Annotated in this window: 50 protein-coding genes, 1 pseudogene and 1 riboswitch (2 of these 52 only partly in view); of the genes and pseudogenes, 33 read left to right on the top strand and 18 right to left on the bottom strand. The window is 42.2% G+C overall.

The genetic code is table 11. The features are described from left to right. Both NYE25_RS20395 and NYE25_RS20390 read right to left on the bottom strand, forming a co-directional pair. Positions 1-363 carry the 5' end (the start) of a sensor histidine kinase gene (locus NYE25_RS20395; RefSeq protein WP_341146721.1) on the bottom strand. The gene continues 1,026 nt to the left of window position 1, outside the view, so the window shows 363 of its 1,389 coding nt (coding positions 1-363); its start codon is at positions 361-363; its stop codon lies beyond the left edge, outside the window. Between the two features lies 1 nt (position 364). Continuing rightward, entirely contained in the window at positions 365-1,075 is a 711-nt protein-coding gene (locus NYE25_RS20390) for a response regulator transcription factor (RefSeq protein ID WP_341146720.1), read from the bottom strand. Positions 1,076-1,221: 146 nt separating this feature from the next. Between NYE25_RS20390 and NYE25_RS20385 the strand changes: the two genes are divergently transcribed. From NYE25_RS20385 to NYE25_RS20360, 6 genes are all read left to right on the top strand, one after another. Beyond that, positions 1,222-2,118, top strand: a complete 897-nt coding sequence (locus tag NYE25_RS20385) for a carbohydrate ABC transporter permease (RefSeq protein WP_445667142.1) — start codon at positions 1,222-1,224, stop codon at positions 2,116-2,118. 14 nt (positions 2,119-2,132) lie between these two features. Beyond that, positions 2,133-2,990, top strand: a complete 858-nt coding sequence (locus tag NYE25_RS20380) for a carbohydrate ABC transporter permease (RefSeq protein WP_341146718.1) — start codon at positions 2,133-2,135, stop codon at positions 2,988-2,990. Positions 2,991-3,000: 10 nt separating this feature from the next. Next, on the top strand, positions 3,001-4,110 hold the full coding sequence (locus NYE25_RS20375) for an efflux RND transporter periplasmic adaptor subunit (protein ID WP_341146717.1): 1,110 nt from the start codon (positions 3,001-3,003) through the stop codon (positions 4,108-4,110). A 15-nt stretch (positions 4,111-4,125) separates the two neighbouring features. Next, positions 4,126-5,475, top strand: a complete 1,350-nt coding sequence (locus NYE25_RS20370) for an ABC transporter substrate-binding protein (protein WP_341146716.1) — start codon at positions 4,126-4,128, stop codon at positions 5,473-5,475. A gap of 149 nt (positions 5,476-5,624) precedes the next feature. Continuing rightward, complete coding sequence (gene hprK, locus NYE25_RS20365) at positions 5,625-6,536, top strand: HPr(Ser) kinase/phosphatase (protein ID WP_042192937.1); 912 nt, start codon at positions 5,625-5,627, stop codon at positions 6,534-6,536. A gap of 164 nt (positions 6,537-6,700) precedes the next feature. Next, positions 6,701-7,582, top strand: coding sequence for an SMI1/KNR4 family protein (locus NYE25_RS20360; protein WP_341053384.1), 882 nt, complete (start codon positions 6,701-6,703; stop codon positions 7,580-7,582). 119 nt (positions 7,583-7,701) lie between these two features. Here the strand turns inward: NYE25_RS20360 and NYE25_RS20355 are convergent, their stop codons facing one another. Then, the gene (locus NYE25_RS20355; protein WP_341051101.1) at positions 7,702-8,139 is read right to left on the bottom strand and encodes a MarR family winged helix-turn-helix transcriptional regulator; all 438 of its coding nucleotides are present in this window, start codon (positions 8,137-8,139) and stop codon (positions 7,702-7,704) included. Between the two features lie 121 nt (positions 8,140-8,260). Between NYE25_RS20355 and NYE25_RS20350 the strand changes: the two are divergent. Further along, positions 8,261-8,848, top strand: a pseudogene (locus NYE25_RS20350) (NAD(P)H-dependent oxidoreductase). Positions 8,849-8,873: 25 nt separating this feature from the next. On the opposite strand, the gene NYE25_RS20345 reads toward NYE25_RS20350, so the two are convergent. From NYE25_RS20345 to NYE25_RS20335, 3 genes are all read right to left on the bottom strand, one after another. Beyond that, positions 8,874-9,386 carry a DinB family protein gene (locus NYE25_RS20345; protein ID WP_341146715.1) on the bottom strand — a complete coding sequence of 171 codons (513 nt, stop codon included), beginning with the start codon at positions 9,384-9,386 and terminating at the stop codon, positions 8,874-8,876. 164 nt (positions 9,387-9,550) lie between these two features. Further along, on the bottom strand, positions 9,551-10,657 hold the full coding sequence (locus NYE25_RS20340) for an undecaprenyldiphospho-muramoylpentapeptide beta-N-acetylglucosaminyltransferase (protein WP_341146714.1): 1,107 nt from the start codon (positions 10,655-10,657) through the stop codon (positions 9,551-9,553). After that, complete coding sequence (locus NYE25_RS20335; protein ID WP_341146713.1) at positions 10,654-11,640, bottom strand: SDR family NAD(P)-dependent oxidoreductase; 987 nt, start codon at positions 11,638-11,640, stop codon at positions 10,654-10,656. The genes NYE25_RS20340 and NYE25_RS20335 overlap by 4 nt, the downstream gene beginning before the upstream one ends. 308 nt (positions 11,641-11,948) lie before the next feature. Between NYE25_RS20335 and NYE25_RS20330 the strand changes: the two genes are divergently transcribed. Beyond that, positions 11,949-13,361 carry an alanine/glycine:cation symporter family protein gene (locus NYE25_RS20330; protein WP_341146712.1) on the top strand — a complete coding sequence of 471 codons (1,413 nt, stop codon included), beginning with the start codon at positions 11,949-11,951 and terminating at the stop codon, positions 13,359-13,361. Between the two features lie 126 nt (positions 13,362-13,487). On the opposite strand, the gene NYE25_RS20325 is transcribed toward NYE25_RS20330, so the two are convergent. After that, a complete protein-coding gene (locus NYE25_RS20325; RefSeq protein WP_341146711.1) occupies positions 13,488-13,889 on the bottom strand; it encodes a RidA family protein in 402 nt (133 codons plus the stop codon). 414 nt (positions 13,890-14,303) lie between these two features. Between NYE25_RS20325 and NYE25_RS20320 the strand changes: the two genes are divergently transcribed. The 3 genes from NYE25_RS20320 to NYE25_RS20310 all read left to right on the top strand — a co-directional run bounded on the left by NYE25_RS20320 (position 14,304) and on the right by NYE25_RS20310 (position 16,824). Continuing rightward, on the top strand, positions 14,304-14,870 hold the full coding sequence (locus NYE25_RS20320; protein WP_341146710.1) for a TetR/AcrR family transcriptional regulator: 567 nt from the start codon (positions 14,304-14,306) through the stop codon (positions 14,868-14,870). After that, positions 14,867-15,403 carry a DUF2798 domain-containing protein gene (locus NYE25_RS20315; RefSeq protein ID WP_341146709.1) on the top strand — a complete coding sequence of 179 codons (537 nt, stop codon included), beginning with the start codon at positions 14,867-14,869 and terminating at the stop codon, positions 15,401-15,403. Before NYE25_RS20320 ends, NYE25_RS20315 begins: the two co-directional genes overlap by 4 nt. Before the next feature lie 239 nt (positions 15,404-15,642). After that, complete coding sequence (locus NYE25_RS20310; RefSeq protein ID WP_341146708.1) at positions 15,643-16,824, top strand: multidrug effflux MFS transporter; 1,182 nt, start codon at positions 15,643-15,645, stop codon at positions 16,822-16,824. A 102-nt stretch (positions 16,825-16,926) separates the two neighbouring features. On the opposite strand, the gene NYE25_RS20305 is transcribed toward NYE25_RS20310, so the two are convergent. From NYE25_RS20305 to NYE25_RS20295, 3 genes are all read right to left on the bottom strand, one after another. Then, entirely contained in the window at positions 16,927-17,817 is an 891-nt protein-coding gene (locus NYE25_RS20305; RefSeq protein ID WP_076120369.1) for a diacylglycerol/lipid kinase family protein, read from the bottom strand. Between the two features lie 135 nt (positions 17,818-17,952). Continuing rightward, on the bottom strand, positions 17,953-18,936 hold the full coding sequence (guaC, locus tag NYE25_RS20300; RefSeq protein WP_042192907.1) for a GMP reductase: 984 nt from the start codon (positions 18,934-18,936) through the stop codon (positions 17,953-17,955). Between the two features lie 240 nt (positions 18,937-19,176). Continuing rightward, a complete protein-coding gene (locus NYE25_RS20295; protein ID WP_076298045.1) occupies positions 19,177-19,791 on the bottom strand; it encodes a LysE/ArgO family amino acid transporter in 615 nt (204 codons plus the stop codon). 320 nt (positions 19,792-20,111) lie between these two features. Here NYE25_RS20295 and NYE25_RS20290 point away from each other — a divergent pair, with 320 nt between their 5' ends. The 8 genes from NYE25_RS20290 to NYE25_RS20255 all read left to right on the top strand — a co-directional run bounded on the left by NYE25_RS20290 (position 20,112) and on the right by NYE25_RS20255 (position 29,234). Continuing rightward, positions 20,112-21,290: a PQQ-binding-like beta-propeller repeat protein gene (locus NYE25_RS20290; protein WP_341146707.1), complete on the top strand. Its 1,179-nt coding sequence runs from the start codon at positions 20,112-20,114 to the stop codon at positions 21,288-21,290. A gap of 187 nt (positions 21,291-21,477) precedes the next feature. Then, complete coding sequence (locus tag NYE25_RS20285) at positions 21,478-23,265, top strand: hybrid sensor histidine kinase/response regulator transcription factor (protein WP_339267907.1); 1,788 nt, start codon at positions 21,478-21,480, stop codon at positions 23,263-23,265. A 196-nt stretch (positions 23,266-23,461) separates the two neighbouring features. Continuing rightward, positions 23,462-24,058 carry a sensor domain-containing protein gene (locus NYE25_RS20280; RefSeq protein ID WP_076284978.1) on the top strand — a complete coding sequence of 199 codons (597 nt, stop codon included), beginning with the start codon at positions 23,462-23,464 and terminating at the stop codon, positions 24,056-24,058. A gap of 26 nt (positions 24,059-24,084) precedes the next feature. Next, positions 24,085-24,687 carry a YkoP family protein gene (locus NYE25_RS20275; RefSeq protein ID WP_042192898.1) on the top strand — a complete coding sequence of 201 codons (603 nt, stop codon included), beginning with the start codon at positions 24,085-24,087 and terminating at the stop codon, positions 24,685-24,687. Continuing rightward, the gene (locus NYE25_RS20270) at positions 24,687-25,451 is read left to right on the top strand and encodes a polysaccharide deacetylase family protein (RefSeq protein WP_341146706.1); all 765 of its coding nucleotides are present in this window, start codon (positions 24,687-24,689) and stop codon (positions 25,449-25,451) included. The genes NYE25_RS20275 and NYE25_RS20270 overlap by 1 nt, the downstream gene beginning before the upstream one ends. A gap of 44 nt (positions 25,452-25,495) precedes the next feature. Next, on the top strand, positions 25,496-27,133 hold the full coding sequence (locus NYE25_RS20265) for a methyl-accepting chemotaxis protein (RefSeq protein ID WP_341146705.1): 1,638 nt from the start codon (positions 25,496-25,498) through the stop codon (positions 27,131-27,133). A gap of 110 nt (positions 27,134-27,243) precedes the next feature. Beyond that, on the top strand, positions 27,244-28,467 hold the full coding sequence (locus tag NYE25_RS20260) for an amidohydrolase (protein WP_341146704.1): 1,224 nt from the start codon (positions 27,244-27,246) through the stop codon (positions 28,465-28,467). A 20-nt stretch (positions 28,468-28,487) separates the two neighbouring features. Further along, entirely contained in the window at positions 28,488-29,234 is a 747-nt protein-coding gene (locus NYE25_RS20255) for a uracil-DNA glycosylase family protein (RefSeq protein ID WP_341146703.1), read from the top strand. Positions 29,235-29,351: 117 nt separating this feature from the next. Here NYE25_RS20255 and NYE25_RS20250 read toward each other — a convergent pair whose 3' ends face one another. Beyond that, positions 29,352-30,266: a phosphatidate cytidylyltransferase gene (locus NYE25_RS20250; RefSeq protein WP_341147759.1), complete on the bottom strand. Its 915-nt coding sequence runs from the start codon at positions 30,264-30,266 to the stop codon at positions 29,352-29,354. Between the two features lie 95 nt (positions 30,267-30,361). On the opposite strand from NYE25_RS20250, the gene NYE25_RS20245 reads away from it, so the two are divergent. Together NYE25_RS20245 and NYE25_RS20240 are read left to right on the top strand one after the other, a co-directional pair. Beyond that, entirely contained in the window at positions 30,362-30,904 is a 543-nt protein-coding gene (locus NYE25_RS20245; RefSeq protein ID WP_042192886.1) for a hypothetical protein, read from the top strand. 14 nt (positions 30,905-30,918) lie between these two features. Beyond that, a complete protein-coding gene (locus NYE25_RS20240) occupies positions 30,919-31,674 on the top strand; it encodes a class I SAM-dependent methyltransferase (protein WP_341146702.1) in 756 nt (251 codons plus the stop codon). Positions 31,675-31,882: 208 nt separating this feature from the next. Here NYE25_RS20240 and NYE25_RS20235 read toward each other — a convergent pair whose 3' ends face one another. Next, positions 31,883-32,512 carry a TetR/AcrR family transcriptional regulator gene (locus NYE25_RS20235; protein WP_341051144.1) on the bottom strand — a complete coding sequence of 210 codons (630 nt, stop codon included), beginning with the start codon at positions 32,510-32,512 and terminating at the stop codon, positions 31,883-31,885. Between the two features lie 302 nt (positions 32,513-32,814). Here NYE25_RS20235 and NYE25_RS20230 point away from each other — a divergent pair, with 302 nt between their 5' ends. The 3 genes from NYE25_RS20230 to NYE25_RS20220 all read left to right on the top strand — a co-directional run bounded on the left by NYE25_RS20230 (position 32,815) and on the right by NYE25_RS20220 (position 35,521). After that, positions 32,815-33,576 carry an SDR family oxidoreductase gene (locus tag NYE25_RS20230; RefSeq protein ID WP_341146701.1) on the top strand — a complete coding sequence of 254 codons (762 nt, stop codon included), beginning with the start codon at positions 32,815-32,817 and terminating at the stop codon, positions 33,574-33,576. Between the two features lie 120 nt (positions 33,577-33,696). After that, complete coding sequence (locus tag NYE25_RS20225; RefSeq protein WP_341051146.1) at positions 33,697-34,491, top strand: alpha/beta fold hydrolase; 795 nt, start codon at positions 33,697-33,699, stop codon at positions 34,489-34,491. Positions 34,492-34,531: 40 nt separating this feature from the next. Beyond that, positions 34,532-35,521 (top strand): sensor domain-containing diguanylate cyclase, encoded by a 990-nt coding sequence (locus NYE25_RS20220; RefSeq protein WP_341146700.1) that lies wholly within the window; start codon positions 34,532-34,534, stop codon positions 35,519-35,521. A 15-nt stretch (positions 35,522-35,536) separates the two neighbouring features. On the opposite strand, the gene NYE25_RS20215 is transcribed toward NYE25_RS20220, so the two are convergent. Next, the gene (locus NYE25_RS20215) at positions 35,537-36,388 is read right to left on the bottom strand and encodes a leucine-rich repeat domain-containing protein (protein ID WP_341146699.1); all 852 of its coding nucleotides are present in this window, start codon (positions 36,386-36,388) and stop codon (positions 35,537-35,539) included. Positions 36,389-36,507: 119 nt separating this feature from the next. On the opposite strand from NYE25_RS20215, the gene NYE25_RS20210 reads away from it, so the two are divergent. The 6 genes from NYE25_RS20210 to NYE25_RS20185 all read left to right on the top strand — a co-directional run bounded on the left by NYE25_RS20210 (position 36,508) and on the right by NYE25_RS20185 (position 46,313). Then, positions 36,508-37,191: a Crp/Fnr family transcriptional regulator gene (locus NYE25_RS20210; protein ID WP_341146698.1), complete on the top strand. Its 684-nt coding sequence runs from the start codon at positions 36,508-36,510 to the stop codon at positions 37,189-37,191. Between the two features lie 49 nt (positions 37,192-37,240). Next, entirely contained in the window at positions 37,241-38,230 is a 990-nt protein-coding gene (locus NYE25_RS20205) for an EAL domain-containing protein (RefSeq protein WP_341146697.1), read from the top strand. Between the two features lie 109 nt (positions 38,231-38,339). After that, positions 38,340-38,912 carry a hypothetical protein gene (locus tag NYE25_RS20200; RefSeq protein ID WP_341051154.1) on the top strand — a complete coding sequence of 191 codons (573 nt, stop codon included), beginning with the start codon at positions 38,340-38,342 and terminating at the stop codon, positions 38,910-38,912. Positions 38,913-39,069: 157 nt separating this feature from the next. Next, positions 39,070-39,156, top strand: a riboswitch (cyclic di-GMP riboswitch). A 154-nt stretch (positions 39,157-39,310) separates the two neighbouring features. Beyond that, positions 39,311-45,124 (top strand): NPCBM/NEW2 domain-containing protein, encoded by a 5,814-nt coding sequence (locus NYE25_RS20195; RefSeq protein WP_341146696.1) that lies wholly within the window; start codon positions 39,311-39,313, stop codon positions 45,122-45,124. A 228-nt stretch (positions 45,125-45,352) separates the two neighbouring features. Continuing rightward, positions 45,353-45,622 carry a LemA family protein gene (locus NYE25_RS20190; protein ID WP_341051156.1) on the top strand — a complete coding sequence of 90 codons (270 nt, stop codon included), beginning with the start codon at positions 45,353-45,355 and terminating at the stop codon, positions 45,620-45,622. A gap of 55 nt (positions 45,623-45,677) precedes the next feature. Next, complete coding sequence (locus tag NYE25_RS20185; protein ID WP_341146695.1) at positions 45,678-46,313, top strand: response regulator transcription factor; 636 nt, start codon at positions 45,678-45,680, stop codon at positions 46,311-46,313. Between the two features lie 97 nt (positions 46,314-46,410). Here NYE25_RS20185 and NYE25_RS20180 read toward each other — a convergent pair whose 3' ends face one another. Continuing rightward, positions 46,411-48,270: a patatin-like phospholipase family protein gene (locus NYE25_RS20180; protein WP_341146694.1), complete on the bottom strand. Its 1,860-nt coding sequence runs from the start codon at positions 48,268-48,270 to the stop codon at positions 46,411-46,413. 203 nt (positions 48,271-48,473) lie between these two features. Here NYE25_RS20180 and NYE25_RS20175 point away from each other — a divergent pair, with 203 nt between their 5' ends. Continuing rightward, a complete protein-coding gene (locus NYE25_RS20175; protein WP_341146693.1) occupies positions 48,474-53,552 on the top strand; it encodes an AAA family ATPase in 5,079 nt (1,692 codons plus the stop codon). After that, on the top strand, positions 53,549-54,202 hold the full coding sequence (locus NYE25_RS20170; RefSeq protein WP_042192856.1) for a response regulator: 654 nt from the start codon (positions 53,549-53,551) through the stop codon (positions 54,200-54,202). The genes NYE25_RS20175 and NYE25_RS20170 overlap by 4 nt, the downstream gene beginning before the upstream one ends. 12 nt (positions 54,203-54,214) lie before the next feature. Here the strand turns inward: NYE25_RS20170 and NYE25_RS20165 are convergent, their stop codons facing one another. Both NYE25_RS20165 and NYE25_RS20160 read right to left on the bottom strand, forming a co-directional pair. After that, positions 54,215-54,520, bottom strand: coding sequence for a DUF2752 domain-containing protein (locus NYE25_RS20165; RefSeq protein WP_256716193.1), 306 nt, complete (start codon positions 54,518-54,520; stop codon positions 54,215-54,217). 85 nt (positions 54,521-54,605) lie between these two features. Then, positions 54,606-54,944 carry a DUF4234 domain-containing protein gene (locus tag NYE25_RS20160; protein WP_052404459.1) on the bottom strand — a complete coding sequence of 113 codons (339 nt, stop codon included), beginning with the start codon at positions 54,942-54,944 and terminating at the stop codon, positions 54,606-54,608. Between the two features lie 219 nt (positions 54,945-55,163). On the opposite strand from NYE25_RS20160, the gene NYE25_RS20155 reads away from it, so the two are divergent. Continuing rightward, positions 55,164-55,505, top strand: a complete 342-nt coding sequence (locus tag NYE25_RS20155; RefSeq protein ID WP_042131582.1) for a zinc ribbon domain-containing protein YjdM — start codon at positions 55,164-55,166, stop codon at positions 55,503-55,505. A 73-nt stretch (positions 55,506-55,578) separates the two neighbouring features. On the opposite strand, the gene NYE25_RS20150 is transcribed toward NYE25_RS20155, so the two are convergent. Together NYE25_RS20150 and NYE25_RS20145 are read right to left on the bottom strand one after the other, a co-directional pair. Continuing rightward, a complete protein-coding gene (locus tag NYE25_RS20150) occupies positions 55,579-57,234 on the bottom strand; it encodes a histidine kinase N-terminal 7TM domain-containing diguanylate cyclase (RefSeq protein WP_341147758.1) in 1,656 nt (551 codons plus the stop codon). Positions 57,235-57,282: 48 nt separating this feature from the next. After that, positions 57,283-57,671, bottom strand: partial view of a putative bifunctional diguanylate cyclase/phosphodiesterase gene (locus NYE25_RS20145; protein WP_341146692.1) — the 3' portion only. 1,333 nt of this gene lie beyond the right edge of the window; 389 of the gene's 1,722 nt are visible here — the last part of the coding sequence; its start codon lies off the right edge, out of view; its stop codon occupies positions 57,283-57,285.

Raw genomic sequence — 57,671 nt, 5'->3', positions numbered from 1 at the left:
CCATAAATCCTGCTGATTGTGACTTGAATGCTGTTCAATGAGCGGTAGCCATGTCTGTGTCTGCGCTTCAGTCATTGTACTAAATAATATATTACGATTCGGCTCTATGAGTAACGCATCGACGGATCTATTAATTTCTTGAGCCGGCTGTACGATAGCTGCTGCTGACTGAGAAGGTGTTAGGTCTTGAACAGGTAACGAATTGACCAACTCCATCATTGCACTGCCTTGTGATCTTAGCTCTTCTCTTTGATTATTGATTAGTGTGTCCATTAGTAGAGGATAAACGAATGTAGCTGTAAGTACGAGTACGCATACCAGTAATATTCCAAATGATAAATGAAGCTTATAGATTAGTTTCATGTTAGGTCTTCACTCCATCCACGCGCATTCGATAACCATAGCCCCAAACGGTTTCAAGAGGCAGGTCTTCCATTTTACGACGAAGTCTTTTGACTAAATCGTCAATTGCCCGATCGCTACCGAAATAGTCATCGCCCCACACTAAAGTTAACAACTCATTGCGAGAAAAAGCACGATTCGGTTGCGCTGCTAAGGTATGAAGCAATGAAAATTCCTTCACCGTCATTTCAATTTCTTTAGACCTCCAGTAAACCAGACGACTATCTAATACTAGACGAAGCTCATCGATGATGAGGTCGTTTGATTTAGAAGAGACTATACTCTGTTCTGATCTTTCTGTAAGGGAGTTAAGCCGATGGAATAAACGATTTACTCGTGCGACCAGCTCACGTGGGCTGAAAGGCTTAGTTAAATAATCATCGCTTCCAAGCTCAAGTCCAAGTATCTTATCTACTTCCTCATCACGAGCAGAGATCATAATAATAGGAACTTCGGCTTCCTTGCGTATTTGTTTGCAGAATTCATAGCCATTCATACCTGGAAGCATGATGTCTAGAATCCACATATCCGGGCGCTCTGTGTTCCATAACATGAGCGCTTCTTCTGCTGAACCTAATGATATGGTGCTATAGCCTTCCTTCTGTAAATAATTCTCAACGATATCTCTTATATGACAATCATCTTCAACGATTGCGATTTGATAGTTCTTCATCAACAGACCTCCTGACCAATACATCTATTATTCTAACAAAGTTGTCCTTTCAAGCGGGCTTTTCCATACTTTTTCCACAATTGCTCCAAATTAATACCGAAGCTGATCTATAGAATAGTTATTTGTACGGTAAACATGTTGCTTGTATGGAACAAGCTCGAAAGGAGGTTGAGGCTGTGAGAATTTCATATTTGGCTCGCAAGGAGATTCTTGTGGCGTTCTGCTTTCTTGCTCCGAGTTTGATCGGGTTTGCGCTATTTTATTTGATTCCGTTTGGTCAAAGTGTTGTATTTTCATTTGAGAATCCAAGTGGTGAGGCAGGGTTATCGTTTGCCAATTATCAGAGCCTATTAGCTAGCTCGTCCTTTCAAAAGGCGGCAGGGAATACATTCTGGTTCACAATAATTGGTGTTCCGATCCTTATTCTGTTGTCACTTGCTCTTGCCATGCTGCTTAACAAACGAGTCTACCTTCGGAATTGGCTGCGTACATCTTATGTACTGCCACTGGTTGTTCCAGTAGCGTCAATTGTGCTCGTATGGCAGATCCTATTCGACTGGAATGGTTTTTTCAATCATGCATTAGAGTGGATTGGAATTGAGCGGATCGATTGGATGAAATCAGAGTGGGCGCAAGGGGTCATTATTTTTATCTATGTATGGAAAAACATTGGCTATAATGTGCTTCTATTCTTGGCTGGACTGCAAAATATCCCAGATCAATATTATGAGATAGCAAACCTGGAAGGTGCAAGCTGGGCTCGTAAGCACCAGATCACCTTGATTTATTTAATACCGACAGGATTTTTAGTGATGCTGATGTCGATTCTGAACTCATTCAAGGTATTTCGGGAAATTTATTTAGTTGCGGGTGACTATCCTCATGACAGTATCTATATGCTTCAGCACTATATGAACAATATGTTCTTATCGCTCGATATTCAGAAGCTGTCGGCTGCAGCTTTCTTAATGGTGCTCTGCATTTTAGTCATTGTGTTGATGCTCTTCCGAGTTGAACATAAGTTCCGTTCATTTATGGAGTAAAGGGAGGGGTGTAGATGAACAAGAAACAGATAAGAACACTGCTACTTACTATTTTCTTAGCCGTAATCGCGCTGGTAATGCTATTTCCAGTTGTGCTCACAATGGTAAGCTCCTTGATGACGGAGAAGGAAATTATGCTGAATTACGGCATGTTAGGTAATACACAGATGAATGACTTTGTGAATTTGAAGCTGGTTCCAGATTGGGTTTCGCTGGAGCAATTTTATAAGGTGCTTATTTCAACCTCACAATTTCTTCGTATGTTTTGGAATTCTGTATTTATGGTGTTTCCAATCATTATAGGCCAGGTCGTGGTGGCAACATTAGCGGCATTTGCATTTGCCAAGCTGCGATTTCCTGGCAGAGAGCCTTTATTTATTGTGTATCTGATCACGATGCTCATGCCGTTCCAGGTCACGCTTGTGCCGAACTATATCATGTCCGATCGGCTAGGGCTGATTAATAGTCCAAGCTCCATTATTTTACCAGGGATATTTGCGGCGTTTGGTGTGTTCCTGCTCAGACAATTTATGCTCCAAATTCCAACGGCATATATGGAAGCAGCCCAAATGGATGGGGCGGGTTATTTTCGATCCTTTATCAGGATTGTCCTGCCCATGGTTAAACCTGGAATGGCAGCGCTTGTTGTTCTGCTGTTTGCAGATTACTGGAATATGGTGGAGCAGCCCCTGATCTTTCTGCAGGATGCCAATTTGCAGCCCTTGTCCATTTTTCTATCTCGTCTACAGGAAGATGCGCTTGGGGTATCCTTTGCAGCTGCGGTCTTGTATATGACGCCTATGATTCTCTTGTTTCTTTTGGCGGAACGGTATTTTATTGAGGGTATAGAGCTTTCTGGAATTAAAGGATAGGGGAAATGAGATGACAAGCACATCTAAGCGACAACGATTAACGGCTGCTTTGTTTGTATTGTTCTTTGCGATATTGGCTGGCCTGACTTTCTTTAGCAGCACACTCGAAACGATGACGCTGCCCAAAGTAGTTACGGAGAAACTTACCTCGAAATCATTAGTTCATCAGGTTAAAGGGAGTGGAGTCTTAACACCTCGAAAGCAGGTGGATTTGTTGAATGAGACTGGCTCAAAAATTGTGAAGGTACATGTAAAAGAGAATGATGAGGTTAAGAAGGGGCAAAAGCTCGTGACATTTGATAGCTCTGATCTGGATGAGCAGATTTATCAAGAGGAAACGGCGCTAAAGAAACAACAGTTAAATCGGGAGATTCTGGAGGAGGATATGCTGAATGCTTTGATAGATGGTGATGAGCAGGTGATTGCCAAGGCAGAGCGAGCTCTTGAACTGGATAGTATGGATCTTGAACTGGCGCAAAGAAAGATGAATAAGCTGCGCAAAGATAAAGCGGATAAACAGACACTGACGGCCCCCTTTGATGGAAAAGTAACAAAGATTACAGCAGAGGATAGTATGAATGCTTCACAAGGGGGGACAATCCTGACCTTAATGGATAGTCGTAAGGGCTTCGAATTTTCATTTGCTGTCGAGTCGGATAATACGGCATTATTCGAGATTGGATCTAAGGTTTCTGTTCGATTGCAGAAAGACAATACACTGGTTAACGGTGTAATTGAAGAGATTAAAGCTGCATCCCATGAGAGCAGTGAAGAAGATTCATCCGATAAATCGAGTTATCAGGTTGTCGTTTCTGTCTCCGATGATGGTATTAAAGGTGGCGAACAAGTCAGTCTGGATATAAAGAAGGAGTCAAATGAAAAAGGTTATGTGTTACCAAAGAAATGGGTTCATAAGGATACAACAGGAAGCTATGTCTTTGTAGTTGAGGAGAAGAAAAGCTCACTCGGCAATACGTTTAATGCACGCAAGGCTTATATTGTAACGGGTGATTCAACCGAGGATGAGGTTGTAGCTGTGAGCGGCTTAAGTCCTGATGATGAGATCATTATTGAATCAAGTGAACCACTTCAGGAAGGTAATCGAATCCGAGTATATTGAAGGGAATGAATGAATTTGAAAAGAAGATGGGTTTTGTCCTTATTAGCAATGATAGTCGTATTATCGGGATGCTCTAGCAGCAGCGTGGGATCAGGTACAGAAGGATCAACTAATGAACAATCAGGCCAGAATGGCAATAAGATTGAGATTGCGACCATGGCGGTAACTCCTTATTTAGATGAGGCGGTTAAGCAATATAAAAAAATTCGCCCAGATATACAAATTGAAATCAAAGAGTATCTAGCCAGACCTCAAACGGAGGAAATGACATCGAGCGAATCATTCTCAAAGAGCGATGTTGAGAAATATATACAAACGGTTAGCACACAGATGATGTCCGGCAAAGGGGCAGACATCATCGTAATGAACGATCTGCCGCAGGACAAATATGTCGCCAAAAACATGCTGACTAATTTCTATGATCTGATGGATCAGGACTCAGAATTTGATCGAAATCAGTACTATCAAAATATCTTTAAGAACTCCCAGGATGAGGACGGATTGTATGCAATGCCATTCTCATTTGTCATCGACGCGCTTACTGGGAATACAGAGTTGTTAGAAAAAGCTAATATAAAAATCGATGATAAGACCTGGACATGGGATGGATTTAAAGAAATTTCTAAGAAGCTTAAGGAACAAGTTGGTGAGGATTATGTAGCATTTGTTAATCTATTTCCGATTCAAATGTTAGCGGAGTATATAGAAGCCAATTATGATAAGCTCATTGATCAAGGTCAAGCTAATTTTGATTCCGATCTGTTTCGAGACATGATGAAGCAAATCAAATCGATGTATGATGAAGGCGTACTTAAAGAGGAATTTTCGTACGATTATACCAAAACTTTGTTCAGCAAAGCTAACCTTTTCGATCCAATGTCAGGCCTCTCTCAAGTCCTTGATCCAAAGCTTAAACTATATCAAAATCCAACAGTCAATGGAAAATATAATGGAACTCCATTTAAGTCATACTTTACTTTAGGCATTAACAGCAAGTCCAAGGTTCAAGAGGAAGCTTGGAACTTTATTAAGTTCATGCTTTCCGAAGATATGCAATCTTCACCAGTGGTACAGGGCTTTCCGCTGCATAAGGGAGTTGTGGAGAAACAGCTTAATGATGCTAAGCAGCAGGCAGTAGCGGGAACACTACCTCTTCTAGAACAGAAGTTTGATGCTGAGACTGTAGAAAGTAAAATCCAAGAATTACATCAGCTTCTAGATGGAGCAAGTAGGAATTTATCTAGTGATCATAAGGTCGTTTCAATTGCAATTGAAGAATTTGATTCATATATGAGTGGTCAGAAATCCGCTGAAGACGTCAGCAAGCTGATTCAAAATCGAGTCAACACTTACATTAACGAGTAAATAGAACGTTCTAATCGAGAGGCGCTCAATCATTTAACGGTGATTGAACGCCTTTTGTTTATTTTGCAGGAATCATCCCATTTGTCGTTGAATATATCCCGTTAACCGTATTGCGTATTTGAGATACGCAGCCACAGGAGGGAACAACATTGAAATCGACTACCGTTCAAAGCCTTACAGAGACGTTTAAGCTGGAAGTGCTTGCAGGTGCTAGCTGCATGGATCGTGAAATCACTCGTTCAAAGGCGCATAGACCTGGTCTGGAGTTCGTGGGTTACTTTGATTTTTTCCCAACGAAGCGGGTACAAGTATTGGGCTGCAAGGAAATCAATTATCTGTTAACCCTAAGCGTTGAAGAGCGCAAGTTACATATTGGTAATATCGTCAAGTATCATCCACCATGCTTTATTGTGACGACAGGTCAGCAGGAGATTCCTTATTTAACTCTATTCTGCGAAGAAGAGGGCATCCCGTTGCTTCGGACGCAGGAGACGACGACAGAGATCATCGCAAAGATTGATACCTATCTGGTGAAGGCGCTGGCGCCAGAGCTTTCAATTCATGGGGTATGTGTAAACGTGTCTGGTATAGGTGTCCTACTCAGGGGCAAGTCAGGGATTGGAAAAAGCGAAACCGCGCATACGCTTATTAGAAGAGGCCATCGGTTTGTAGCGGATGATATCGTGGTGCTGAAGAAGCTGGGACCGGCGACGCTTCTCGGCACACATAACGAGACGACCCGCGAATTCCTAGCGCTGCGCAGTATTGGTCTGATCAATGTTGTACGCCAGTACGGGCGTAGAGCTTTTCAGGATGAGACGCGAATTGTACTCGACATCGAGTTGTCTCCTTGGCGAGAAAATTCCTTGAACAATGAGCTCGAACTGGAGCCGAAGTTCACAGACTATCTCGGTGTCCAAATTCCGCATATTGAAATCCAGCTTCAGCCCGGTCGTGACGTAGCCGGCCTAATTGAAGCTGCCGCCAACAACTGGTATCTGAAGCAGCTTGGCTATAGCGCCGTAGAAGAGTTTATGCAGAGGATTGAAAACAAGCAATGAGGGGTGCTCATGAATTTGTGTATACGTAACAGACCGCAGAAGAGCTATGTGGTCTGTTTTTTTAACTAAATTTCGCCTTTGATGCGTGATTGGCTGGGCATAGGCTATAAATGGTATAATTTCTAATAGGTATTTTGAGTGATCGTTACTAGGAGGTATTAATGATGAGTGATGAGCTATTGGGAAAATTGGATACTTGGCATGAAGAGGATGAATTTCAAGAAATCGTGGATGCAATAACGGAAATTCCTGAAGAGGAAAGAGATTATGTTCTAACTAGTCATTTGGGCAGAGCGCTTAATAATCTCGGGCAATATGAAGAAGCTTTAGAGCAGTATTTGAGCATTGAAGAAGAGGGTGAAGGTGACCCGCTTTGGCATTACCGTATCGGAGTTTCCTATTATTATCTGAAGCGGTACGACGAAGCTTTAAAAGCATTTACAATTGCAGACGAGCTAGAGCCTGATGATGAGGACACCTTGGAGTTTTTGGGATGGATCAAACGAAAATTGGCTAAGAAAGCTACGAAAAAGCCTGTGAATAAACCTGCAAAGAAGCCTGTAGTAGCGATCGACACCACCAACTTTTGGGATGACAGCGAGTATGCGTTCTCAGAGTATATCTCTGAACCGCCTACAGATGCATTGATTGCTTCAGTAGAAGAAGAGCTGGTTTTTAAGCTGCCAAAATACTACGTTGAAATGATGAAGCTACATAATGGGGGAATTCCTCATAACACTCGGTACCCAATTCCGGGAACAGAAGAATTTATTACGATTTCAGGTATCCTTGGAATTGGACGAGATAAGAATAAGTCGCTGTGTGGAGCTTCAGGCAGCCGGACTGTGATTGAAAATGGACGTTATCCTGAGGTTGGTGTAGTGATTTGTGATTGTCCTTCCGAGAATGAAGTAATCATGCTGGATTACCGCGAGTTTGGAAATGATGGCGAACCCGAGGTTATTCATGTTGATCGTGATAACAAATACAAGATTACTCGCTTGGCTGATAATTTCGAGTCCTTTATCGGCGGACTGGTGAAATAGTGGATTTGGCGATTTAGCTGAATGTGGGGCTGATAAATCAGCCAAATAAACGACCGAAAAAAACAGAGCAACGGTTCTTCAATAACGGAGAATCGCTGCTCTGTTTCTTTTTAACCCACTCATTGATCGCTATTAAACACCTTGCACTGAAGCACATCGAGTGCTCGGTTGATTTCTTCTAGTTCTTCAGTAGAAGAATCCTTGATCCGGTCCAGGAAACGTTCACCAATCTGCTCAAAAGCTTTGTTCATCATCGCTTGTCCAGCGTCAGATAACCGAATCATTTGCTTACGCCGATCTTCTGCGACATCCAGCTTTTCGCAAAGATTCTTTTCTGTTAATTTCTTGAGCTCACGGCTCGTGTTCGGCATAGAGATATTCTTACAATCACTAATTTGACTGAGAGTAACAGGCTGGCTGACCGCAATATACTCCAGAATACTATATTGAACGGGCGTAATACCTTCCGGTCTAACATCTTTGGTTAAATCGAATGTTACTTCATGGACTGCCGTCGTAAAGGTCACTAATTTATGAAAAAACGCTTCTTTGTCCATAACGATCACCTCTTAGTGTAAACTTTAACAAAATAATTATCATAATACAATTATCATTTGACAACTAAATAAAGATTGTGATACGATTTTGTTATCAAATGATAATTAAAGAGGTGGATCAATGAACGTTTTAGTCATCTATACTCATCCGAATCATAAAAGTTTAAGTTATGCTTTTCTCAATAAAGTCATTCAAGGAAGTAATGAAAATCGAAAGATCACGAACATCTAGGTGCTTGATCTATATGAAGAGCAATTTGATCCGGTGCTGGTCTTTAACGAAAATAAACGTAGAAGAGACATGCATATCGATCCCAAGTTTGAGAAATATCGTGAGCAGATTCGTCAGGCCGATAAAATTGTGTTTGTGTATCCGATCTGGTGGGGCCGGCCTCCAGCCATGCTGCTCGGGTATATTGATCAAATGTTTGCCTCTAATTTTGCTTATAGAGAAAAGGGCGGCCTTATCCCCGAAGGGCTGCTGAAAGGGAAGTCCGTGGTTTGTATTTCCAGCATGAAGGGGCCAACCCTTTATCCTTTATATTGGTTAAACAATTCCCATAAGGTGCTGATGAGAAAAGCATTATTTCAATATTGCGGTATGAAAAAAGTGAAGTTTTTCGAGTTTGGGAATATGGAGAGTCCAAAAGGTAAACATGACAAAAAGCTAAATCAGGTCTACCAATATTTTAAATCTGTAGCTAATTGATGCCTCAAAGATAATAGCTCGATAATCATTTGGACTCGTTATAAAGATAGGCGACATAATCCTGCAGCACTGAGGTGTGGTCCATTTGTCGCAGCATAGTCCCGATATTTCCACGGTGATAGCTGCCATGGTTTACGATGTGGAAGATAGCCCCGGAAATGGATGTCTCAAGTGATCCCATAGTTGGATGATCTAACACAACGGTGGGGTCCTTATCTATTTGACTAGCCAGCACCATTTTATTTTTGCTGGTTAGCTCACGATAGAGGACATCCATTTCTTCAATATTTTTTATAGCTAATAAGGGCTCTAATTGGGCAGCTGATGCTTTAGCTTCATTCCTAGTTCGCCCTTCAATTAAGTCAAACCAAATGTTCTCCACGACATAAATATGCGTCACAACCTTCGCTACCGAAGAAAAACCGCTCTGGATATCCTTATGATAAATGTCTTTAGGCAACTCCTTTAAGCGATGGATGATCGTTTGATTAGCCCATACATTGTAGTCATACATTTCTAACGTCGGATGTTTCTCCATGAGTTTCTCCCCCTAAGATTATAGATGCTTTAATTATACCCATTCCAAAAATGTTCGGTACAATTTAGAGATGTTTATTATAGGATTCTTTGTCCAAAATAAACCAAAATACAGACGACAGCGATAAAGCAGAGGAGTAACCAATTCGCTAGCTTCATTCCCATTTAAACCGTGCCTGCCTTGATCATTGTTAAGTCCTCGCCGCTTACTTGTTTGATTAAATTCATTACCTTATAGGCTCCTCTGCCGTTCTCATAAGGTTTCATCTTATCTGTGTAAGTAGAGCGGTTCTCGTATAGCGTCATAATCGAATGAACAAAGGTTTGATTAGTTATCTCTTCTTCAAGTAACATTTCAGCGAGTCCAGTTTGTTGAAAATACTGCGCTTGGGCAAGTTGACCAGAGCGGCTGCCGCCATTCGTGTGAGGAATTAATAACATTGGCTTTTGCATAGAAAGAAGCTCCATCATAGAATTTGAGCCTGCACGGGATACGACAATATCCGCCATAGCTAATAAATGTGGCAGCTCACAGCTTGTAATGAATTCATACGATTTGTAGCCTGACATCGAGAGGTGATAATCAACTTTTCCCTCCCCGCAAATATGAACCACTTGAAATTTGTCTATCAACTCAGCGAGTACATTGTTCACCATTTGGTTAATGCTGTGTGCCCCTTGGCTTCCTCCCATAATAAGAAGAACAGGCTTAGCAGAGGTGAATCCGCAAAAGGCTAAACCACGTTGTTTATCAGCTAATTTGAATTGCTCCTTCAAGAGCGGTCCCGCATGAACGGCCTTGAGAGAAGCAGATTTGGTTACAGTATCCAGAAAATTTGTACACAGATGAGTGGCAAACGGAAGTGATATTTTATTAGCTAGTCCAAGATTTAAGTCTGGTTCATAAATAATGATGGGCACTTTGTTGAGTTTGGCTCCAATCACGACCGGTACAGAAACAAATCCACCTTTAGAAAAAATCACACTTGGTTTGATGGTTCGTAGGAGTCGGTAAGATTGAAAGATGCCCTTCATGATTTTGAATACATCGGTCACATTCTTCCAATCGAAATAGCGTCTCAATTTCCCTGTGGAAATGGGATGGTAGGTCACTTCCTCCTTGTAGTCAGACAAAAGCTTACGCTCAATTCCTTGTTCGGAGCCTATATAATGGACGTCCCAATCCTCTGCTAGACACTTAGGGATCAACACGAGGTTGCCGGATACATGTCCAGCGGAGCCTCCACCTGTAAATACGATCGAGGTACTCATGCTAGAAACCCACCTTGTTGTAACATTTCTTTTATCGCAGGTTTGCTCATCAACACATGATTCGAATCATAGCTCTGGAAGTCCACAGGCGGGCAAGAGGCATAGGCTTCTTGTAAACCTTCTATAGGAAAAGGAGGGAGAATCACATAATAGTGATCATCCAGATGAATGGAAGAAGCACTCTCGAATTCCGAAATTAGGGCCTCACTTAAGCTTTCACCGGGACGTATCCCCGTTTCCTTGATTTGGATCGTGCTAGTTGATAAGTCGTCAATTAAGACCTGGGCTAGATCCTTAATGCTGCAAGCAGGCATTTTGGTCACAAAGACTTCTCCGCCTCTGCTTTCTTCTGTTGCTTTAAGGAGTAGGGTAATTGCATCATCTATGGTTAAGAAAAAACGAGTCATTCTAGCATCTGTAAGGGAAATGTCTACTCCATCCACAATACTTTGTTTGAAAATAGGCACCACGCTACCCGTTGAGCCAAGTACATTGCCACTTCTCACACATACAAACTGAGTTTTGGTTTGTCTGAGGTTGGCATGGACCATTAGCTTTTCACCGAGTGATTTTGTCATTCCGTAGGTGCTCGATGGTTGCGCTGCTTTATCGGTTGAGACATAGACTACTTTTTTTACGCCATGTTTAATAGCGGCTTGAATCACATGCTGAGTTCCGAGGACGTTAGTCTTCATCGCACTGTCTGGTTGTTGTTCGCAGATCGGAACATGCTTCAAGGCCGCTAAATGATAGATATAATCTACCTGATGGCAAGCTTGCATCAGTTCTTGCTTATCACGTATATCACCGATGATGAACGTTAGTTTGGGATTATGATGATATTCCTGTTGTAGTTCTACTTGAAGTGACTCATTGCGGGAAAATATTCTGATTTCTTTTGGGTCTCTTTCCAATAACCGTTTCACGAGTTGTTGTCCCCAAGATCCGGTTCCACCGGTAATTAATATGGTTGTATTTTGCACGGTTTGTTCCTCCTATGATCTTAGCTACACAATAATCATAGTGTTCATATGTTACGTGAATATGGCAAAGCGAAAGTTCTCAAAATCAAAAAAAGGTTAAAGAACCCGTACTAGGTTCCTTAACCTCTCTTCAGATATGAATAGTATTTTCTACCAGAATTCTGAAAAGTATGCGAAACCCACTGACAAGAGATGTTATGAAAGTTACAATTTTTATTGGCATTTGAAATAATGACTGTTATATTTGAAAATACTATGTGTTATAAGCTTAGCAACTTGGTATCGACAGAATGGAGAGGCGGAATTACATGCAACAATTTTTAGATAGTATGATTAGCGTAACAAATGATTTTTTGTGGTCGAAAATACTGGTGATCCTTCTTATTGCTTGTGGACTTTATTTCACCGTAAGATCGAAATTTGTACAGTTTGGTATGTTCAAAGAAATGTTTCGGGTTCTTAAAGGATCCAATGAAAGGTCAAAAGATAGTATTTCATCCTTCCAGGCCTTCTGCATCAGTATGGCGGCGAGGGTAGGGACAGGTAATATAACGGGAATCGCAATTGCTATTGCCATAGGTGGTCCAGGGGCTATTTTCTGGATGTGGGTGATTGCCATTATTGGATCAGCCTCCGGATTTATAGAAAGCACTTTGGCACAGGTATATAAAGTGAGGGATAAGACCGGATTTCGCGGTGGGCCTGCCTATTATATGGAGAAAGGCCTGAACAAGCGCTGGATGGGAGCGATATTCGCGGTTCTGATTACATTATCCTTCGGGCTTGTATTTAACGCGGTCCAATCGAATACGGTCACAGTGGCCTTTGAGAATTCTTTTGGCACCAATCGGGCCATTCTTGGGCTTGTAATGGCTGCTGCCTTTGCGCTGGTTATCTTTGGCGGTGTTAAGCGTATCGCAAGAATGTCCGAATATATTGTAGTCGTAATGGCAGGAATCTACATTGGGGCTGCTCTTATTATTATGCTGATTAATATTACAGAGATCCCAGGAGTTCTCGTACTCATTGTGAAAAGTGCCTTCGGATTTGAACAAATCGCTGGTGGCTCTCTTGGTGCAGTAATTCTACAGGGTGTGAAGCGTGGACTGTTCTCTAACGAAGCGGGTATGGGTAGTGCACCTAATGCCGCGGCAACAGCAACCACAAGTCATCCGGTGAAGCAAGGGCTAATGCAAGCGCTAGGCGTACTCACAGATACGTTACTTATTTGTTCGAGTACGGCGTTCATTATCTTGTTGTCTGATGCCTATAAGCAGCCAGGGCTGGATGGAATCAAGCTGACACAAGCCGCATTAAGCGAGCATATTGGTTCGTGGGCATCCGGATCACTAGCGATTATGATTTTTTTGTTTGCTTTCAGCACGTTAATTGGAAATTATTATTACGGTGAGACTAATATAGAATTTTTGAATTCCAACAAAAAAGTATTACTATTCTATAGATACAGTGTTTTGGCGATGATTATTTTTGGTTCCGTAGCAAAGGTTCAATTGGTATGGGATTTGGCCGACTTATTTATGGGCTTCATGGTTATCGTGAATTTGATTGCCATCCTGCTATTATCTAAAGTGGCCTTTGCCGCCTTGAAGGATTATAAAAAGCAGAAACGTGAAGGGAAGGATCCTGTTTTCTATAAAGACAGCATTCCGGGGCTCGAGAACGTTGAAGGTTGGGACAATTCTTCAGATATAAAAAGATAGAAATGTATTTGAAGGGCTCAGGAGACTGAGCTCTTTTTGCTGTCAGATTAGAAAAACGAGCCTTTAGAATTGCTTCTAAGGCTCGTTTTGCGTACAGTATTTTAAATTAGTCCTGCTTAATTTAGTTTATCCTGCAGCCCAAACATCTAATTCAATTTTTAATTCAGGCAAACCTAATCCTTTTACATAAGCAATGGTCATTGAAGGAGGTGTCATACCGAATAATTTATTCCAAATTTCATCGAAATGATCCCAATCGATTTCTTCTGTGGCCCAAATGTTGATTTTAATTACATGATCGGGAGTTAGCTTTTGAGAAGAAAGGACTTCCACAATATTACTCATCGTATTTGTTACTTGTTGATTAAAATCTGTAGGGATATTACTGTTTTGATCGATTCCAATTTGACCAGAAAATACATACATTTCAGCGTTTCTGCTTATTTTTGTTACATGACTGTAGTTACCAACGGGCTTCGCAATATTTTCTGGATTATATCTTGTGATCACATGATTATTTAAGTTCATTTTTATGAGGTCTCCTTTAAATAGAAGATACATAACGATAGCTAGGTTATATATCTCCACTGTTTTTTAGTTTTAATTTTTGACAGACTTATCCTATCAATCATTAATTCTAGAAAAAAACAGCAGTAGAATACCCAATACCAAAAGATAAATATTTTAGGGATCTCTTTTTCATCAGGCATTCCTCCTTCATATTTAAAGTAAAATAACTTCATCAGAATGATAACATTAATCCATGTGCGACGGCAACTTTGCCTCCTCCGGCATAACATGACTAGGATCTTTTTTTTGCTGTATTTTATGAAAACTTCAATGCTTTTTTTGAAAAAAAGCAAAAAACACTTACATTAACGGATATTATATTGTTATAATTACAAACAGACCGGTTGGTATGTTTGGGGGAAATACGTAATTATGGATAGAAAATCACTAATGATTGAGAAGGCGACACTCCTTTTTCAACAAAAAGGTTACAAGAGTGTAGGCGTTAGTGAAATTTTAAAAGCTTGTGATGTTACCAAAGGAGCGCTCTATCATCATTTTCCAAATGGAAAAGAAGAGCTATTAATTGCTTGTCTAAAGAGCCTAAAGGAAGCAATCACAATAGATATGGAGGACATTTTCAAAAAGCATTCTTCTACGCAAGAGGCCACGAAATTCATGCTTAATAAGTTAATTCACAACTTGGAAACCGAGGGCAAGCTTACAGGCTATACATTTAGCAGTATTGTCAGTGAAATGGCTACGGTCAGTGAGCCTGTCCGCCAAGCATGTAACTCACTTTATGAGAACATTCAGACTATTTACTACACGAAGCTTGCAACTGAAGGCTTCTCGAATGAACTAGCTTCTGATATTGCTTTATTGATGACAACCTCGATTGAGGGTGCGATCATGCTGTGTCAAACGCAGCGATCTACCGCACCTTTAAAGACTATTGCGAAACTATTACCGACAATTTTGAAAGGAAGAACATCATGAATCTAGAAACAAGATTACCGAGAAACGGCAAAGAGGGGGCATTATACGGTGCAATTATTTGTACACTAACCGTTCTGTTTATGTCTTCATTAAATATCATTTTAGCGGTTGGAGAAATTAATGGGGAAGTTGCTTTATCGATCCTTAAGGTGTTTCCGATCATTTGGGTCATTGTTATGATTATAGAGCCTGTTGTTATTGGGCGTATCGCAGAAAAGCTGACAGCTAAATTCACACAACCTAGCGATAGCTTCAACGCCAAAATTCTATTTCGTATTCTTTTCACCGTACTAGGAATGTCATTTGTGATGACCTTTATTGGAGACATCATCGGAAACGGATTGAGTTCTGAAACGTTCAATCACTTCTTAGCGAATTGGCCAAGAAATTTCCTGATTGTACTGATCGCTGAAAGTATAGTGATCCAACCTTTTGCACGATTTGTGATGGTAAAGCTACATGCTTCTCAGGATAAAAAGAAGTCCAGCGCCGCTGGTATAACTGTAAATGGATTATCGGAACAAAACTCATAACATAAATATGCTCTCAGGCGATGCGTTTCGTTTGAGAGCTTTTCTATTACCGTATATAATGATATTTTAGTTGAATCATTGAAACCCTCCTATATAACAAAGAAAACTTAACAATGAAAGGTAATATCGAACATGATGATCTATAGTCGTCTTGCCATAATGATGCCCCCATTTCCCTAGCTAGGCTCATATTCTTGTTGTTGTTCGAGGATATAAGCTTGTAGGAGGGCGAATTTAATATGAAAAAATATGCAGCACCATCTTTACTTTTAATGATTGTTCTTGTGGCTTTTCCGCAAATTAGTGAGACGATCTACACTCCATCGTTGCCGGATATTGCGGTAGCACTTGGGGTCTCTAATAGTTCTGTACAGTTAACATTAAGCATATATTTTATCGGATTTGCTTTAGGTGTTTTGTGTTGGGGTTGGCTCTCTGATTTCATCGGACGGAGACCTGCCATGCTGGGTGGCCTCATTGTATATGGTATTGGAAGCTTGATGTGTTTTTACTCGGAATCCATTACTCTACTTCTGGTCAGCCGTTTCATTCAAGCATTTGGAGCAGCAACTGGCTCTATCATTACGCAAACCATTCTTCGGGAGAGTGTATCCGGGAATAAGCGGCATGCTATGTTTGCCCAAATCTCGGCGGTGATTGCTTTTACTCCAGCAGTAGGGCCGCTTATTGGCGGATGGGTGGATCAAGCTTTTGGTTTTCGAGCGGTTTTCTTTACATTAGTGATGATGAGTGTGTTGTTATTTGTGTATGCTTTTTGGAAGCTGCCAGAAACGACTGATGTTTCCGTGAGAAAAAAGGTGGCTATTCTACCTATCGTTAAAAGAATGCTCTCATTGCCACGTGTACTAGTGTTTGGGTTACTGATCGGGGGCATCAATGGAGTTTTATTTAGCTACTATGCGGAAGCACCCTTTATATTTATTGAACACTTTAACATTTCACCGGGAGTATATGGTTTTCTAGGCATTGTTGTGGCTTTGGCATCGATAGTGGGAGCAATGATGTCCAAGAGATTATTGAGTCTCTATGCCGCAGAAAAAATAATTCACATCGGCTGTCTAGTGATGACCAGTGGGGCTTTGCTATTAACAATCGTAAGCAGCCTTGCCTCGTTGCCGAATATGATGTTGATGGTATGCATTCTAATAACCCTTTTTGTCATGTTAATGGGGGCCGGTATCGCTTTACCTAATTGTCTAAGTCTTGCGCTTGTCAATTTTCAGGATGTTGTGGGAACAGCAGGTGCGATCTTCAGTTTGGGATATTACTTATTAGTTAGTTTGGCGACATGGGGAATGAGCGCCCTGCATAATGGTTCATTACTGACGATGCCCATCTATTTCTTAGGGATTAGCGGCGGAATGTGGTTATTAAGTAAAAAGTTTATTGTAACGGAATAGAATTTACTTCTTAGTTATTTGATTAGAAGGAGATATGGAACGGGGTATCCATAACTGAATGGCAGTCTGGAACTTTTTGAGTTCCGGACTGCTTTTTATTTGTTAGTCTACTTCCGGTACAATGACTTGGATATGACGAGGGAGAACACTTAGCGTAATTGGTAGAATCGGACCTTCTTCACCATCCACATTGGTTCTTACGGCTTCTGGAGAGCTCACAGTCACATTCTGGGCCGTGAAATAGACAACGTCTTTATGATCCTTAAGGCTGCCAAGTAGTAAAGAAATACTGGCTGTAATGGTATTGAGTATACTGAGGTCTTGAATAATAAAACAGTGAAGCAGACCATCGTCAACCGCAGCATCAGGTATCAGATTCTCGAATCCGCCAACGGAGTTGGTTAACACGGCGAGAAAAAGCGGGGAATCACCTTGCCATGTCTTCTCGTCATAATGAATGACAAGAGGGTGGGGGGAAGTGCTTGTAAGTTGTTTTAGGCCCTCTTTCAAATATGCCAATGAGCCGAGCTTGGTTTTCTCTTCGATTGATACGGAGGATAAAGATCCGGCGATTGAACCTACAGCAACAACATTTCCGAATAAGCGGTCATTCAAGCAACCAATATCTACTGTCTTTACGTTAGAGGAAGCAAGGGTTTGAATGGCTATTTCGGGATTCAATGGAATCTGTAACGCGCGGGCAAAATCATTAACCGTTCCTAAAGGGACTACACCTAACTTTGGGTGTTGTTTCTGATTCATAAGACCATTAATGGTCTCGTGAAGCGTGCCATCCCCGCCAATGGAGACGACTAGATCGTAACACTCCTCACAGGCAGTGATACAATAACGAGTTGCATCTAGTTCTTTTGCCGTCTCCTTAATCGTAACCAAGTAGCCTTGATCAGCTAGAACTCTTTCTGCATATCTGACATATTCGCCAGCTTCTTCTTTACCAGATGAGGGGTTAATAATAATCATAGCTTGCCGCATAGGGATTATCCTCTCTTGTTCAATCTAATAGCCTATTAGATGATTACCCCAAAGTGGTATAGCAGAAATCATAACAACCTAAAAAAAGGTGAGCAAGAACGACTTAAGTCGTCTTACTCACCTCTTTTATGTTTGTTAATAGACCTTGTCACCATTAAAAATGGAATTCTTAACGATAACATAGTCTACTTTACGAATAGCTTCTAATTTATTGCCTCCAGCATAAGAAATCGAGGACTGAAGATCTTGCTCCATCTCTCTCAAGGTTTCTGCTAAAGCACCTTTGTGCTCGACAACTATTTTTTTGCCCTCAACATTCTTCTTTTCACCTTTTTGGTATTCAGAAGCGGAGCCGAAGTACTCTTTATACAGCTTTCCATCGATCTCGATGGTATCACCAGGAGATTCTTCATGCCCAGCAAATAGGGAACCGATCATGACCATGGAAGCACCAAATCTAATGGACTTGGCGATATCTCCATGTGTCCGAATGCCTCCGTCAGCGATAATAGGCTTACTTGCAGCCTTGGCACACAAGCGTAGTGCGGCTAATTGCCAGCCACCTGTTCCGAATCCTGTCTTAATCTTCGTGATACATACTTTCCCTGGTCCAATTCCCACTTTAGTAGCGTCGGCCCCAGCGTTCTCTAATTCTCTAACGCCTTCAGGAGTTCCCACGTTTCCAGCAATAACGAAACTAGCAGGTAAATACTGTTTAATATGTTTGATCATTCGAATGACAGCCTCGGAATGACCATGTGCAATATCGATCGTAATGAATTCCGGAATCAACTGTTCGTTAGCTAATTGTTCAACGAAATCGTATTCTTCTTCTTTGACTCCGACACTAATGGATGCGATTAATCCGCGGGTGTGCATGTCCTTGATGAAAGACGTACGCTTCTCCGGTTCAAAACGATGCATAATGTAGAAGTAGCCATTTTGGGCTAAGAAGCTGGCGATCTTCTCATCTATGATGGTTTGCATATTTGCAGGTACCACAGGTAATTTAAAAGTATGACCACCTAAGGTGACTGTTGTATCACACTCAGAACGGCTATTTACGATACATTTTGCAGGAATTAACTGAATATCTTCATAATCGAATACTTTTTTCATTATATACACCTCTAAATGCGAACATTATAGTATTTTGGTTTGATTATTGTTCGTCCACTTTGTAATGTACAGCATTCCGAACAAGAAGTCAAAATTCTAGTACATTATGGTGTAAATTGGACTTAATTATACGACGATTTGGTGTACGGGTAATGATTCATATAGTGAACTGAATGTAGGGACAAGAATATGTATAGATATTAACAAAAGGCCATCCCTATAGGGATGGCCTTTCTTCTATTACATCTGAAAAAGCTTGTAAGCAATATATGCTGCAACGACCCAAATGATAATCGCAGAGATCTTATTAATGATCAGCATGATTTTGCCGCTTGAATCTATTTGTCCTACGGTCTTTCCTGCTACAGCAAGCCCAAAGAACCAAATCCAAGAAACAAGGATAGTCGAAACGGCGAATGTAACTTTGTCTATGCCAGTGTAACTAAGGGAGCTGGTGCCGATAACCCCAATCGTATCCATGATCGCGTGTGGATTTAATAAAGAAACGGAAATCGCAAATAAGATCTGTTTTTTTGAAGATAGAGGTGCTGCGTCTTGGGATGAAGAGGTAGGTGTGCTTCTCCAGATGGACCATCCCATATACAAAAGGAATACAAGTCCCACAGCAAATAAAGCGGTCTGCAGAACAGGGATGGCAAACACAAGAACGGAAACACCTAACACGGCTAATAAAATAAGAAGGGTGTCACATAAAGCGGCCGTAATAATAACTGGGATGGCTTTTTTAAACTGTGGCTGTGAGGCACCTTGGTTAAATACAAAAACATTTTGTGCGCCAAGCGGAAGAATTAATCCAAAGGCTAAGGCGATCCCATGAAGTAGTGCGGCTAACATAGTTGTGTCCTCCGGTGATGAGTAATGCGTTATAAAATTTGCTTTTGAATATGGTGCTCCATATGTTCTAGATAGTCTTGAATACCTGCGGTAATTTAATCACCCATTCGTTTAATGAATCGATTACGTGCTGTAGGCTGTTCTCCTCACTCATCTTATATCCCAACTCCTTTATCTATAATTTCTGGCTAAATAATATGTACTATCATACATTGAGGGCTTTCATTTAAAAAGATGATTAATATAATCTTGTTGTCCCTTAAAAAAGGTAGTAAAGTAACATGATACATACTATTTATGGAAAGAAAGGTTGATATTTTTTGAAAAAAGGAATATTTACAGGTCTTCTTGCGCTCTTGCTGATTACCGCCAGTACGCTATCTTTTAATGTTGTAGAGGCCGCTGGAACAGTAACGAAATTACCTAGCCCCCAATGGAGTCAGCTGAATGTTGTGGGAGCATTAGAAAGCATAGAAGGGGGTCCCGTGGAGGTTCCATCATTAAATACAGTGTATCTCCACACTAAGGAAGAGCATGCTACCCAAACTAAGGTATGGTTGGTTGATACGCTGAAATCTTATGATACACAGACAGGGAAGCTAAAGTGGTCAGTTAATTTTGCAGACCCTGGCACAGCGATGTTTCGTGAATCGAAAGATTATATAGTGGCGCCGGATGGAACGGTATACATAACCTTTACAGATAATCTTTCACCTGACGCAACTCAGATCTATGCGGTGGGACCAGACGGAAAACGGAAATGGAAAGTGAATTTGTCTCAGACAGAGGGATACTTATATAGACTTGATAACGGGAGTTTAGTCTTTGCATCCCAAGGTAACTTTGATAACAATGGGAATTATAACGGGTCACTAACTTTAATTAATAAAAGTGGTACCAAAGTAAAAAATATTTCTTATAAAGGAACGGTGTTGGCGCAAGGAAATCGTGTCTTAATTCAAACGAATTACGGTGGTGCGAAAGGCTCACGTATCCAAGCACTCGATTCTTCCTTAAATTCAGTGTTTACATATCAAATGCCAGCCGATTCGTACACTGAAGTGTCTTACAATCAGGTGCTTTCCGATGGAACAGTACTAATCCGTACTAATATACCAAAGACAGGGAATCGGTTATTCGGATTCAACTCTAAAGGTAATCTACTGTGGGGAAGAGATATCGCAGGTGATGCTGTAGTATCCTCACTTGGTGAAGTTTATGGGGTTTATGCCAATGGCAAGCTGTCTCTATATAATGTCAAAGGATTGGTTAAGTCGGTAGCGCTTAAAGATGAGACAGAATTTTTTGTATCGTTGGACCGATTACAGGATGGTAATATTGAGCTTGGCTTCCCGGGTTCCGCCACATATGTTTTAAATCCTAAAACGCTCGCAGTAGATTATACTTTTAAGTTGAAGGATGATTTTAATTTCAACTATGTAGGCAATGGCGTGGGGTATGTAATGACAGACAATGGATTTTCACGAATTAAGTTTTAATTCCAGAAATCGATTAGGATTGATCAAGGGATGCTGCCCCTAAAGGGATGGTATCTTTTTTTCTATTCTGTAATTACACTCCTAGCATAAATGTCATCCCATCTCATGACCTTTTGTAACTAGTAAGGCCTCAGGGGGTTACACTATAATAAGGGTCTAGTCAGCAGAATTTATAGGGGGCAATGTCTTGTTTAATCTGGTCAAACAGTGGTTCTGGTACGATTGGCTCGTCCTCCTGTTTCGGATTTGTTTTTCTACTTCTTTTATAGTTACGATGTGTTACCTCTCGGAGGACTTTACGATTCCTTTCTGGATCGTGTTTGTTTGGGGTGTGATCTCTTTTTCAGTGCCTTGGTTTTGTTTGCAGCTGCATTATAAGTATTATCTGATGGCGGAGATCCTTCTTTCAGGTGGTCTATGCTTATATTTGGCTGCTCTGTTTCCTGATTCGTATGTAACTTTTCTGCCAATTGCTTTTATGATTGCCAGCAATAGTGCACAGAAGTCCTATCGTTGGTCAGCTCCGATCACGGTGATCTTGATTCCAATAATGTTATCTAAATTGTCACAACAAATGGATGCTATATCGATGATTGTGAACTTTGGCTTGGTGTATACGATTGGCTTCGCTTTTCACTTGCTGGTGGTGAATCATAAGCAGAACGGGATTATTAAGAACCAGAATGCTGTCCTGGAGCAGTATATCTCACAAGTCGAGCGTATGACCCTTCTGGAGGAAAGAGATCGATTATCCAAAGATTTGCATGACACTGTAGGGCATTCTTATACTTCAATTCTTATGGGGCTGGAGACTTTACGTACGGAGGTGAATACCTCTGAAGGAGAGCAAAAGATAGATTCCTTATTAAAGCTAACTCGCAATGGCTTGGATGATGTGCGTAAATATTTGCACCATGTGGGCTCTTCGCAGGATTCATTGACGCTTATGCAGTCCCTGCAGAAATTAGTGGATGATTTCCAGACCTTTTCGAAGGTTAAGGTTCGTCTAAGAACGTTCGGAGAGGCTTATACAATATCCAAGCAGGCTAAAATGACCTTATATAGATGTTTGCAAGAGTCGATAACCAACGCCGTTCGTCATGGTCAAGCCAGTGAAATTGTCATCACCCTGCATTACGAAGAGAAGTTAATTCGACTGGAAGTGCAGGATAATGGATTAGGCACTGAAGATTTAAAAGCAGGATTTGGTGTGAACGCGATGAAGGAACGTGCTTCCAACCTGCAAGGCCAAGTGTATCTCTACTCTAAGCCAGGGGAAGGAACCTTAGTGACCTGTAGTTTACCAAGGCTTGAAGAGATACAGGAGGAAATGATTCGCTTATTGCTGGTCGATGATCAACCTTATATCCGGGATAGTCTGCGAATTATTTTAGAGCAGCAGCCCGATTTTGAGATCATTGGGTTAGCTGAGAATGGTGAACAAGCAGTAGGCTTCTGTGAGCAGGAACAGCCTCATGTGGTGCTGATGGACTTAAATATGCCTGACATGGACGGTGCGGAAGCAACGAAGCTTATTAAGCAAAAGTGGCCAGGGGTACGAGTGCTGATCCTGACTACTTTTCAAGAAACGGATTTGGCAGTCGAAGCACTGCAAAACGGGGCAGATGGCTACTTGTTAAAGTCTACTGAACCGCAGGAGCTATTCGAAGGGATACGTCTCGTACATCGGGGTGTTAAGATGATAACACCAGCTATTACGAATGTATTAATTGATCATTATGAGATGCATCCAACTTCTGAAGCGCAGACTGAGCAGAGTAATGAGTATGGGCTGACCCCGCGCGAGCTGGAAATTCTAGAATGCCTGTCAAAGGGCATGCGTTATAAATCCATTGCAGCTAAATTGTATTTGTCTGATGGAACGGTGAGAAATTACGCTTCTACCATCTATGCTAAGCTGGGTGTACGGAATCGCGAAGAGGCTGTTGAGAAAGCCTTTGGCACATTGGAATAACTAAAACCGAATGATCTGAAATTGTAGAGCGAGCACCTTGTTGTCTATTTTCCCTTGTGGGAGTAGGCGAAAGGTGCTTTTTTGTATGAAATAACTGTCATATGACATTATGGCACTGGTCGATTTTACATCAGGAGCTCTAACATAGGATTTACAAAGATGAACAAATTTTTAGTGCAGAGAGGAAGAGGAGAATATGAGTCAAATGATCCGGAAGCATGTGAGGAATTTCTGTTTCTTATTAATTACTTTTGCCACAGGGCTATTTTACTTTTGCTTTTATTTGGTAGGCATCACTTTTGGGGTCGCAATGTCCTTCACCATAGTAGGGATTCCGATCCTTTATTATGTTTTGCGTTCTACGGAGACTTTTTTACAGCATGAGCGAATTCGAACGAAAGTCTATACGGATATCTCCGTTCGGACGCTTCCAACTCGATCTCAAGAACAAGGAAACATATGGGAAAAGGTTAAGGCGGAGTTGTCCGATGAGCATAACTGGAGAGCAATTATAGGGTTGATGCTGCAATTTGGAATTGGAATGCTCAGTCTCATATGTGCAACTCTTTTTTATTTGTCCCCTATTATTCTCTTGTTGTCACCTATCTTGTATTTCATCGATATCTCTTCTATATCGTTATTCGGGATTGAAAATAAAACACTCAACACCTCACTTCTGTTCATGCTGTTAGGCGCGGTATCTCTTTGGATAGGTGCTTATCTTGGCAACAGTTTAGTAAAGATGATCGGCAGGTATACGCGGCGTTTAGTGAAAGATTTTGCTAGAAGATAAACTTTTACACGAAAGAAGGAAGATTAATGGTAGCCTCAGTTTCATTTATAAAATTATTCTCGCAATCTCTTTGGATGATGTGGGAGAACCTATTTGCTATTGTCACCAAATTCCGCAGCCAGTCCGTGTGGAGATACGGGATATGTAAATTGGTCGTGTTAAAGTATCACGGTGAAAGTATAGTCTGCCAAGATGGACATCAGATTCTTCCCGGAGATTGGGTGGGGGAGCTTCATCTGGATAATCGTCAGGTAGTGCAGCTTACGCGTACCCTGGGCGCTGATCGGGCCGGAATTCGAACTGCACGTATGCTTCGCGAGGCCATGAAGGAGATTAGTCGTGAACTAGATAGCAATCCAGAACTAAGCAAAGTGCAGGCGCTAACGGGGATTACGCTACTTCACCGCGGGATCATTCATGGAATAGGGTTTGAGCAACATCCTATCAAGTCCAAATGGCAGCGGCGATGGTTCGGAATCTATCTTCGGTTCTTACTTCGGATGCTGCATCCGGAGGGGAAACATCGCGTTGAGGACAGCACGGAGAAGTTGTCTCCTAAGATGCTCGTGCTTAGTAAGCAGTCTTTGAAAGCGCGGTTTGCTCCTCGAAGGAAAGAGGCGGTTTCCTAATGTGGACGCTCCTTATTTTAGCTATAGATGCGATTATTCTTTATATGATTGTTCCGTTTGTGATTACTCGAATATTGGGATGGGGAGTTGTATCCAGAGGAAATGCCGCGAAGGAAGTTGCCTTTACTTTCGATGACGGGCCAGATCCATGCTATACCCCTGAATTATTGGACTTGCTGCATGAACATGACGTTAAAGCAACTTTTTTCGTATTAGGCAAAAGGGCTGAGCAATTCCCGGATTTAATCCAGCGAATGCACCGTGAAGGACATCAGATCGGCATTCATAATTATACACATACGCCTAACTGGATTTACTCTCCATGGACGAATAGAAGGAAGCAAGTAGATCGAACAGCTGATATTGTCGAGCGGATTACAGGAGAGCGGCCTATCTTGTATCGACCACCATGGGGGCTCCTTAATTTAGGCGATCTTGTCTTTCTTAGACGTTCTTATCGGGTAGTGTTGTGGTCTGTAATGGTGGGAGACTGGAAGGCGTCTGTTAGCGCAGCCCAAATAAAGCATGACTTATTGAAAAAGATAAAACCCGGTTCTATCATCGTTCTGCACGACAATGGTGATACACCGGGGGCAGATCGAGAAGCACCGCTGAACATGATCACCGGACTGGAAGAGGTCTTAAAGGAGATTCCTAGAAGGGGGCTGAAGAGCCAGCGAGTGGATGAGCTACTGAATAAGGAAGCTAGTTGCATTGGAGAAGCTAGGTCCTGCGTCAAACATCACGGTCAGATTAATCTGTAGCTATGGATGACATGATGTCACTAGATTGGAAGGGAATTCAGACATTGAAGAAGAAAACCGTTCGAACCATCGTTATGACCGTTTCTGTAGTATACATGGTGTTAATTTTTGCAGGTCTATGTATGTACACATTTTCTAAGTTTAATGAAATTCTCAGTCATGAAGTTGAACAAAAGCTTAACTATAAGGTGGAGCTTACTTCTACTAAACTGAATAGTCGATTGTCGAATGATTTCGAGAAGAGCTTGGCTGAAATGAGTGAGGAGGATGCAGGTTATTATTTTGTCATAGATAAAGCTGGTCGATATGTAGCAAGCCAGAACCCTAAGCACGATATAGGTAAAGCTATATTTGATGAACCGGACATACAGTTGCAAAAGGTTGGTCAGGTCATAGCACAATCTACGGGAACTAGTGGTACGGAGGACTCGAAGAATGTTTATGCTTTTACAAGGATCGGCGATACAAATTACAAGCTAGTGCTGGTGATGCCTGTAAAACAGATCTTGGAGCCAATGATGAACAACCAATATTTAATTATTGGCGGTTTTGTTATCGCTTTGATTATTTTTATTGTCTTACTCTTCATTATCTTAACCCGACTTATTGTACGACCGCTGCGAAGAATCAATGAGCATGTAATGGAGCTTGTTGAACACGGAGGTGATCTGACTAAGAAGCTGGACATGAAGCGTAATGATGAGATTGGGATGTTGGCGTATTCCATGAATCAGTTTCTGGATAACATTCGGGCCATCGTCGGGAATGTCACTTCACAGGCCAATCATCTGAATGAAAATGCAGAAATACTTCAAGTTTCAGCAGAGCAGACAAATGAGACATCCAAGCAAATTACCACGATTATTACGGATATGGCTGTGAGGTCGACGGAGCAAGCAGAACATGTGCGGCAAGTACTCACGATGATGGAACGGACAGGGGAAATCTCTGAGGAAATTATGCAGGAAACGGTAAAGACAGTTCACGATTCCAATCATTTAATAAAAGCGGTGCAAACTGGCCAGCGTGCAAACAGGGCATCTGTAGATCACTTGGAAACTATGGTTAGTTCCATTGAGCGCTCAACAGAAACCATTGCACAGCTGAACAGCCGATCCAGCCAAATCGGTGAGATCATTAACGTGATTTCCGAATTGGCTAGTCAGACGAATCTACTCGCGCTAAATGCAGCCATTGAAGCGGCCCGCGCTGGAGAGCAAGGGAAAGGTTTTGCAGTAGTTGCAGGAGAGATCCGTAAGCTTGCTGAAGGTTCCGAAAGAGCAGCCGAGCAGATTGCCGAGCTTGTTGGCGCAATTCGAGCGGATACGAATGCAGCGGTCAAAACGATGGAATCGAGCCAACAAGTGGTCAATCAACAGAATGATTTAGTATTACAAGGGCAACAATCTCTGGAGGAAATCGTTCAGAAGGTTGATCTAACAACCCAAAGCACGCTGCGCATTCAAGGCATATTTGGTGAGTTGTCTACAATGTCACATCAATCATTGAAGGCTCTAGTGCAATCTTCGCAACTCATTGATCAGTCGGCATCGTCCTCACAGGAAGTAGCGGCTTCCACGGAGGAGCAACTTGCGACTATCGATGAGATGACGACCAAACTAAGAGAACTCAGCGAGTTATCTGTATTTTTAAAGTTAGAAGTTGGGATATTTACGATATAGTCTTATGCTAAAAACCTTTCAAACATTTTTTATATAGGAAGGGCTATGGTACCATTTAGGATAAAGTGGTTCGCACCTATATTAAATCGTTGAGAAAAGGATGGGGTAGCATGTTGAATGCTTCTTACTGGTTAACCAATATAAGGTTAGAGCAGGGTTATGTTATTGAGGATGGACAAGTGGTTGGTACGGATACGAAGGTTTGTCATATCCGAATTGACGGGGATAAGATTTCAGAAGTGGTTGGAGCGGACGTAGAGCTTCGGAGTCATCTACCTAAATATGACTGCAAGGGGTTATTGATGCTTCCTTCCTTTGAGGAGGCACATATCCATTTAGATAAAACATATTTCGCTGGACCATGGAAAGCGGTAAAGCCTGCTGCCGGTGTCTTTGAACGCATTGAGGAAGAGAAGGTATTATTGCCTAAGCTGCTGCCTATGGCGAGACAACAAGCGGAGAGCATCTTGACGCTTATACAGCGTTTCGGTGCCACACATGTGCGTAGTCATTGTAATATTGAGCCTGTCAGCGGTCTGAAGCGTTTAGAGGCAACCCTGCAAGCATTGGATACCTTCTCCGGTACAATTTCATCTGAAATTGTAGCCTTTCCGCAGCATGGCCTGCTTCGCTCTAATTCTGTTGAATTAGTAAAGCAATCCCTGGCAGAGGGGGCAACCTATGTAGGTGGTGTCGATCCATACTCAGTGGATGGAGATATCGAGAAGTCACTCCAGACCATGGTCGAGCTAGCGGTAATGAATAATGCTGGCATTGATCTTCACTTACATGATGGAAAAGAAGCAGGAAAGCAGACGCTGTCGCGTTTGGCTGATCTCACAAAAGAAGCTGGCTTACAGGGCAAGGTGACCGTTAGTCACGCATTCTGGTTCGCAGGTGCATCGCAGCAGGAAGCAGAAGAAATGGCTGCACGGATGGCATCACTTGGTATGGGTATTGCATCCACAGTACCTATTGGAAGAATGATGATGCCACTTCCGATGCTGCACAGCCAAGGTGTACAAGTGAAACTGGCAACAGACAGCCTTACGGATCACTGGTCTCCTTTTGGCAATGGAGATCAATTGGAGAAGGCGGGACGGTACGCAGAGTTATATGGGTGTAGTGATGAACGGTCATTATCGCAATCCCTTAGATTCATAACAGGAGGGATAACGCCTCTTAATCTAAAAGGTGAACAGGTATGGCCAAAAGTAGGAGACACGGCAAGCTTTGTGCTGCTGCATGCCAGCTGCTCGGCCGAAGCAGTAGCAAGAAGAGCGGACCGTCAAGCGGTATGGTTCGAAGGGCGTCTCGTGAGTGGATCATTATAGGGATATGAGAGGTGGATGACATGCTCATCTCTAACCATTTACAACAGTATAAAGCAGCGATGCTCTCTCTTCCGAAGGGGACCGCGCTATCGAAAGATGATCTGCAGGTGGATAAGCTTCTAATGAAGCGTAGCGGGAAGCTTGAAATGTACTATGCACCGCACAATGAATACATTAATCCATCTGCAAAGGTGATTATAATCGGACTAACACCCGGTTTTACACAAATGAGAATAGCCATACAAGAAGCAGTTATTGGGTTGAAAGCCGGGCTTTCAGATGAAGAGGTATGCAGAAAAGCAAAAGAAGCGGCGAGATTCGCAGGCTCCATGAGGAGTACGTTAATTCACATGCTAGATACACTTGGGCTTCATCAGTACTTGAACCTTACCTCTTGTGACCAATTGTTTCAGAAGCAGCAAACGAACCTGCATACCACCTCTTTATTGCGTTTTCCTGTATTCGTAGAGAAGAAAAATTATAATGGGGCACATCCTAAGCTACGTTCAGATCCGTTCCTTAGAGAATGTGCGCTATTGTCGTTAGAGCAGGAGTTGGGTATCCTGAACCAAGCTTTAATTATTCCTTTAGGAAAAACGGTGGAGGGAATGCTCCAGCTTTTGGCATCTGAGGGTAATCTCGATGATCACCGCTGTTTATGGGGATTTCCTCATCCTTCTGGAGCGAACGGACATAGATTTAAGCAGTTTGCCAGCCAGCAAGAGAACATGACAAAGACGCTCCAAGATCATCTATGGAACGCCTGAACGGCTATCTATTGCGACATTTTTCCTGAACCTCACGTTAAGATACGATTAATTCTAAGGAGCAAGGCAGTGGAGAACCTATCGGCCAAGCGACCAAAATCGTTGTAGAAAACTAATTTACATGAAATCGAAGAAATAACGGATGACATGGAAAAAGACCGGCGAGGTGTAGGTCAAGCTATCCACACGGCTTAAATAGCTTTCTTTTAAAGCTACGAATTTATCGCCATCACCGATGAGCAAATCTCGCTTCAGCACGGAAACCGTTAAGCTACCCAAGAAGCCGCTCAAACTGATTAGCATGCCTGACAGGAAACCGAAGATCGGGTTAAGCGGCGTCAGGTAGGGATAGATCAAATAGGAGACCCCGGTTGTTACGACAAACGCACAGGCAAAACCTTCCCAGGTCAAATACGGGTTGGCGGTTGGGACCACTTTGCGCTTTCCCATATAGAGGGATGCGAGATAGTGGACCACATCATTCAGCTGTGTCAGCACTACTAGGAATAATACAAGCCCCGCTCCATACTCCGGTGTAGCAAATTGAAAATAAGCTAAGTGACTAAGTCCGAAAACCATCAACATTAATCCCCACTGGGTTGAACTAACACTACGCAGGAAGCCAACTGTCCCTTTATTAATGAGCCTAGGTAGCGGTAGGAGTAAGAATACATAGACTGGAATAAACACAATAAACATCCCGTACCATTCGATATAAATCCAGTAGAACTGTAGAGGAATGGATAAGTACGCCCACAGAAATAGTCTGCGGTCGGATTTTCGTGACTTTATCATGGAGAAATATTCCTTGAGTGCGAAGAAGGTCAGCACCATGAGTGCCAATAGTGAGACGACTGGATTAAAGAGAGTAGCCAAGCAAAAGATAAAAAGCATTCCCCACCAGGTTTTGATGCGGAAGCCGATCCCTGTATAGTCTTTACTGGGCTGTAATTTGCCTATAATTACATACATCAAGTGAATGGCCGATAAGGCCGCAAAAATCAGGATTACCGTTAATAGAGAGCGGTCGATAGCTAATCACCAACTTGTCGTAGAGTAGATTCCATTAATGGGTTCATATGTTATTATGAAGGAAACGTTCAATCTTGATAAGGGGAAAATTGTAAATGGCAGATGATCCATCGGTCTTTATCTTGCTTACGAATACCGGAACGCTCTTTACGAAGCTTATTCAAGGCTACACGAGAGCTCCTTATAATCATGCATCGATCTCCTTTAATCGGGAGCTTTCCGAGTTATATAGCTTTGGCAGAAAGCACCCGAGCAACCCTCTAAACGGAGGATTCGTGAAGGAGGATATTAAGACAGGCACGTTCAGCAAATATCCAAATACGACGTGTGTTCTATATGAACTTCAAGTTACAGCCCGTGAAGTGGAGAAAATGGAGCGGGTACTCAAAGTTTTTATCCGAAGCCGGCAAAAGTATCTCTATAATATTCTCGGCGTGATTGGTATCGCTCTGAAGGAACCTGTTGAATTCAGCAACTCTTATTTCTGCTCACAATTTGTAGCGGAAATTCTGGAGAGGTCCGGCATTAAGTTATGGAACAAGCTGCCTGCGCTCGTAACGCCGGATGATTTTCGGCAAAGCGATCGGCTGAAGCTGATCTATCAAGGCAAATTAAGTGAGTACGAACCTAAAAGCTAAGGGAGAGTATTTGGATGAATAACAAAGAACGGTTCTCAAATCGGGTAGATTCGTATGTGAAATATCGCCCGAGTTATCCTAAAGAAGCCATTGATTATTTATACAATACGATTGGGCTAAAATCGAATTGTGATATTGCGGATATTGGCGCAGGAACAGGAATATTCTCAGCACTGCTTCTGGAGCGCGGGTGTCGCGTGACTGCCGTTGAACCAAATCCGGAAATGCGTACAGCTGCGGAGGAGAAGTTCGCAAAGGATAACCATTTCCGCGCATTGCCTGGGTCTGCCGAGAAGACAGAATTGCCAGACCAGTCTGTAGACTTTATCGTGTGTGCCCAGGCGTTTCACTGGTTTGATAGGGATGCAGCGCAATTGGAATTCAAGCGGATTCTTAAACCGGGTGGAAAGGCAGTTCTGATATGGAATTCTCGGCATACTTACGGTACCCCATTTCTGGAGGAATATGAGCAGCTCGTGCAAACCTTCGGCACCGACTACACTCAAGTTAATCATAAGAATATTACCCCTGAAATCCTTAGCTCCTTTTTTAAGGCAGGGCAGATGCAAGTAGCGCACTTTAGCAATCAGCAGGTATTTGATTTCGAGGGATTAAGCGGACGGGCGAGATCATCTTCCTACATTCCGGCCCCCGGAGATCCACGTTACGAGAATATGATGACGGAGCTGAGGAACCTATTTGAACGAAATAAACAGGATGATAAAGTGTTTTTTGAATATGAGACCGAGGTCTATTGGGGCGAAGTATAGTCAATGAAATCAGCATATTAAAAAGACTCAAATCCTAGTGATAACAGGGATTGAGTCTTTTTTTACTTTTAGTTACGAAAGATGAACGTAAAAGGTGGTGGATTCGCCGACCGTGCTTTTGGCGTAAATTTTTCCTCTATGAGGTTCAACGCTGTATCTATCTTCAGCATAAATGATAATGACCGTTCTGGAGGTTGTTAGAAGTAATCTAGTTTCTATTCACTGGGGTGGAACCCAACTGAATCGGTTTATTAGAAGTGTTGATAACTACATTGTGTGAATTAAAAGACAGAATTTGAATCAGCTGCTCTGCCATATGGTTCGCAGTATATTTGAACCCTCCCTTTACCCATTCCATGATTAATCCAAATAGAGCATAGGCCGTATAGCTAGAAAATAATTCGATATTTATATTGTTATTAGTATTATTAACCGCGACTAAGTCCTGCTTGGTTAGCTCCTTTAAGATGTCACAAATCTTATTTTGAAACCCAGGCAGAACATTGGAATTTACAATGATGGTATAAAAATTAGAGTAGGAAACGACATGCTCAAAAATTTTGATGCTAGAGGTGGTAAGCTCACTCACCATGAATTTATCGGTATGGAGATAGGGATCTTTATAAGCCTTAATTAAATCCTCCAGCACATCATCAATCAGCTCATTCAGAAGTTCTTCTTTGGTTTGATAATGCTTATAGAAGGTTCCACGGTTTAAATCGGCAAGGGTCACAATATCGGTTATCGTAATGGTGCGGAAATTCTTTTTTTCCATGAGTAATATCAATGCATTTTTTAGTTCTTTCTTCGATTTACTCGTTCTTCGATTTTTAAGCAACAGAAGACCACCTAACTGTCTATTTTCTATTCCTATTTCAACACAATTCCAAGTTATATTTATTTATGAACATTTGATGTCTCATTTGTATATTGATAGTTAAATTGCAGAAGATTAAACTTGAGTAGAATAAATTTTAAGTGATTTAGAGATTTTATAAAATATAAGGAAGTATAAGTTTCACGCTATACTTTATCCTTATATTTCTCGCATATACGCTTACCGTCCCATTAAGGACGCCGAAGGCGTTTTTGCTTGTATTAATACTTACATTATAGATAAACGTAAAGGAGACTTCCAACATGAAACTTCAAGACAGAGTTGCAGTTGTTACCGGAGCAGCCTCGGGTATGGGGAAATCTATTGCAGAGTTGTACGCTAAAGAAGGTGCTAAAGTAATAGTAGCCGATCTTAACCTCGAAGGTGCGGAACAAGTCGCAGCAGGAATCGTTAGTAGTGGTGGAGTAGCTAAGGCGTTGAAAGTAAATGTTGCTCTAGTCGAAGATATCAATAACATGATTGATACCGCAGTAAATGAATATGGAACGCTAGATATACTAGTGAATAATGCGGGTATTATGGACGGCTTTGAGCCAGTTGGTGATATTAATGATGAGAGATGGGATCTTATCTTTGACATCAATACCAAAAGTGTAATGCGGTCCACACGTAAAGCGCTACCTATTTTCCTCGAAAAAGGAAAGGGCGTTATTGTGAATACCGCTTCTACCGGTGGCGTAAGTGGTGCTCATGCTGGAGCAACTTATACTGCCTCCAAACATGCAGTAGTAGGCTTGACGAAAAATACAGCTTTTATGTATGCCAACAAAGGCATTCGTTGTAATGCCATCGCACCAGGAGCTACTGCCACTAACATTAGTGCTTCTATGAAAAATATTAATGAGTTCGGCATGAGCCGCACTCAACTAACACAGGCTGTAATTCCTCGTGTAGGTTCACCTGAAGAAATCGCACAAGTTGCGTTATTCCTGGCTTCAGATGATTCCAGTTTTGTAAACGGAGCAGTCCTCGCTGCCGATGCGGGATGGACTTCAGCATTCTAAAATTAGATATCATAAAAACTCCGCTAGAGATTACTCTAGCGGAGTTTTTTATGCTCTTGATATTTCCAGGTTAACCCTTCAAAATAGAGAGAATGCTAACTATAGAGGGAGTTATATGAAATGAACGATGTTAAGGCGCGGAATCATGTGAAAGTGATTGGAGAAGGAGAAAGAACCATCCTTTTTGCACATGGATTTGGGTGTGACCAGAGCATGTGGCAGTTTATCACGCCTTCTTTTGAGAAGAAATATCGAATCGTTCTATTTGATTATGTAGGTTCAGGTAACTCAGATTTAAGTGCATATACAACAGATAAATATCATACGCTCCACGGCTATGTACAGGATGTATTGGATGTCATCGAAACGTTGGAACTCAAAGATATTATTTTTATAGGTCATTCGATTAGTTCTATGATCGGGATGCTTGCTTCGATTGAGCGGCCGGATTATTTTGATAAAATGATTATGATTGGTCCTTCTTCATGTTATTTAAATGAGGGGGATACTTATTTCGGAGGCTTCGAGAAGAGCGATATTACTGAGCTTCTGGAGATGATGGAGATGAATTTCGCTGGCTGGGCTAGCTTTATGGCACCTCTTGCTATGAACAACCCTGACCCGATGTTAACGAAAGAGCTGGAGCGCAGCTTTATCTCGGCAGATCCTGTTATTGCAAGAGAATTTGCAGAAGTTACGTTCTTTTCAGATCATAGGGAAGATCTACCTAAGGCTACAATCCCTACACTTATTCTACAATGCTCGGATGACAGTATCGTACCTATAGCGGCTGGAGAATATCTACATAAACACTTGAATAATAGCACCTTCCGGTTAATGGAGGCTAAAGGGCATTACCCGCATATAAGCCATCCTGAGGAGACCATCACTTTAATTAATGAATATCTTACGTAAGCTAGATGAGATTATGCTGTGTTGAAAGGATATTTAGATCATGGATGACCGATTAAGATATGCGCCTTGTGGCTATGTTTCTATTACCCATGAAGGAATAATCAAGGATGTAAATCAGACGTTCTTGGACCGTATGGGGTATAAGCAGGTTGATTTGGTGCATAAGCATTTTGAATCTATCATGTCTACGGCAAACAAGCTTATTTTTCATTCATACTTCTATCCTTTTATCAATCTGAATGGACATGTAGAAGAGCTATTTATCAATTTGAAGGACAGCAAGGGACAAGCCGTCCCTTACTTGTTAAATGGCAGATGCCTTGAGTGTGAAGGTGTGGAGATCATTGATTGTATTCTGGTACAGATGGGCAAACGTATTGATTATGAGCTAGAGTTACGATCTGCGAAGAAGCAAATAGAAGAGGCTTATTGGGAAAAAGATCAGGCGCTGGCAAAGCTCAAACAAATTCACCTGGAAATCGAGCAAAAGCAAGCTGAGCTGATGGAAATGAATGCCGTTTTAGTAGAATTATCTAATACAGATAAGCTGACTGGGCTGAAGAATAGAAGGTTTCTTCAAGAGAAGCTGGAAGAGCAGATTGCAGGGTATGGCCAAGTTCAAGCAGCATTTTCGCTGTGTATTATAGATATTGATCATTTTAAAAAAGTGAACGACACCTATGGGCATCAGACAGGTGACTATGTACTGGAGAAATTGGCGAGTATCTTGAAATTGCAATCTCGTGAAGAGGATATTGCGGCTAGATATGGCGGTGAGGAATTTGTACTTCTTTTACCAAATACAGATATCTCGGAATCAAAGATCATAGCCGAGAATTTACGGCAATCTATCGCATATTCAACATGGGAAATGGGCCAGATTACGGTGAGTATGGGTATAGCTACGTTTATTCCAACCGATTCAGAAACCACCCTACTGCAAAAAGCTGATCAAGCGCTCTATGCCTCTAAAGAGCATGGGAGGAACCGCGTCACGCATAGCATAGATTTGAATGAAAAGCTTCTTTAACAGGAGGCTTTTTTGTTATTTATAAACGATACATCCTCTTTGCTCTACTTGCTCTAAAATATCTGTTCCCTTCAAGCTGTGATTCCATCTGAGATCCAGTTTCTCTAATCGTTCAAGCTGTAAAAGGGAATTCGGGATTTCTTGCAGGTTATTATCTCTTAAATCAAGCTCAACAAGGCTGCTTAATTGACCTATTTCCTCAGGCAGCTTATTCAGTTTATTTTTTCGAAGGTTAAGTCTTCTTAACTTGTTTAGTTTACCGATGGATGAGGGCAGTTCAGTGATTCGATTATCACTCATATCGAGTATCCGCAGTTCTTCTAAAGCACCCAAATGCTCTGGCAATACGACCAGTTGATTACCGTAAAGATGAATCTCTCTTAACCCTTTTATTTGTGTGATCGAATCAGGTAGACGTTCTAGCTGATTATAATAAAGCCGCAATTCAATTAGACTGCTCATTTCGCCTATACGGGTAGGCAATTGCTTGAGATGATTATCTGTTACGTTCAGATACTTGAGTTTCTGGAGATTACAAAGCTGCTCCGGCAGCTGTTCGAACTGATTATTGCTTAGGTATAGAAAAGAATCTAACCCCTGCAGTCCGCCAATTGTCTCCGGCAACACCTTCAGTCGATTATGGCCTAAATCCAACATTCTTAGGTGAACTAAACGACCGATATTCTCGGATAACCGCTCGACGTCATTACCTGCATAATTTAGTACCTCTAATTCATCATGAAGGAAGAGTTGATCGGGAATCTCTTTAATATGGTTGTTGTACATGCTCAGTTCTAGTAGAGGATTGCTCTCAAACACGATCTCTGGCGTTTCTGTAATTCCTTTTCCGTCAAAATTATATCTCATGGAAGGTTCTCCTTTGTTATTGGTTTTGGCATCGTTACGATAGAATATAACAGGATGATGATTTATTATCTGTATGTTGGCATACAAAACTATGGTGTGTTTTAGAAAGGAATAATGAGATGGAAGCTTCTTTTTGGACTGGCATTCGCTTTTTTCAGGGTTTACCCTCGGAGGAGATCAAGGCGGTCTCAAGATTATTCACTTATAAGGCATATTCCAAGGGGACTCTAGTGTTTACAGAATCAGATCCGGGGGAACATGCCTACATTATCTATTCGGGGATTATAAGGGTGTACGCTACCACGAAAGGGAAAGAGCATACCGTAGATCTTTTTGGAAAAGGCGATTTCTTTGGCGATCTGGAAGTGATCCATCCCTCCAATATAAGAGTGCTGTCTGCGGTGGCTATGAATGATACTGTATTATTTGTGATTAAACGTGAGCCTTTTGAGCAGATGCTTGCCGATTACCCGTTGATTAAGGAACAATTGATGCTGCTGCAAATGGACCGTTTATTTTTATCGAATCGGTTATTACATGAAATGAAATTTCATGATGCGAGAGCGCGTGCGATATTTACGCTAAGAAGACTATACCAAAGATTCGGAGTAGAGGAGCAAGGCAAACAGAGGATTGATCTTCGATTGACCCATCAGCAGTTCGCGGATATGATCGGAACGTTAAGGGAGACGGCTACCCTTGTGCTTAAAGATCTGCAAGAGCAAAAGATTATTGATATTCAACATCAGCAGATCACCGTGTTAGACCCGACGTATTTACTAGAGTATACGGATTTCGATTGAGAAGAGCAGTTCCGGGATCTTTTTCAGAGAATTGATTGTTAAAGGGGTTATGAATGTGGCATGTAATCATTGTGTAGTAAGAGAACTGAGTTTTGAAATCAAGGCTCATGGTGAGCTTAATCTAAGGATTTTACCTGAGGTTATTCATCACTTGAGTAGAAGTAATACGATACATAAGGTAGAAGAAAATGTGATTACGATTAAGGAGGCTGGGGTGCGGGATTTTCTAGATTTCTGTAATGACCATATGGAGTCGGAGCAGGTTGAATTCCGTATAGATGACCAAACATGGAGACCTCTATCCGAATTACCCACTGTACTTGATATGGAGTGGATTGATGAGGTTATAACTAAGGGTTTAGTTACTTGTCACTTCCAACCGATTGTGAACGTACGGGAAGATATTTTTGCATACGAGCTCCTATCCAGATTTAAAAAAGAAGATGGGTCCCGTATCTATCCTAATGAGATTTTTGCGGCGGCACGAAATCGTGGGCGTTTATATGCTTTAGACCGGTTATGTAGAATGACTGCTGTAAAATATGCTGCACCCTTAAATAAAAAAACCTTTATTAATTTTATCCCAACGTCGATCTACGCGCCAGAGTTCTGCTTAAGATCAACCGTTGAACTGGCCAATCAATTAGGCGTCGATCCCTCTCTTTTTGTCTTTGAAGTTGTTGAGACGGAGAAAGTGGATGATCTCGCTCATTTGAAAGCTATTTTGACATATTACAAGGATCGGGGATTTGAATACGCTTTAGATGATGTTGGCGAGGGCTTCAGCACGATCGAGATGTTGTTGGAGCTTAAACCCCATTACATGAAGCTGGATATGAAATATGTTCAGGGTGTGTCCAGCGATCTGAACAAACAGAAAATAGCTAAACAATTTTTAGAAAAAGCTTTAGAAATCCAATCCGTTCCTTTAGCAGAAGGTGTGGAGTTTAGAGGGGACTTTGAATGGCTTAAGCAGAGTGGTTATCAGTTGTTTCAGGGATATTTATTTGGAAAGCCTGATCCTATTCCCAAACAGTGATCCTAATGAGTATAACTCCGTCTAGAGGATGAGGTGAATTTCAGGTCAGAGTCTGAGTACAGCCAACCCCCGGGGTTGTATAATTAAGGTAATTGAGAAGGGGGACGGGATGGATATGAAATGGCATAAGTACATCACACGCTGGGCGGATTCTAGAGGGTTAGGTGGACGAGAAATTGATTATCAATGGCCGTCTCCATCATTTCCGGTGGTAAGTATTCGCAGCAATTTGGGTCGATACTCAGGTCAGGGGTATGGTCACGGAAGCAAGCCACAAGTGAAGACAGCTGTTGGATTAATTGCCATTGGAGATATAGCTGTTGGCCTGATTTCCATAGGTGCGATAAGCGTAGGGGTTCTATCCGTGGGTGCAATATCACTAGGAATGTGGTTAGCCCTTGGAGCGATAGCAATTAGCTGGCTTGGCTTCGCAGCTGGGGCGATTGCCATTGCAGGAGTGGCTGTAGGAGCGATCGCGATAGCCGAAAAAGCGTTGGGAGCTGTTGCCATAGGTGATACGGCATTTGGGGCGGTAGCCATAGGACGAATTGCTGGGGGAGCAGTAGCTATTGGCCAATGGGCATATGGTCTAATCGCAGTTGGCGAGCATGGCTTCGGATTAATTCCCATCACGGGCGATGTGTGGAATTGGTTCCGGCGTTTGTTTGGTGCGGGGAGTTAAGTAGACCTCCAGTCCTAAAGTGTCCTCTCTCTTCCGGGATAGTCGATAAATAATATCTATCACGATAGAAAAAGTAATTGCAATTACCTATTCGGATTTCATACCAATTAATCATGCGATCAGATGTAGCGTTATGTTACTCTTTGTAATGTATTCGAAACTTCATAGGCAAACCTATGGAAATGTAGGGACGCAAAGCTATAGGGACTAAGGTTATCATAACTATTGTCAGCCAGCTGCCAAAGAGTGTATTACGCTTTTTGTTAAAGTTTAATAAAAATTAAGTCTTAGTTTTTATGCGACTTTATACGCAATCAAGCTACTCTTTTGGGGTAGTTTTTTTTGTGCCTATTTTTAGGCACGGAAGAGATTCATATTACATCTGGGGGGTAGAAAAGATGAAAAAAATGATTGCGATCGCTACATCGGCAGCCATGTTAGCTAGTTTTTCGAGTGAGGCAGGTTATGCTTTAGCAAGTGATGTAAGCAAGGTAAGTGTAGTGAACACTGTAGTACAAAGCAAGGCTGACCTATTCAGCAATGCGTCAGTTATTCCTTTTGATCTGTACGGCAAGGCTATCCTAAGCGCTTATAATGATGTTTTTAGAATGAATCCTGCGAATATTAAATCCATTACCAATAACGGTGGCAACTACTCAGGTTCACCTATAGCTAAGGCTATGGATGGCGATATGAGTACGCATTGGGAAACGGGCAAACCGAACAGTTCAACGTTTACGAATGAGGTTGTCTTTGTTTTCAATGAGTCCACTGAATTAAATAGAATCGTATACGCTGCAAGACAATCCAGTGCAAAGGGGAAGGGGTTTGCTCAGGAATTTGATATTTATGGCTCAACTACGGATGCAGGCGATTATACGCTAGTATCCTCTGGAGAATATAAAGGCGGAGCAGGTGACGTAGTAGAGATTCAGTTTGCACCTACAGCCTTCAAGAGACTTAAATTTGTCTTCAAAAAAGCTAACCAAGATTGGGCGAGTGCAGCTGAGTTTTCTTTTTACAAAGAAGATACCGTATCCGCTAAAATGAAAAATTTATTTACAGATGATACCTTGAGTCAAGTTAGCGCAGCATTTAATACGGTGGAGAAATTAACGGCTTTAGAACAAGACGTGCAGTCACATCCACTGTACGCGCAGTTTCAAGCAGATATAGAGAATGCAAAAGTACTTCTGGAGAACCATCAAATAGAGGCAACAGCGGCTAAGGTTTCGAAGCTAAAAGGCTATGGTACAGCATACGAAAATGCCTATAGCGAAGCTTATAGAATGCCCAACTCAAACGTATCAAAAGTAACGGTGAACGGTGGGAGCTATCCAGGTACGAAACCGGAATACATGCTCGATGACCAGCCGAATACACACTGGGAAACGAACAAAAACAATGATGACAGCTTCACGAATGAAGTCGTGTTTGAATTAGCGCAAGCGAAAGTACTAGATAGATTGGCTTTTCTGGCTAGAGATAATCGTAAAGGCTTCCCAGAGGCTTTTGAAATTTATGCATCAGAAACAAGTAAGGGAGAGACCTTCCAGCTCGTATCTAGCGGAACCGCGACTAGTACGAATGACTTTCTGGAGTTTAAATTCGAACCTACAAAGTTTAAAAGATTGAAATTCAAGTTCACAAAAGCCAATATCAACAGACCCTTTGCAGCTGAATTTAGATTTTATACAGAGGATAAAGTAAGTGAAGCTGTAAATGGTATTTTCACAGATGGCACGATGAGTGCGGTTGTTCCTGCTTATAATAGCGCCAATGCAATCAATGAATTAGAAGAAGCGGCAAAAGTACATCCGCTCTATCCAATCCTGAAAGATTCTTTGGATTTAGCTATGAAGCTAGTGAATGGTGAAGTTCAAACCGAAGGCACCATCATTGAGGCGGAACAACGTGGAGATATGAAAAAGCATGCGCAGGAAAACCTGAGAATTGGTTTCGGTACGAACAACCAGCCTACAGGTCTCGTTGCAATGCCTGGAGATACGATCAACATTTATGTGGACGCAGCTTCTAGCGATAAACTACCTTCTTTAGTCTTTTCTCAACAAGAGGCGGCTTGGAATGTTTGGGCTAGAGGTGTGCAGTTGCGTCCAGGTAAGAACATTATAACCGTTCCTGAATTTGCTACGAATAGTTATTATGCACATGAAGTGACTAAGGGCGGTACAGTGTATATCGTCAATCCATATACAGCAGAGGAACAAGGTAAAGCACCTATGATCCGGTTCGAGGGGCTTACCAAGATCCCTATGATGACCAGGACTACAGATCCTGAACAATTTAAAGCCTTCTTAACCACCTATAAACAAAAATTAGATGAAGATAAGGCAGCGCATCCGAATGTTCAAGATCGCGAGCTCATCGATGTGGTGGAAATGGTCAGCGATCATGTTATTTTCACAGGAACTGCGACAGAAGCTTATAACAAGTTTATTACGCAAGAAAATGATCCGCTGGGTACCGTAACCGGCTATGATACTTGGATGAAGACGATCTTTGACTTCTATGGCTTGGATGGCAGTAGTGTGATTCATGATGCCAAGCTAATTCGTGAGAACATCCGATTGATGCAGCCTTATGGTGCGATGTATGCAGCGGGAGATCATACAGGGATACAAATTGGGACCGTAGGGACGATGTTAGGTGATTTTAACAAAGTCTATCCAGGCTGGGGATTGAATCATGAAATAGGGCATCGCTTGGCGATGGGTGAACGAGAATATGGTGAAGTAACCAATAATATGGTGTCTGTGCTGATGTCAGTCTATGCGGACTCGATGGATACTCGTATTCCTTTTGAAAGTGATATTTATAAATATGTAATCGAAGAAAATAAAGTGGTTATGAATCAGCAGGGCTTATTTGCACAGCTCGGTGCCTATTGGCAGTTAGAATTGGCGCATCCGGGTTACTGGACAGAACTGACCAAGCTGTACCGCGAGCGGAAGGTCTCTCTTACGAACGGCGACAATTCCAAGCAGCAGTATTTGGTGGAGTTCTCCTCTGAAGTGCTGGGGTTAGACTTAAGTAGCTATTTTGCCAGACATGGCTTCACTGTGAATCCTGAAACGAAAGAGAAGTTAGCTAAATACCCAGCACCGAAAAAGCTATGGTATTTAAACAATTCAGTGGTTCATTATGTGGGAACAGGGATAGCAGATAAGAATGTTGTGATAAAGGTTAATGTCACGCCTAACACTACTGCTAAATCGAACACATTAAGCTTCAGTATGGATACGGATCTTAAGAAAGATTTCTTAGGTTATGAGGTGTATAGAGACGATAAGTTAGTAGGGTTTACAGGGACTGACCAGTTCGTGGACACGAATGTAGATAACAGCATCAATTATACGTACAAGATCGTTGGTTATGATAAGAAGCTGAACCCACTGAAGCCGGTACAGGTTAAAGCCTTCAAGCCAGCGTTATCTGTTGAAGATCAAATCACGTTAAAGCTTAATCAAGCTTTTGATCCGATGAGCTATGTAAAAGCGACTAACTATCAAGGAAACGATATTACTGCTAATGTCACCCTGAAAGCAAATACCGTTAATGTAACGCAAAAAGGCGACTACGAAGTGGTATATGAAGTGAAGAACGAAGGGGTTACAGAAACCAAAACTACACTGGTTACGGTAACGAGTGACTATGCTTATCTTTCGGATCTTAATGCGAAGTCAGTCGTTGTTGGTTGGGGTGAATTAAAGAAAGACAAAGCCGTTTCTGGTGGAATCATCACCCTTATTCGACAAGGGTTAGCTGCGACCTATACCAAGGGAATCGGTGTACATGCGAACTCTGAAGTTATTTATGATATTGAGGGTAAAGGTTATGACTTCTTTGAAAGCTACATCGGGATCGATCAAGCGATGAAAGGAAAGCCATCCTCTGCAACCTTTGAAGTGTATGTAGATGGAGAGAAGAAATTCGGGAGCGATGTTTTCCGGGCAGGAACAGAGCATGAATTTGTGAAAATACCTGTGACAGGCGCGCGCGAAGTGAAGCTGGTTACCACAGATGCTACAGACGGCAATGCTTCAGATCATACGGTATGGGCGGATGCGAAGTTTACGAATACTTCAAGCAAGCCTACAATCACAGTGCCTGAAGAGACAACGTTTATTAAGCTGAACAGTGAATTTGATGTTTTGACCGATGTTACAGCCGTTGATAAGGAAGATGGTAACTTGATTGGAGCCGTTGAGGTAAGTCCGAATGGTTTTACTTCAAGCAAGACAGGCACTTACAACGTCGAACTGTCAGTTACAGACCGGGATGGGAATACAGCTGTGCAGACCAGAACAATCGTTGTGTATAGCGCTAGTAAATACTTGAGTGATACAGCTTGGCAGTCGGCAAGAACGGATTATAATGTTGTTCGTAAGGATAAGGCAAGTTCCAACAATCCGATTAAGCTACTCGTAAATGGCGTAACCAAAGAGTTCGCTAAGGGTTTAGGAACGCATGCTAACTCCGAGATCGTGTATAATCTGGCGGGTGCTAATTTCGAATATTTTGAAACATATGTAGGGGTTGACCGAAATATCCCAGAGCAAAATAATTCTAGTGTGATCTTCAAAATCTTCGCCGATAGGGTAGAAGTGTATAATAGCGGACTGATGAAATTTGGCACGGAAGCTAAATTAGCTCGGATCCCTGTGAAGGGTGTAAGTGAATTAAAGTTGGTACTAGATAATGCCGGCAACGGAAATGCTTCAGACCACGGTGATTTCGCTGATGCGAAGTTTATGATTCTAAACAGTACGCCGGAGCTTACCATAGCTAAATCTGTATCCACCAAAGTGGGGCAAGCCATAGCAGTAAGTGCGGACTATTCAGCAATGGATTCAGAAGATGGTGACTTGACGGCTCAAGTAAAGGTTACGGGTGAAGATCAAGTTAAATGGGGCAGAGCTGGAAAGTATCCGATTACTTATACAGTAACGGATAGTGATGGAAATACGACCACGAAGACTAGAACCATTGCCGTTGTAGACATGACGGACTTTACGTATCTGACGGATTACGACTGGAATTCTACTCAGAACAGCTATACTGCGCCTTTGAAGGATAAATCTATTAGTGCCAATACGCTGAGATTAACCGATGAGAGCAATCAAGTAGTGTCCTATGAGAGAGGGATTGGAGCACACTCTAACTCGACGATTGTATACGATCTAAGCGATAAGAACGCGGACTACTTCACTTCCTATGTGGGTGTAGATCGACAAATGTATGGTACGGTCGGTTCGGTGAGCTTTGAAGTGTTTGTCGATGGAGAGAAGAAATTCGATAGTGGGGTTATGGGCTCCAGAGATCCGCAGAAGTTCATCGAATTGGATATTAACGGAGCTAAAGAGCTGAAATTAGTCGTTACAGACGGCGGAAATGGCAACGGATCTGACCATGCTACATGGGGAGGAACCAAACTACATTTTGCGAATGGAGATCACCTATTCACTGGAGATCTGGAGCAAGCCATTGCAGCGGCAAAAGCAATTTCTCTAGAAGGCTTCACGGCTGAGAGTATTGCGGTATTTACGGCAAGCCTTTCAATTGCAGAAGCGGCTTTGACTAATCCTTCTGTCACACAAAGTGAAATAGATGCAGTCTCAGCAGCGTTACAACAAGCAACAGAAGGTCTGACCGAAATAGACCTTACGCAAGTCATTACCATTGCGGACAAATATTTAAGTGCTTCGATCAAGACTACGTTAGGCGTAACTGGAGAACTAACGCTAGGGGATATGTATAACCTTACAACGTTAACGAGCGAGACCGGAAGAGCTAGATCCTTGGAAGGTCTACAGTATGCTAAGAACCTAGAGACACTTGATATTACTGGAAATGAAATCACTGATTTCTCCCCACTACAAGGGTTAACTAAACTAACGAGCTTATTGGCTGACCCTCAAGTGGTAGAGGTGGGAGGATTAAAGGGACCTGTGGTTGAATGGACCAATCCGGTGAAAGGGCTCGATGGCAGTAAAGTGATCCCTAATTCAGCAGGGGTCAGAAACACTGGAACATCTAAAGAAATCATGTTTGATATGAATGAATGGGCAGCTAATCCTGATGTGTTCACCATAGACCTATCGAACGAGGAGAAGGGAACTTACATGCTGGGGTTAACTTACCAAGTCGCAGGTAATCTCGTGCAATTAATTTCTTTTATTGATAACAATTAAATCCCATAGGCAGAAAAAAAACAGGCGAATTGTGGTGTATTCAACCATGATTCGCCTGTTTTTATATTGGGCTTACGTAATATGAGACTCGTATTATGTAAAAAACATCCATTTTGTAATATGACAGAAGTGATGACAACGCTCACTATAACCAGACAAGTCTATTAATTATAATGAATCAGATGGTTCAACTCTTCCAGCCTACGAATGTTCAGCATGAGTAATCGTGTGAGAGAATCTTTTGCTAATGTTCAGGCAGACTATTATCCAGAGTTTAAGGCCAGCGATCCGTATATCAAATTGCAACAAAGGATCAATATTTTAGAGGAAAATCTATCTGCTAGCAGACGTATCTATAACGAAAATGTGACAAGCTATAATTCGATGATAAGTACTTTTCCTAATTTTTTATTTGCAGGGGCTATTGGATTTAAGTCGGAATTCCTGCTCAAGATGGAAGGGGCCAAACGGGCAGACGTTAATTGGACGGTATCCTAAGTGGACTTGATATAGAGAATTAAGATTGTCATGAGATTTAGAGGGAGGCGTTTCTATGAAAATCGTTATTGTGGATGATCATCCTTTAGTTAGAAGAGGGCTGGCATCTGTCATTTCAATGCAGCCAGGTGTGCATTTGGCTGGTGAAGCTACGAATGGTCAAGAAGCATTTGATGTGATTGAAGCGACAAAGCCAGATATTGTTCTCATTGATCTTAAGCTTGTTGATGAATCGGGCTTGGATATCATTAAGACAGCACGTGCTCGCGGCATGGTTAGTAAGTTCATTCTGTTGACTTCCTCTGCGAGCAGAGAGGATTTTTTGAGGGCTGAAGAAGTACTAGTAGATGGATATGTCCTAAAAGAGGCACTGCCGGAGGAGTTACTCTTTGCTATCCATTTGGTGCATAAAGGGAGAAAGTACTATGATCCTGGTCTAATGGAAGAAAAGATGCGTATTAGCGGCAGCAGTCCGACGGATGAATTAACACCGAAAGAGAAGGAAGTACTGATTGAACTTGGACAAGGTGCTTGCAACAGAACGATTGCTACACGTCTATATATCAGTGAATTTACGGTGAAGAAGCATGTCAGCCAGATTTTAGCGAAGCTGCGGGTTAATGATCGGACACAGGCAGCATTGTACGCAAACGCGATAGGGCTAACGAAATATGAAATGTGTTATGAGTAAAAATATAACATTAGCATTAAATACGAGGAGGTGTCTCAGTAGCAGTTCATAGCTCTTGGGACACCTCCTGAATTTTTCTTTTTTGTATGCAATGTATTTAGGAAGCGGCTATTTTTTGGCGGATTTGGGCAATCGCTTCTCTTGTTACCACTTCTCCGGCGGCTATGTAGTCGTCCGCATCCTTAAAGCTGATTTGATTGAAGCCAAGATCGGGACGCAAGATTACATCCGCTAATTGCAGCTCTTCCTTTATCAGCTTTGCGCTCATGATGTCAATCGTATTCATTAAGGAATCTATTAGATGTCTGGCTGCTCCCTTCGTGAAGGATTCAGGGCAAACGTTAACTGCGATCACAATATCAGCTCCCATGCTCCTTACTAGCGCAGCTGGCACAGGATGAACAATGGCTCCATCGGCTAAGTGCTTTCCTTGATAGTTGACAGGTCGCATGGCTACGGGAACGGCTGTACTTGCGGCAATGGTATGTGCAAGCGAACCCGTCCTCATGATATGAGCCTCACCGGTGGAGACGTCTGAAGCTATCGCGCCAAAGGGTATAGGCAGCTCCTCAATTAGACGCTTACCGACATGCTTTTCGATAAAGCTGATAATGGGCGCGTTATGAACAAGGGACCGCATAGGGAAGGTTGGACGCACCAGTTGTCCCCAACTGATCGTAGAAAGAACCTTCATACATTCTTTTACAGACATTCCGGCTGCATAGGCTCCTCCGACCATAGATCCAACGCTTGTTCCTGCGATCATGTCTATGGGAATGCCCTCCTGCTCCAGAATGTTTAACACCCCAAGGTGAGCCATGCCTCTGGCTGCGCCGCTTCCTAACGCCAGACCAATAACTGGGCGGTCTCCTACTTTACGGACTCGGCCGAAGCGGAGATGGTGACTGTAGATCATACGTCCTTCGCTACGAATATAGGCTTCTCTCACGATATTTCGTAATTCCTCTACATTATTGTCGAGGTAAGGGAACAGGGACAGCATGCTCAGGGCATCTTGAGAGAGGATTTCTTGCGCATTGCCCGCTCCTTCTTTCTCTAGAAAGTATTGCGCAAGCAGCGGTATATCTTCAGTTCGCTCACGAAGAGGAGGCACAGGCAAGACCGCTAAGTGGGAAACAATCTTCAAGGGACAAGTGCTAGTCAGGATGATTCGAATCTGTGCACCTGCCTCCAGCAGCTGTAGTAGCTTCTCAGAAGGACAGCATTCTGCTTCCTCGATGACAATGGTTCCTCCTTTTGCCGCAATAACCTTGGTCTCCCAATCAACGAGGCTCATGTCTGCTACATTTAACACCAGTAGCGGGTATTGTCCGTTCGTTGCTCGGTAATGAAGTGCTCTTGCTGCATTTACCTTCCCTGTACCGGATTCACCTATCACGACAACATGGACCCGCTCCGCCGACAGATATTCAATCGATCTGAGAAGTGTGCGCATTTCGGCGCTTTCTCCGATCAGTTCACCATAACGCTCTTGTTCCTCGGATTCATGAAGCTTCATGATGATCTGACTTTTCGAATGCTCTTCCAGTACACGTTCGTTGGAATTTTGGATTCTCTTGATCATGGATTCGATGATCTGGCTGCGGAACTCGCGATTTTTGTCCATTAACAGCAGCATGCCACTTCTGGATACGGATATTACATGAACGTTATCGATCGCTTCTACATGTGCGCTGATGCGGTCTCCGGTAAGACAGGACATTTCCCCGAAGAACTGGCCTTTCGAGAGTATAGCCAATTCTACCTTTATTTCCGTACTAATAAATACTTGTACCTGACCGGATACCAAAATATAAACCCGCTGGCTGACCTCGCCCTTTTGCATGATAAGCTTGCCGGGTTCATAATGCTGTTCTTGCATTTCAGGAGCTAACTGCTGTAATTCTTCAACGGACAGGTGCTCAAGCATAGGGTAGTCTATGTAGGAAAGATACAATTTGAATCCTCCTTATGTGGAGATGATTGAGTATTTTTCCCTATATTATCACAATGCAATTTTATAGATGTCATATGACAAAATAGATGACAAAGTTAATTACAACATAGGATTCTATGGCGAGATCAGATGATATAATGAGTATAACTGCTTTGCGAGATTGCTTATTCTGTCTACCTAATTGTAACTAGGGAGTGCTGTTCATGTTTGAGTTGCAAGGATACCAAACTTTAGATCTGATAGAGACTACCTCAGATATCAGGCTGTACAGACTCCTACGTCAAGAAGATGGCCTTAGGGTTATCGCCAAGACAACTACAGGCGAGTACCCGGGATCTACTATGGTTGATGCTTTTCGTCATGAGTATGACATGCTTAAGCGACTTAGCGGTCGTGGAGCAATCGAGGCATATAGCCTGGAAATCACGCCGGATCGGCCAGTCCTCCTCCTAAAAGATATAGAGGGGAGTACGCTGGATCAGATACTGCGTACACCTGATTCATTGGAGCTTCCATTACTGCTTCGGATCGCCATCGCTGTTGCTGATTGCCTTATGCAAATTCATCGTGAAAAAATAACACTAAATGAACTGACCCCCGCTCATCTAATCGTCAATCCAATTACTTTTGAAGTGAAATTTATTGATATACGAATGTGCTCCGCTGAAAATGATACCAGTCCATTGTCACCCTTAAGCGGGCGGCCGGATACCTTGCTTCCTTATATATCGCCAGAGCAAACGGGTCGAACTGGGTTGAACCCGGACTATCGTTCTGACTTTTATTCGCTTGGAGTCATTATGTATGAATGTCTCTCAGGCAGTCGCCCCTTTGAGCTTCATGATGTTGTTGATATTGTATATCGTCATCTTGCAGATACACCTGAGCCTTTACATCGCAGGTTTCCCACTATCCCTCTATCTGTCTCTGACATTGTTGCTAAATGCATGGAGAAAATGCCTGATGCGAGATATGCCAGCGCCTTTGGAATCAAGTCGGATCTTGAGAAATGTCTAACCCACCTACAACAATACGGGTACATCGAGCCCTTCCTATTAGGAAGCTGGGATATTCCGGAACGCTGGATGGTATCGGAACGATTCTACGGAAGACATTTTGAGAAACTAAGCTTACGAGAAGCACTGAAACGAGCATCACAAGGTGCTGTAAAGACGGTCTGGCTTAGTGGTGAGAGTGGTATCGGAAAAACAACCTTTCTAAAAGAAACGCTTAGAAATTCGATTTCTTTGGATGGTTTTTTCGCCAGAGGCAAATTCGAATCTCTACATACCTCACTCCCTTATGGCATCTGGCATCAAGTTATAGAAGAATTGGTCAGTCAACTGCTGATGGAAACGAAGCTGCAGGTGGAGGTTTGGAAGCTGCGTATTTTACAGGCAGTGGACAGTTACGGGCAATTATTGATCGAACTTGTCCCTAAGCTTGAGCTCTTGATTGGCCCCCAACCTTCCGTGCCTCCGTTGCCGCCGCTGGAAGCTCAGCATCGATTTCAATTAATTATGAGCCGATTTATTCAACTCTTTCCTCATGAAGATCATCCCTTGATCTTGATATTGGACAATCTGCAATGGGCGGATGAAACATCGCTGCAATATCTTACTTCGCTTATAGAGGACACGGCCACGAGTCATCTGCTAATCGTTCTTTCCTATCGTGATCGGGAAATCACGAGGCTGCACCCACTCAGTAGGCTGGAAAAGCATTTGATAGACCGCAACGTAGTGATGAGTAGAATATCTCTACAAGCGCTTGAACTCACCGATTTAAAACAACTGCTACTGGATGTTATGCGTTACGAGGCTACTGACTTGGACGAGTTAGCGCGGGTACTTCTGCATAAGACAGATGGGAATCCACTATTTATTAAGCAATTCCTTCAGGATTTGATTGATGATCAGCGAGTGGAATTTGACGAGGATCTTCGAAGCTGGAAATGGGACCTCCAGCGCATTACTGAATTGAATGTTCCTGATAATGCAGCAGCCTATCTTTCAAGTAAGTTACAGCAATTTCCTGATCAGACGGTGTATGCACTTAGTAGAGCTGCATTACTGGGCAGCATATTTGATGTGGGTACGCTTGCCGAAATTACGGAGATTCCGGTAGAGACATTGACCGAAGCGTTGGAAGTCGCTGTAAATGGACGGGCGCTACAACCTGTTAACGGGGAGGAATATACGCATTTTAAATTCCAGCACAACCGCATTCATCGGGCGGCTTATGCTCTTGTTCCCGAAGAGGTGCGCCCAGAGCTACATTGGAGGATTGGCATGCTATTGCTAGGCCACAGCTCTCTTAGTGAAGGAACAATTCTGTTTGAGGCGGTCCATCATTTCAATCAGGCGCTTACATGGATAGATCGTCCCGAACAGAGGCTTCAACTGGTAGAGCTGAACTTACAGGCAGGGATAAAAGCGAAGCAAACGACTGCACATGAGACAGCCTTACAATATATGCTTCAGGCAACAGCGATACTAGAGGAGCAGAGCTGGGAGGAGCATTATGGGCTAACCTTCCGGGTATTTCGTGAGAGGGCCGAGCTCGAATACTTATGTTCACATTTTGATAAGGCTAATGAATTATTTCATCTGTTAATCCATAAAGCTGCGACAAATACGGATAAGGCTTACATCTACGCGATGAAGGTTCAATTGGAAGCAAGTAATGATAACCATGAAGAGGTTATCTCCTTAGGTCGGCATACATTATCGCTATTGAAAGTGAGCCATCAATTTGATCCTAGCTATGTTCAATTGACGCTTCAATGGTTAAGATTGCGGCGCAGACTACAGAAGGTTTCACTCGAATCGCTTAATCTTTTACCGCCGATGACCGACGAGGCTCGTAGAGTCGCAATGACCACTTTAGATCATACGAGCAATGCCTGCTTCTATGTCAACCGAGATGGGTGGCTCGCTTCTTCCTTCACCATGATTGAATTGACGCTCGATTATGGGATGACTCCGGAGGCTTCCATTGGATTCATAGGCTATGCAATGTTTCAATACTATTACTTCCGTAATGATGAAGAAACATTTAAATGGGCCATGCTGGCTTGCAGCTTATCGGAACCCTATCCGAAAGTGCATATGACAACCTTAGCTGCGTTCGCAATGTGCTACGATAGCTGGCGGCATTATGATCCAGCTATGCTCCGTATGTTTACCGAGAAAGCAGGTAAAGTGGGACTGGAATCAGGTGACTTATGGAAGGGTAACCAGAGTGTGCTAATCAACTGTGCCTCCCTTTTGCAATTTGGCCATCCGTTAGGCGATATCTATGATCGGTTAATTGCTCATTCCGGTGATTTGCTGCGCCATAACAACAGTCTTCATTGTAAGCAGGCTATCATAGCTGCGGCTACTCTAGTTCGATTGACAGGTTATCGCTCACTAGATGATCCATTTAACATTGCAGAGATTAGCGAACCTGATTTTGCACAGTCAGTTCATGGAGATACCTTTAATTTTATACAAGAAATGGTCTGGATACACCGATATTTGACAGGTTATGTATTTGGGGAGTACCGCGAAGCCAGTGCGGCATTAGCGAAATCAGCTGCCATTATAAAATCACGTGAAGATGGCTTAGACAGTCCCATGCAGACCGTGTATGAATGTTTAGTCTGGGCTCAGTTATATGAGGAATTTAACGCTGAAGAGCAACGTATATACCGGGTAAAAATGCACAGTCGCCTGAAGAAAATGAAAAAGCTTGCTAAGCGTTGCCCGGAAAATTATGAGCATAAATATTTGTTGATGAAGGCTGAGCTGACTCGCCTATCGCGAGATCCACGACAAGCTGAAGCCTTGTATGAGCAGTCTATTGAGGCTGCTCGTATCAACGGCCATATTCACGATTTAGCGATGGCGGCGGAATGCTACGGCAAGTATGGACTTCGTCATGGCAAATTACATCTAGCAAGAATCTATATGACTGAGGCCTACGAGGCTTATCTGCAATGGGGCGCAAAGGCTAAAGCGGCTGACCTTGAGCAGCAGCATAGCCATTTGCTGCATATTAAACGGGAGCCCGGGCTCGATCGAGTCGATTCCCTTTCTGTAGTTATGTCTGCTCAAGCTTTATCGGGCGAGATGGAGATGAGTCGATTATTGGCCACGCTGATGCGGATCATGCTCCACAATGCTGGGGCCGAATATGGGGCAGTTATTTTTGATCATGATGGCAAATGGATGGTTGAAGCTTATGGTACCTCAGAAGCTCAGCATATCGAATCTGTTCCTCTCGGGGAAGAGTCAGATCTTGTTCCGGCAGCGATTATAGCCTATGCAGCAAGAACACAGGAGCAGGTTGTATTACATGATGCGCTCAGTGAGGGGATATTTACGCGTAACGTTTACGTTAGGAATAATAGACTGAAATCAGTTCTTTGTCTTCCTATCATGAATCAGAATAAATTGGTTTGCTTGCTCTATTTGGAGAACAACCTATCCCCAGGTGTATTTACGCCAAGTAGACTCGATGTGCTCAAGCTGCTTGGTTCACAATGCGCAATCTCAATCGCTAACGCCAAGCTGTATTCGGGAATCCAATATCTTAAAAAAAATCTAGAGGACCAAGTTGTAGAAAGAACTCGTAGTCTGGAGCGTTCGATGCGAGAAACATCTGCGGCTTTGGCCGAAGCTACCGTCTTTGAAGAACGCAATCGTATTGCCCAAGAGATTCATGATATTGTTGGGCATACACTTACATCGACGATTCTGCAGATTGAAGCTGGCAAGCGGCTGCTTCAGAAAAAAGATATAGATAGTGGTTTTCAGCGACTGGTTGAAGCACAGGATCTTGTTCGGCATAGCTTGAATGAAATCCGCGGCTCTGTCCATATGCTGAAGGAGGACAAGTATTCGGACCTCACGGTCATGTTGAAGCAACTGATACGCGATACTGAACGTAATGCGGGCGTTGTCGTCCATGCCATTATTTATGATCTGCCGGAGGCCATGTCAACAGCCTATAAAAAGGCCATCTATCATGCTTTGCAGGAGGGCCTAACGAACGGAATCAGACACGGTAAGAGTACGGAGTTTCATTTTAGTCTGGAGTCTGTCGGAGCAAATTTACAGTTTAGGCTCAAAGATCGTGGGTCAGGAGATAGTCATATAGTGATGGGTTTTGGACTTAGGACGATGAAAGAACGGGTGGAGCAACTGGGAGGTAGCTTATCCATTGATTCAGAAATGAATGAGGGCTGTCTACTGGAAATCGATCTGCCAATGCGAAGGGTTGGGAATAGAAAATGAGTAAGATAAAGATTGTAATTGCCGATGATCAATTGTTGACGCGTGAAGGACTTCGTACCATTCTGGATCTGGAGGATGATATGGAGGTGGTCGGCGCTGCCAAGAACGGGGAAGAGGCCTGCGAGATGGTGGAAGCATTCCAACCCGATCTGGTACTGCTTGATGTCCAAATGCCGATCATGAATGGGATCAGTGCACTAAAACGGATCAAGCAGATTCGTCCGGATATATTCATTCTGATTTTAACCACTTTTATAGAGACCGATTATATTGTTGAGGGTATGGCATTTGGAGCAAGCGGCTATATGCTGAAGGATATGGATGCTGATAAAATGATTTCTTCGATCCGTGATACGATATCCGGGCAATTTATTCTGCCAGCTCCGGTAGCAGCCAAATTGGCGACCAGGATGAATAGATTGACGGAGGAGTACGAACATTGGCAAAGATCCAATGTAGATCGTATGAGTCTGACAGAACGGGAAGAGGAGCTGGCGCAGCTCATTATCCGGGGACTTAACAATCGCGAAATTGCCGATACACTGCATATTGCGGAGGGGACAGCCCGTAACTATATTAGTAATCTTTATAGCAAATTAGAGGTGGTTGACCGGGCTCAAGCGATTGTGCGACTTCAAGCTATTATGTAACCATAGTTGATGCTAACGAATTACTGTAGGGGCCAAGTAATCAAACATTGGAAAATTTCTCAGTACCCCAAATGTAACGGTTAGGATCAACATCACAGCCATAATTCCATGGCTAAGTGGTTGGATACGTTTCTTTTCAGTAATTAAGTACAACATATACAGAGGCGCTAGAATAAATAGCAACGGGTTAAATCTAAACGCCTGAACGAAGTCGAACTTTAACAAGGATAGAATAACTCTTGTGACTCCACATCCCGGACAATAAAATCCAGTCCATTCATGAAATAGACAAGGTATACCTAGATTGGTTAAAGGCATCCATACAGTGAAATACAGTAAGCCAAGGAGACTTAAGGACACACTCCAAAATAGTTTAGGGTGTGTCCTTCTATGAATCGTAAAATTATACCAATTTGTTAACATCAGATTGCACCAAAGCGTATGTGACAATACCAAAACTAAAGATTGTGAGGATCACGTACAGAGCTGAATTATCGGATACGAGATAGCCGCGTTGTCTTTGAGCTTCTGCAACATGTTTACCGATCTGGTAGGCCCAAACCAGGCTCCATATCCCGCAAGTAATCAATGTTAGAAGAAAATGCTTTCCTCCTGTGAATGTGTAGTCTCCACTTAGCTTTCCTACGTCATTCGTTAGAACAATAAACCAAAATATTCCGTATATTCCACATGTAATTAATGACAGTATAATGGAAAATGCGACACTCCTTTGACTAATCATTGTTCACTCTCCTATGTATTTATATGAAAATTTTACATTATTATCATAGACAATTGTGAAAATATATACAAGATAATATTTAGTAGTTTGTTTTTTTAAGAAACGTGGAACAAGCTTACTATCTGGATATAGTGGATTCCTTCATGAATATGAAATATACTTTTAAAGATTAGCCGCAAGACAGCTAGAATTTGAACTACGATTGGAGAAAATGAAACAATGTCTAATTTACCGAACTGCCCGAAATGTAATTCTGAGTACACTTATGAAGATGGAAGTCTACTAGTCTGCCCAGAATGTGCACACGAGTGGACATTAGAATCAGAGTCTGAGAATAGTGAAGATCAAAAGGTTATCAAAGATGCCAATGGCAATGTATTAAACGACGGCGACTCAGTAACTGTAATCAAAGACCTTAAGGTAAAAGGAAGCTCATCTGTTCTGAAGATAGGTACCAAAGTCAAAAACATCCGTTTAGTGGACGGAGATCATGATATTGATTGCAAAATTGATGGGTTTGGGGCTATGAAATTAAAATCCGAATTTGTTAAAAAGATATAAAAGAAAGAATCAGCTTACCTTCGATAGAAGTAGGGCTGATTCTTTCTTTTTTTAGGTAATATTTAAAGGCGTGTCATCTTATGATTTCAACAATTTGGTTTCGTCCTGCATTTTTGGCTTGATATAAAGCTTTGTCCACAGATTCGAATAAATCATTTAGTTGATTGGTCGGGCTTTCTGCATACTGCTCTGCAAAATTATTAATGGACAGTAGTCCCATGCTTACAGTGATGGATACAGAATGAGCAACCTCATCCACATGTACTTTATTGGCCTCTATCATGAATTTGATATGCTTTGCCCAGAGGTTTGCTTGTGTGTGGTTCGTATTTGGTAAATAGACGATAAACTCTTCCCCGCCATAGCGTGCCAGAATATCCGTCTCCCTTAGCGATTGCTTAATGACCTCTACCGTGCTGCAAATTACAACATCGCCCACTAAATGGCCGTAATTGTCATTCACCGTTTTGAAAAAGTCGATATCCAGTAGAATGATGGCAAAAGGCTGCTTCAATATCATATTTTCTATGATCTCTTGTTCTAAGTACTGCGTTAAGTAATGACGGTTATAACAACCTGTTAAGCTGTCGGTTATGGCCATTTGCTTGAGTTTTTGATTGGTCTGAGAAAGCTCATTCTGGATTTCAATTAATGCCAGATTACGCTCTTGCAGGATCTCGTTCTGCTGATTAGTCTCAGCAATGAGGCGATGCAGCTCGCTTCTATCCTGAAAGGTGAGAATCCGTCCAACCATGATCTCGCCTACGACAATGGGTTCCGCTGTAATATTGATGTACGCTTGGAGCGAGGTGTAGAATACTTCAACTTCGCTTCTCTCCATGGGCTGTTTAAGATATGTATGTTGAAACAATCGGAAAGCGCTGGCAGTCTGCTCCAGGGGGGTTAGCGCCGATAAGTCGAAGCGATCACCGATCTGTAGGTTGATTTTTGGCAAAAGCGATCGATTGATCTCTACCACAGTCTCGTTATCATCCAGTACAAGAATACCTAGTGTGAGTGTGTCAATGATATCCTGATGAGCGATGGTTACGAGATCAAATATTTTATCACGATGGATGGCAATGACGAAAAAGATGGCAGAGATTAGTATCCCCAGAGAGGTCATCCCCGGAATCACCGGCTGAGATTTAAACAGTACCACATTAAGAAAGACATCCAGTAATACAAATACAGTCAGCACCAGCACACCTTTGAGTACATGAGTAACCTGTTTTTTGATCCGCTGTGTGGCGTTCGATATAAGCGCTGAATAGATGATATACAGAGAATTAATAATGGTGCAGATCAAGAAGAGAATAAACAGCCAAAAAAGCGGACCATAAGATCTTTCAACATATCCACCATGCATTGGCAGTACAAAGCTTTGCTTTGGATTGACGATCACTCCAATTAAGATCAATGCTGCGACAATGTATAGGATCAGCGTTTTCTTTTTTCGGAGGAGATATGATTTTCCCGTGAGAAAAATTGTAAAAAGAAGCCATCCAATCGTTAACAGTATTGAGTCAATAAAAGCGAGCTTTACATAAAACAATTGAACATCGGGATCAGCTGTAGTTTTGAGAGCAAATTGACAGAAGGGCCATAACATCATCGTGAAATGGAAAGTCAAGTAAACCTTATGTAAGTTAGTGATTGTTACAGTAACAAATATGTAGATGAATAGAACGAAAAGAACGAAGAATAATGATAAGTCAATCCATGTCATGACATTCAATTCGGTAACACCTTCTTATATAAAAGAATAGGTTCATCTTTATTCATTTAATCTTGAAACCTTCTCCCACTCGGTTAGCAGCTCTTTTACGCTCTGTGCGGACTGTGGCTTACTGAACAAGTAACCTTGAATTTTATCGCAGCCTTGCTCCTGCAGGTAATCGAGTTGTACAGTGCGCTCCACACCTTCTGCAATAACACACATATTCATGCGTTTACCTATCATAATAATTTGTTCGACGAGAACGGCTTGATGTGTCCCTGTTCGAATGGAATCAATGAAGGACTTGTCTATTTTTAAAGTCGAGATCGGCATATGAGTAAGATAGCTTAAGGAGGAATAACCGGTACCAAAGTCATCCAAGGCAATTTTGATGTTGTGAGCTCTGAGTTCAGTCAGTTTACTGCTCACATATTCGTAAGATTCAA

It is taken from the genome of Paenibacillus sp. FSL E2-8871 (assembly GCF_038000345.1).
GTDB lineage: Bacteria > Bacillota > Bacilli > Paenibacillales > Paenibacillaceae > Paenibacillus_AQ.
The sequence above is the reverse complement of the archived record's forward strand: the minus strand, read 5'-3'. Positions and strand labels throughout refer to the sequence as shown.

Coding starts and splice junctions, on each gene's coding strand:
- NYE25_RS20345 (WP_341146715.1), bottom strand. CDS start 9,386: ATGGAGAAACATCCGACGTTAGAAATGTATGACTACAATGTATGGGCT.
- NYE25_RS20390 (WP_341146720.1), bottom strand. CDS start 1,075: ATGAAGAACTATCAAATCGCAATCGTTGAAGATGATTGTCATATAAGA.
- NYE25_RS20280 (WP_076284978.1), top strand. CDS start 23,462: ATGAGTCAAATGATCCGGAAGCATGTGAGGAATTTCTGTTTCTTATTA.
- NYE25_RS20295 (WP_076298045.1), bottom strand. CDS start 19,791: ATGTTAGCCGCACTACTTCATGGGATCGCCTTAGCCTTTGGATTAATT.
- NYE25_RS20165 (WP_256716193.1), bottom strand. CDS start 54,520: ATGCCTTTAACCAATCTAGGTATACCTTGTCTATTTCATGAATGGACT.
- NYE25_RS20255 (WP_341146703.1), top strand. CDS start 28,488: ATGCTCATCTCTAACCATTTACAACAGTATAAAGCAGCGATGCTCTCT.
- NYE25_RS20270 (WP_341146706.1), top strand. CDS start 24,687: ATGTGGACGCTCCTTATTTTAGCTATAGATGCGATTATTCTTTATATG.
- NYE25_RS20325 (WP_341146711.1), bottom strand. CDS start 13,889: ATGAACTTAAATAATCATGTGATCACAAGATATAATCCAGAAAATATT.
- NYE25_RS20340 (WP_341146714.1), bottom strand. CDS start 10,657: ATGAGTACCTCGATCGTATTTACAGGTGGAGGCTCCGCTGGACATGTA.
- NYE25_RS20205 (WP_341146697.1), top strand. CDS start 37,241: ATGAATGTGGCATGTAATCATTGTGTAGTAAGAGAACTGAGTTTTGAA.
- NYE25_RS20330 (WP_341146712.1), top strand. CDS start 11,949: ATGCAACAATTTTTAGATAGTATGATTAGCGTAACAAATGATTTTTTG.
- NYE25_RS20310 (WP_341146708.1), top strand. CDS start 15,643: ATGAAAAAATATGCAGCACCATCTTTACTTTTAATGATTGTTCTTGTG.
- NYE25_RS20185 (WP_341146695.1), top strand. CDS start 45,678: ATGAAAATCGTTATTGTGGATGATCATCCTTTAGTTAGAAGAGGGCTG.
- NYE25_RS20150 (WP_341147758.1), bottom strand. CDS start 57,234: ATGACATGGATTGACTTATCATTATTCTTCGTTCTTTTCGTTCTATTC.
- guaC (WP_042192907.1), bottom strand. CDS start 18,936: ATGAAAAAAGTATTCGATTATGAAGATATTCAGTTAATTCCTGCAAAA.
- NYE25_RS20160 (WP_052404459.1), bottom strand. CDS start 54,944: ATGATTAGTCAAAGGAGTGTCGCATTTTCCATTATACTGTCATTAATT.
- NYE25_RS20245 (WP_042192886.1), top strand. CDS start 30,362: ATGGCAGATGATCCATCGGTCTTTATCTTGCTTACGAATACCGGAACG.
- NYE25_RS20375 (WP_341146717.1), top strand. CDS start 3,001: ATGACAAGCACATCTAAGCGACAACGATTAACGGCTGCTTTGTTTGTA.
- NYE25_RS20220 (WP_341146700.1), top strand. CDS start 34,532: ATGGATGACCGATTAAGATATGCGCCTTGTGGCTATGTTTCTATTACC.
- NYE25_RS20225 (WP_341051146.1), top strand. CDS start 33,697: ATGAACGATGTTAAGGCGCGGAATCATGTGAAAGTGATTGGAGAAGGA.
- NYE25_RS20360 (WP_341053384.1), top strand. CDS start 6,701: ATGAGTGATGAGCTATTGGGAAAATTGGATACTTGGCATGAAGAGGAT.
- NYE25_RS20240 (WP_341146702.1), top strand. CDS start 30,919: ATGAATAACAAAGAACGGTTCTCAAATCGGGTAGATTCGTATGTGAAA.
- NYE25_RS20200 (WP_341051154.1), top strand. CDS start 38,340: ATGGATATGAAATGGCATAAGTACATCACACGCTGGGCGGATTCTAGA.
- NYE25_RS20195 (WP_341146696.1), top strand. CDS start 39,311: ATGAAAAAAATGATTGCGATCGCTACATCGGCAGCCATGTTAGCTAGT.
- NYE25_RS20155 (WP_042131582.1), top strand. CDS start 55,164: ATGTCTAATTTACCGAACTGCCCGAAATGTAATTCTGAGTACACTTAT.
- NYE25_RS20385 (WP_445667142.1), top strand. CDS start 1,222: ATGGAACAAGCTCGAAAGGAGGTTGAGGCTGTGAGAATTTCATATTTG.
- NYE25_RS20175 (WP_341146693.1), top strand. CDS start 48,474: ATGTTTGAGTTGCAAGGATACCAAACTTTAGATCTGATAGAGACTACC.
- NYE25_RS20260 (WP_341146704.1), top strand. CDS start 27,244: ATGTTGAATGCTTCTTACTGGTTAACCAATATAAGGTTAGAGCAGGGT.
- NYE25_RS20275 (WP_042192898.1), top strand. CDS start 24,085: ATGGTAGCCTCAGTTTCATTTATAAAATTATTCTCGCAATCTCTTTGG.
- NYE25_RS20305 (WP_076120369.1), bottom strand. CDS start 17,817: ATGCGGCAAGCTATGATTATTATTAACCCCTCATCTGGTAAAGAAGAA.
- NYE25_RS20170 (WP_042192856.1), top strand. CDS start 53,549: ATGAGTAAGATAAAGATTGTAATTGCCGATGATCAATTGTTGACGCGT.
- NYE25_RS20315 (WP_341146709.1), top strand. CDS start 14,867: ATGAATCTAGAAACAAGATTACCGAGAAACGGCAAAGAGGGGGCATTA.
- NYE25_RS20320 (WP_341146710.1), top strand. CDS start 14,304: ATGGATAGAAAATCACTAATGATTGAGAAGGCGACACTCCTTTTTCAA.
- NYE25_RS20355 (WP_341051101.1), bottom strand. CDS start 8,139: ATGGACAAAGAAGCGTTTTTTCATAAATTAGTGACCTTTACGACGGCA.
- NYE25_RS20380 (WP_341146718.1), top strand. CDS start 2,133: ATGAACAAGAAACAGATAAGAACACTGCTACTTACTATTTTCTTAGCC.
- NYE25_RS20215 (WP_341146699.1), bottom strand. CDS start 36,388: ATGAGATATAATTTTGACGGAAAAGGAATTACAGAAACGCCAGAGATC.
- NYE25_RS20210 (WP_341146698.1), top strand. CDS start 36,508: ATGGAAGCTTCTTTTTGGACTGGCATTCGCTTTTTTCAGGGTTTACCC.
- NYE25_RS20230 (WP_341146701.1), top strand. CDS start 32,815: ATGAAACTTCAAGACAGAGTTGCAGTTGTTACCGGAGCAGCCTCGGGT.